This window comes from Saliphagus sp. GCM10025334 (assembly GCF_042663485.1).
Classification (GTDB): Archaea; Halobacteriota; Halobacteria; order Halobacteriales; family Natrialbaceae; genus Natronosalvus.
Window position 1 is genome coordinate 1247230 of record NZ_JBHTAF010000001.1, and the last position, 56418, is coordinate 1303647.

Sequence of the window (56418 nt, forward strand, 5' to 3'; positions counted from 1 at the left end):
CCGTCTCCACGTATGTCTTCTCGAGCGAACTCGGCGGCGACGAACGGTTCGCCTCGCTCAACGTCTTCGTGACGACGGTCGCGTCCGTGTTGACGCTGTTCGTCGTTATCGCGCTCGTCGGCGGCGCGTAAACGCGTCGGCGATTCGAGAGACGGCGCGACGAAACGGCCGAACCGTATATAGTGCTCCCGCGGTGACAGCAGGCATGAACGTTCCCAAGGCCGCGCGAACCGGCGAGGCCACCCTCGAGGAGATCCAGACCGCCGTCGTCGGGGAGTCCGAGCGACTCGAGACGATACTGACCGCCATCCTCGCGCAGGGCCACGTCCTGCTCGAGGACGTCCCCGGGACGGGGAAGACGCTCACCGCCCAGACGATCGCAACGGCGCTCGACCTCGAGTTCAACCGCGTCCAGTTCACGCCCGACTTGCTCCCGGCGGACATCACGGGAACGCACATCTACAACGAACACGACGCAACTTTTGAGTTCGAACGCGGTCCGATCTTCGCGAACGTCGTCCTCGCCGACGAAATCAACCGCGCGCCGCCGAAGACCCAGGCCGCCCTACTCGAGGCGATGGGCGAGGGGCAGGTGTCGGTAGCCGGGGACACGTACGACCTGCCGGAGCCGTTTTTCGTTATCGCGACTCAGAACCCCGTCGAGCAGGAGGGGACGTTCCCGCTCCCGGAGGCCCAGATCGACCGGTTCATGGTCAAGACGTCGATGGGGTACCCCGACCGCGACGGCGAGTTGACGCTGATCGATCGCCGGGCGAGTCGCCACTCGCGGACGCCCACGGTCGAGCCCGTCGTCGACCGCGAGGCGGTGCTGGCGCTACAGGACGTTCCCGAGACGGTGACCGTCGATCCCGCCATCCGGGCGTACCTGATCGACGTTTGCCGGGCGACCCGTACCGACGACCGCGTCCAGGTCGGCGTCTCGCCGCGAGGCATTCAGCGACTGTTCGAGGCCAGTCGGGCACGGGCGGTGCTCGCCGGACGGGACTACGTCGCTCCAGAGGACGTTCACGCGGTCGTGCACCCGATCCTCGACCATCGACTGGTGCTGACGACCGAGGCGGACGTTCGCGGCGTCGACCGGGGAACGGTGATTGACAGCGCGCTCAACGGCGTTCAGGTGCCGTCGATGGGCGAGTGAGGGGCAAGGAGCTCGAGGGGTTCGGTGACCGACTGGCTCGAGGGGTTCGGTGGTAGTACTATAGATTTTATATCTATGAGAGAAATTAGCGCTGGCGCGGACGACCGAACCGAGACGCGGTCCGTCGGCTGGTGGTCGATGCTCGAGCGGGGACCCGGACGGAAGCGGTCAGCGGGCCGAAGAAGGCGAGAAGGTGCCGTGAGAACAGCGGTCGACGGGATCGCTCGAGAGCGAGAGCGATAGAAAGACGAATGCCTACAGGAGGTACGTCTCGTGGCGTTCACCCAGGTCCTCGAAATCGTCGGCCGCCTCGACGAGTTCCTCGGCAGTCGAGGATTCGAACGCCATCACCTCGACCTTGACACCCTCGTGGCGCAGGTGCGAACAGAGCCTCGAGAAATCGCCGTCACCGGTACAGAGGACCATCGTGTCGACGTGGTTGGCGAGGGTGACGGCGTCGAGGCTCATCCCGACGTCCCAGTCGGCCTTTTTCGTCCCGTCAGAGAAGCGCTTGATGTCCTTGATCTTGGGCTCGAAGCCGATGTCGTACAGTGCCTCGAAGAAACTCTCCTCCTCGGGCGAATCGGCCCGGATGACGTAAGCGATCGCGCGCGTGAGCTGGCGGCCGTCGACGGCCTCCTCGAGGAGTTCAGAGTAATCGATGTTTCGACTGTAGATACTCTGGGCGGTGTGATAGAGATTCTGCGCGTCGACCAGAACCGCGACGCGCTGGCCCGGATGAACGTCTGTCATACGGTGTCTTGTGCGGGCCACCGTGAAAACCGCTTCCATCTCCAATGTCGTGAAAAGAACGCTGCCAGTGAAAATGGGGTCGAATCGACTCGAGGAGGCCAAATTCGGTCCTTTCGACGGTCGCGAACCATGCGAGTGACTGGTATCGGCTTATCCGTCTCACGGGTGAAGGGAGCCCCATGGAAAAAGACAATTCAGTATCACGACGGCGAGTGCTCTCCGCCGCGGGCGCCGGTGTCACCCTGGCACTGCTCGCGGGCTGTACGGAAGGAGGCGGGCCGGGCGACAACAACACTACCGGCGACGATACGGCCGATGGCGGTGACGAGAACGAGACTGGCGCCGGTGGAACGGATGACGAGACCGGAGACGGCAACGAAACCGGAGACGGCAACGAAACCGGAGACGGCAACGAAACCGGCGCTGACGGCGGTGGGGGAGACTGGGAGGACGTCGACGAAATCGTTCTCGACGGGATCACCGAGGGGTGGGAGGGCGTCGAACCGGCGCCAATCGAGGGGGAGACCAACCCGACGCTCACCCTGTTCGAGGGCCAGGAGTACGACATCACCTGGGAGAACATCGACGGCCAGCCCCACAACATCGTGATCTGGGACGACAACGACGAGGTCGTCGAGGACTACCAGACCGAGATCATCGAGGAGGAAGGCGAAACCCAGACGCTGACGCTCGAGGCCACCTCGGAGATGACCCAGTACGTCTGCGAGGTGCACGTCGGGACGATGCTCGGCGAGATTCAGGTCGAGTCGGGCGGATGAGACGGTCGAATCCGGAGAACGAATGGCTCTAGCGGACGAAACGGCCGAATGCAGACGGTGAACAGGACGATCAGTTCCGAAGTCGCGCGATACGCTTCTCCGTAGGCGGGTGCGTCGAGAGCACCTGCTGGAGGAGGCTGCGGTCGGTGTTCAGAATGCACAGCGCGCTGACGCTGTCGTCGATCCTCGATTCGCGCCCTTCGGCGCCCCGCGAAATCTTCTCGAGCGCGCGGGCCAGCGGGTCGCCGGTGCCGATGGCTTCGCGGGCGTCGGCGTCGGCGACGTACTCGCGGTAGCGGCTGATCGCCATGACGAACAACATGACGAGGAAGTTCGCCGCGATGGAGGCGACGTACGCGAGGACGAAGCTCCCGATGTTGTTCTCGCCCAGGCCGCGGACGACGAAGAAGACGGCGTAGCTGACGATCATGCCGATCGACTGGCCGAGCACCATCGTGATCACGTCGCGGTTGTTGATGTGGGCGAGTTCGTGGGCGATGACGCCCTCGAGTTCGTCACGCTCGAGCAACCGGATGAGTTCGGTCGAGACGACGACGATGCCGGCGCCCTTCCGGCCGGTGGCGAACGCGTTGGGGACGCCCATGTCGGCGACCATGAGCCGCGGCTTGGTCTCGAGGCCCATCCGCTCGCAGAGCGTTTCGGTCATGTGGTGAATCTCCTGGTACTGCCCGGATTCTGGCATGTCCTCGGCGCCGACGCTCCTGACGGCCATCCATCGCCCGAGTTTGTACTGGATCGCCGGGACGACGATGATCCCGACGCCCAGGACGAGGTACAGCGGTGCGCCGAAGGCGGCGGCGAAGACGAACCCCCCGAGAAGGTAGAAGCCGAACAGGATCGAGCCGACGATTGCCATCCGGACTTTCAATCCAAAGTCGTTCATACGCGTTCCAGTTAGCGTTTCTGACGTATAAATATCGCGGGAAGTCACGGCCTCGAGTCGGTTTTTGCCCGACACTGGAGCTGCGGCTCGACGATCGACGCGGACTGTCGGCCAGCCCGAACTGCCGACAGGCGGGGCCGACGATCAATTCACGGAGCCAACCGACTCGAGAGGGGGCTCGAGCCGTCAACCCGTGTGACCGACGCTGGAATCCGTCGCGTGATAACACGCCAGGCAGATTTGACGAGAGGCGCAACCGATAAGTTCCTCGACTGCCGTGTGTCTCGTATGCGTCGCGTCACGCTCGCGGTCGAGGCCCGTTCGACGACCCGGAGCGACGCGACCCCTCGTTTTCGCCCCACAAAATCGAAAAAACGTGCGTAAGAGTGCTCACTGCGAGATTAGCACCCTCGTTTCGGGCACGTTTCGGATCGAACGCACGGTCTAACAATTCACACTTCAGAGGGCAGCGCGGTCGTTTCGCGCTGCTTTCGAGTGCAGAATCCACGGCCCACGACCTACGGCCCACAAACCCACACCCACACCAATGACACACGACAACGACATCGACTTCACGGGCGTCTTCCCGGCGATGTGCACGCCCTTCGACGCCGACGAGCGAATCGACTACGAGACACTCCGCGCGGACGCCCAGCGCCTCGAGACCGCCGGCGTCGACGGCCTCGTCCCCGTCGGCTCAACCGGCGAGTCCGCCACCCTGACCCACGACGAGCACGTTCGCGTGCTTGAGGCGGTGATCGACGCCGTCGACGACGTGCCCGTGATCGCGGGCACCGGTTCGAACAACACGCGCGAGGCGCTCGAACTCTCCGAGCGCGCGGCTGACGCCGGCGCCGACGGCCTCCTCCTGATCTCGCCGTACTACAACAAGCCTGAACAGCGCGGCCTACTCGAGCACTACCGGACTATCGCGGACGCGGTCGACGTGCCCCAGATCGTCTACAACGTGCCCTCGCGGACGGGCCGGACGATCGAGCCGGACACGGTCGTCGAACTGGCAGAACACCCGAACATCGGCGGCTACAAGGCCGCCGAGGGCGACCTCGGCGTCATCGGCGAAATCGTCGAGCGGACCGCTGACTCGGACTTCTCGGTGCTCTCGGGTGACGACGCGCTCACCCTCCCGATGCTCTCGATCGGCGGACGCGGTGGCATCAGCGTCGTCGCCAACATCGAACCCGAACGAACCGTCGCGATGGTCGGGGCCGCCCTCGAGGGCGACTACGAGCGCGCCCGGGCCATCCACCACGAGCTCGGGCCGCTGATGCGCGAACTCTTCGTCGAGACGAATCCCATCCCGGTCAAGGAAGCGATGGCGATCCGCGGGTACGGCCCCGCGAGACTACGCCCGCCGCTCACCCGCCTCCAGGACGAGTACCGCGACGACCTCGAGGCCGTCCTCGAGGACCTCGAGAACCGACCCGTCTCCCGGGCGGAGGCCGAGTGATGAGCGTCCGGGTCGGCGTCACGGGCGCGGCCGGCCGCATGGGGCGACGTGTCCTCGGCGTGCTCACGGACCGGGACGACTGCGAGGTCACCTTCGCGGTCAACCGGAGCACCGACGTCGAGCGCCTCGAGGGCATCGAGATCGAGTCCGCTCTCGAGATCAACCTCCTGCTCGAGGAGCGCGACCCGGACGTCGTGATCGACTTTACGGGTCCGGCGTCGGCGCTCGAATACGCTGCCGCCTGCGCCGAGGCGGGCGTCCCGTTCGTCACGGGGACGACGGGGTTTTCGGACGACGAGAAGTCCCAACTCGACGCCCACGGCGACGACATCGGGCTACTTCACAGCCCGAACTTCGCTCGTGGCGTCCAGGCGCTGCTCACGCTCGTCGGGGACGCCGTCGCAAGCCTGCCCGGCTACGATGTCGAACTCGTCGAGACCCACCACAACGGGAAGCGCGACGCCCCGAGCGGGACGGCCAACCGACTGCTCGAGGAGATCGAAGCGGCCGGCGACTTCACGGACCGCGTCCACGGTCGGGAGGGCGAGCAGCCGCGTCGAGCGGGCGAGATCGGTGTCCACGCCCTGCGGGCCGGGAACGTAACGGGCGAGCACGAGGTCGTTCTCGCCGGCAACCACGAGGAACTACGACTCACCCACCGCGCCGAGGACCGGGGCGTCTTCGCCGCCGGCGCCGTCGACGCGGCGGTCTGGCTAGCCGGCCAGGAACCCGGCCGATACGACTTTGCGGAGGTACTTTCAGCATGAGCCCATCCACCGACAGCAACACAAACGCGAATTCGAACGTAAACGCGGACGCAGACGCGGACGCGAGCGCCCTCGAGTCCGCGATCACCGACCTGTGGAACCGCTACGAGGCGAACGACGTCGACGCCGAGTCGGCGACCGAAGACGACATGGCGACGCTCGAGACGTTCCTCGACGCGCTCGAGGCCGGCGACGTCCGCGCGGCCGAACCCCGCGGCGAGGACGGCGAGTGGACGGCCAACGCCTGGGTCAAGCAGGGCATCCTGCTCAACTTCGGCCTGCGCGAGACCCGCGCCCGCGAGTACGGCGGCGTCACCTACAACGACGTGCTCCCGCTCGCGGACTCGAGCGACTTCGGCGACCGCGGTTCCCGGAACACGCCCGACGGCACGGTCGTCCGGCGGGGCGCCCACGTCGGCTCGGACTGCATCCTGATGAGCCCCGCGTTCGTCAACGTCGGCGCCCACGTCGGCGACGGGACGCTCGTCGACTCCTGCGATACGGTCGGATCGTGCGCCCAGATCGGCGCGAACGTCAAGCTCGGCGCCAACACGCTGATCGGCGGCGTCCTCGAGCCGGTCGAGAACGCGCCCGTCGTGATCGAGGACGGCGTCTCGCTGGGCGCTGGCTGTCGCGTCACCTCGGGATTCGTCGTCGGCGAGAACTCCGTCGTCGGTGAGAACACGCTGCTCACCCCGCGGATCCCGGTCTACGACCTCGTCGAGGAGGAGGTCGTCTACGGCGAGTTACCCGCCGAACGGCGCGCCTTCACCAGATTCGTCGAGTCCTCGATCAGCGACCACGACCTGTTCGAGGGCGGCGCGTACAAGCCCGCCGTCGTCGCGACCGCCCTCGAGGACCGGACACTCGAGCGCTCCGAGCGCGAGGAGGTGTTACGGGACCGATGAGCGCCGCCGAATCGGGGGTACCGAACCCGCCAGTACGCCGCCTCGGCGACTGGAGCGCGAGCCACCTGCGGAACCTGGCCGACGACTACGGGACGCCGCTGTACGTCCTCGACCTCGAGCGCGTCCGCGAGAACTACGAGCGACTCGAGACCGCGTTCCCCGAGAGCGAGATCATGTTCGCGGCGAAGGCGAACGCGCTCGGCAGCGTCCTGGAGACGCTGCTCGAGGCCGGCGCGGGCATCGAGTGTGCCTCCGCAGGCGAACTCCTCCGGGCGCTCGAGGCGGGCGCGCTGGGCGAGCGGGTCCACTACACGGCGGTCAACCCGCCCGCGGCGGACCTCGACGTCGCCGTCGAGACGGCCGACGAACACCCGAACCTGACGATCACCGCCGGGGCCGAAGATACCATCGACCGGCTCGCCGAGCGAGGTTACGACGGTCGCCTCTGCCTCCGGGTGAACCCCGGTATCGGCGCAGGCCACCACGAGAAGGTCCGGACGGGCGTGGACGCGAAGTTCGGCGTTCCCGTCGACCGGGCGGTCGAGACGGCCGTCGACGCCGCCGAGCGCGGGTTCGACGTCGTCGGCGTCCACGCTCACGTCGGCTCCGGCGTCTCGAGTGACGACCTGGACACTCACCGCCAGTTCGTCTCCCGGATGGGAGACCTCGCACGAGAGGTGAACGAGGCGTTGACCGCCGCTCCCGACGCGCAGGCGGGCCTCGAGTTCGTCGACGTCGGCGGCGGCTTCGGCGTCCCCTACCGCGAAAGCGAGGCGCCGCTCGACCTCGAGGCGGTCGCCGACGCCACCCGCGACGCGCTGGGGGAAGTCGACGCCCGACTGACGATCGAACCCGGTCGGTACCTGGTGGCCGACGCTGGGGTACTCCTGGCGCGGGTGAACACGGTCAAGGAGGCCCCCGAGACGACCGTCGTGGGCGTCGACGCGGGCATGACGACGCTGGCTCGACCGGCGATGTACGGCTCGTACCATCCGATTCGAAACCTCGAGGCCGACGCCGTCGATCGACCCGAGAACTCGCAAACGGTGACGGGTCCCATCTGCGAGAGTTCGGACGTCTTCTGTACGGACCGCTCGCTCCCACAAACGGCCCGCGGCGACCTGCTCGCGATCGGCAACGCCGGCGCTTACGGCTACGAGATGGCGAGTACGTACAACTCCCGTCCGCGGCCCGCCTCGGTCGTCCTCGAGGCCGACGGCTCGGCGGCGCTCTCGCGGCGCCGCGAGACGCTCGAGGACGTGCTTCGACTCGAGCGGGCAGCTGGAAATGGAGACGGCGGGAGCGATAGCGACGAACCGAACCGCGGCCCACCGCGGGAGGTGTCCCGATGAGTGCATTCGCCGACGTCCACTTCGAGAAGTACCACGGGACTGGCAACGACTTCCTCGTGATCGACGCCGAGACCTACGTCCCCGACCGGCGGGGCCTCGCCAGTCGCGAGTGTGACCGCGAGACCGGCGTCGGCGCCGACGGCATCCTGTTCCTGGCGCTCGAGGATCGGTACAACCCGCCGCGGGTAATCATGACGCTCGTCCAGCCCGACGGCGGCACGGCGCCGATGTGTGGCAACGGTGCCCGCTGCGCCGGTCGGTGGGCGATGGAGCGGACCGACAGCGACGAAGTCATGATCGACACGCAGGCCGGCACGCGACGGGCCTATCGCGTCGAGAGCGATGTGAACGACGGGAGTGACGGAAGCCACGGAAACGACAGCGACGAACAGGACCAGGATGACCGGATCGCCGTCGAGATGGGCGAACCGACCTTCGACCCGAAGTCGATCCCAGTACTCGCGGACGACCCCGTGATCGAGGAACCCATCGAGGGCCTCGAGGTCACGGTCGTCAATACGGGCGTCCCCCACGCCGTCGCCTTCGTCGACGACGTGAACGCGGTCGACCTCGAGGCCGTCGCGACGCCGGTTCGCCACGCCGATGCGTTCCCGCTGGGGACGAACGTGAACCTCGCGAGCCCAGGTGCAGAAGGGTTCCGCCAACGGACGTTCGAACGCGGCGTCGAGGGCGAAACCGACGCCTGCGGAACCGGCGCGGTGGCCATCGCTGCGGCTGCCCGCCGACTGGGGCTCGCCGACGGCAACTCGATTTCCGTTAGCCCGCCGGGCGGCGACCTCGAGGTCGTCTTCGACGGCGACACCGCGACCCTGATCGGCCCGGTCGAACACAAGTTCGACGGCGAGGTGCAAACGACTCACTTCTCGTCGTTCGACCCGTGACGGGAGCTTCGGAGGGATTCGACCCGATCACCTTCCTCGAGGATGCAGTCGCGATTCCCTCACACCCTGAGGCCGGAGTCGCCGAGATGCGAGCGTTCCTGGTCGAGACCCTCGAGGACCACGGCGTCGAGGCGACGGTCGACGAGGCGGGGAACGTGCTGGCGACGCGAGACGGAAAGACCGACAGCGAGGATGCAAGCGGTGAGCGAGGAACGCACTACGTCCTCAACACCCACATCGACACCGTCTCGCCACACGTCCCGCTCGAGGTCGGCGACGGCAAAATCCGCGGCCGTGGGTCCTGCGACGCGAAGGGACAGGTCGCCGCGCTGCTCGCCGCGTTTCTCGAGGCCGAGACGACGAATCGAGTGACACTCGCGATAACCCCCGACGAGGAACTCCTCTCGACGGGCGCTCACGCCCTCGTCTCCCGGCCCGACTCGCCAATTCGGGACGCCGACGCCGTCATCGTCGGCGAACCGACCGGCCTCGACGTCTGCACCGCCGCGAAGGGACGCTTCGAGGGGACGATCGAACTCTCTGGGGCGAACGCTCACGCCGCCGAACCGCAGTCGGGCGTCAACGCGGTGGCCGCCCTCGAGCAGGTTCTGGGGGCGCTCGAGACGTTCGACGATCGCGAGGACGCGCCGCCCGACCACCCCGACCTCGGGGCTGCGACGCTCACGCCGACGGTCGTCGAGGGCGGCGAGGCTACCAATCAAGTCCCCGACCGGGTTCGACTCACGGTCGACCGCCGGAGCATTCCACCCGAAACCGCTGAGGGATTCGAGCGGGCGCTGATAGCCCACCTCGAGGCGGCCGTTCCCGCCGACGTCGGCGTCTCCTTCTCGTTCACTGAGCGGCCGACGCCGTTCCTCGAGGCCTGGGCGACCGATACCGAGGCGCCGGTCGTCGACGCCCTCGCGGCGAGGGGGAGTGGCGAGGTGCGCCCGTTCACGGCCGCGACCGAGGCCTCCTACTTCGCCGACCACGCGCCCACCGTCGTCTTCGGGCCGGGGGTGCTCGCGGACGAGAACGGCGCCGTCGCTCACTCCCCGCGGGAGTACGTCGAAACGGCCGCCGTTCGGATGGGAGTGGAGGCGGTAAAGCGAGTGCTCGAGTCGCCGTAAGTGGCGAACACCGGGCGAGCGCCGACTCGTGAGGCAGGGCGGGTCCGAAGCCCTTTCCTCGAGTCCGCTCGAACGACGCGCAATGAGCGAACGCGCAGCGGACGCGGGGCGAGAGGAGGGCGACAGCGAGGACGCCGACCTGCGGACCATCGCAGACTACCAGTTCGGGGCCGGCGCCGGCGCGGCGCTGTTCCCGCCCAGCGAGGATCGGCGCATCGAGCGAACGACGTCCGGTCGCCCCCAGCAGATTCACGCTGACCGCGGGCGGGTCGTCTCCTTCGGCACCGACGGCCGATTCACCCTCGGACTCGAGGGCGGTCGCCGCCTCCACGACGCGCTCGAGCCGCCGTCGTACCGGGTCGTCGTCGACGACGAGAGCGAACCGTTCGTTCGCGACGGGAAGAACGTCTTCTCGAAGTTCGTCCTCGAGGCAGGGCCCGAGATTCGACCGGGCGACGAGGTGCTCGTCGTTCACGAGCGGGGCGACCTGCTCGCGGTTGGGCGGGCAGAACTCGACGGCGAGTCGATTCTCGACTTCGAATCTGGGATGGCGGTGAACGTTCGGAGCGGAGCGAGTCGGGCGGACGACTAGGTCAGTGATTGCACCCGTCTCACTCGAGGCGTCGCGCTCGGACCAGCGCTTTGAGCGGGGCGAACGAGACGACGCGACCGTCTTCGACCCGAATGTCGAACGTCTCGGCGGCCTCGGCGGAGGCCTCCCGTAGCGTTCGTTCGACCCGTTTTCGCTCCTCGCCGGTACAGGACTGGCCGTCGGCCCAGGATTCGAACTCGAGTTGCTTTCGCAGTCGAACCGTCTCCTCGAGCGCGAATCCCGCTTCTCGGAGCCACTCGTGCCACCGCTCGATCGTGTAGGACTCGACGTGGGTCGGATCACGGAGCCGTTCGACGCGGTTGATGAACTCGCCCAGCGACGGGTCCGCGGGCGCTACGTTATCCTCGAGTGCGAGCACGCCACCGGGCTCGAGCACGCGGGACGCCTCCCTCACGAACGCCGTCGGGTTCGGGAAGTGGTGGGCGGCGATCCGACAGGTGACGGCGTCGAACGCGTCGCGGGCGAACGGAAGGCGCTCGGCGTCGACGATGGCCCCCTCGAGGCCGCCGAAAGCGTCGACAGCGGTCTCGACCATGGACGGCGCGGCGTCGGTCGCGACGACGGTCGGAACGCCTCGATCGGCGACGGCACCAGCGGTGTGGCCCGCGCCCGTCGCGACGTCCAGGGCACGCGTCGCATCCGCACACCACGACGTCAGTCGCTCGAGGTCGGCGCCGTGGCGGTGGACGTCGCTGTCGAGGTAGTGGTCGCTCGCCGCATCGAAGGCGGCGGCTGTCTTCCGTTTTCCATCGTGTTCCTCAGTCACTGGCTCGCTATCGGTCGACGAGAGCCGTATAGGTGTCGACCGTTCGTCAGCGTCGTCGCGTGCTCGAAGCCGCCGTCCTCTCGAGTCCCCGAGTCGCGCGGTCGAGGTCGTACGTCGGTCTCGACTCGAGCCAGTATACTGACCGGTGATAGGCCTATGTTACTCGATGACATAGATACAGTATGCTTCCACGACTCCGACGATTCCTGGTCATGCTCGGCGGGGCGGTCGTCGCCGCCGCCGTGATCACGCTCCTGTTCGCCCCACCGACGCTCGTCACCGGAGTGGTTACCTTCGCCATCGTGATGGTCGCCGGCGCCACGCTCTCGTACGTGATCGGCTACCTCGAGACGCCGTGGGCGACGCCCGGCTACGTCGACGCCGACGAGGAAATTCGATCGCGTGACCACACCGAAACGGCCAACCGCGACGCCGAAGAGCTTCGGTGGACGATCCGTGAGGGGATCGGCGTCGCCATCGCCTCGCTGTTCGGCCTGCTGTTGCTCGCCGCGTTCTTGCTCCAGGCGACCACCCTGTTTACCGGCTCGGCGCTGACGGCGACCCAGATCGGCGTCTGGGCGGTCATCGCGATCCTCGGGATCACGATGATGGTCCTCGGACTGTGGAGTTGGCGGGGCCGGGACGGCCTCGAGAGCGGCGAGTCACCGGAGTCGGGAAGCCTTCGGTGAGGTCGCATCTCGAGTTCCGTCGCTCGAGTCGAGATGCGACGGAGACACGAAAGACGGAAAGTCGAAGGACGCGAGAGACGGTTCCGGTGGGTTTTTGCCCGCGGCTGGCCACGTCTCGAGTATGTTTGGAGGCGGCGGCGGACTCAATCCACGGAAGATGGAACAGATGATGAAACAGATGGGAATCGACGTCGACGAACTCGACGCCGAGGAGGTCATCATCCGGACGGCCGATCACGACCTCGTCTTCACCGACGCGGACGTCACGAAGATGGACGCCCGTGGTCAGGAGACCTATCAGGTCATCGGGACGCCCGAGGAGCGCGAGCGCGGGGGTGCCGGCGACGCTGGCGGCGCCGACGCGGACGAAACTGACGCGGACGCCGACAGCGAGTCGGCCATCCCCGACTCGGACATCGAAATCGTCGCCGCCCGAACCGGCGTCAGCGACGACGAGGCCCGCGAGGCCCTCGAGGCCGAGGACGGCGACCTCGCAGCCGCAGTCGAACGCCTCGAGTGAGCCCAGTACTCGCGTGACGGGATCACCTGATGGCGGAGACGAGAGTGGAACTGACGAGCGAGACACGAACGCAGACGTGAACGCGAGCGACGCGGGCGAACCGGTAGCCGAAGGCGAAGCCGAAGCCGAAGCGGAACCCACCGACCGACCGCCGGTCTTGCTCGTCCACGAAGACCGCGAACACCTCGTCCAGCCCGGCGAGGAGTTCGGCTCCGACCTCGGCGTCCTCGAGGTCCCCACCGACGTCGAACCGGGGCAGGTCCTCGAGACCCACCTCGGCACCGAGTTTCGCGTCCGAAAACTCCGCGGCCCCGACCTCTTTCATCACTTCGAGCGTACCGGCGCCCCGATGGTGCCCCGCGACGTCGGCCTCGTGATCGGCGAGACCGGCGTCGGCGTCGGGGACCGCGTGCTCGACACCGGTACCGGCACCGGCGTCCTCGCCGCCTCGATGGCCCGCGCCGGGGCGACCGTGGTGAGCTACGAGCGCGACCCTGAGTTCGCCGAGGTTGCGCGGGAGAACATGGCCCTCGGCGGCGTCTCGAGCGACGTCGAGGTCCGGACGGGCGATCTTCGAGACGACATCGAGACCCTCGCCGCGGACCCGGGTTTCGATGTCCTCACCCTCGACACAGGCGACGCGCCGACCATCGTCGAGTACGCGCCCGACCTCCTCGTCGAGGGCGGGTTCGTGGCCGTCTACAGCCCATTCGTCGAGACCGCCCGCGAGACCAGCGAGGCCGCCCGTGAGGCCGGACTCTCGAGTGTCGTCACCCGCGAAACCATCCAGCGGGAGATGACCTTCGACGACCGGGGATCCCGGCCGTCGACCGCCCCCGTTGGCCACACTGGATACCTGCTCGTCGCTCGACTCGAGTGATCTATTTGTCGAGTGATTGACTATCGAGTCGCTCGCTACGGGCGTCAACGACGAACTCGAGTGATCGATTCCGCGAGAATCAGTTGTCGTCTTCGCGCCACTTGTACTCGCACTCCGCGCAGATGAAGAACCTGGTCTCGGACTCGTCCGCCGAGCGCGTCTGCTGGAGGTACCAGTACGCCTGGTCGTGGCCACACTCGGGGCACCGGGCCTCGGTCTTCGGGAGCGACGTCTCGTCGGAGGACTCGATTACCTCGGTGGCCTCCTGGTCTTCGGTGACCACGTACTCGTCGCTGTTGCCTTTCGGTTTCTTGGCGCCGCACTCGTCATTTCCACAGACCCATTCGTCGCCGTCCGCCTTCATCATCGAGCCACATTCGTCGCAGAATTCCATGTATCCGGCTACGGGAGTCGAGACACATTAATGGCGCGTTCCGCCGCGGACGGCGAGGAATCGAGAGACGCGAGGAACGGAAACCGAAACCGAGCGGCGACGCCCTCAAGTGCGAGTCGACTCGGCCTCGAGCATCGTGCTCACTGTTCCGTCACGACCGCGAAAAAACGAGAACAGGCGATCCCCCCAGTGGATCGGTTAGTGGTAGATGGTTCCCCCATCGCTCGCCCGCGTCTGCCTGGCACCCCATACGCACGGCATCCGCGGTGCGCAGCAGCCTGTCTAACGTGCTGCTAACTCGGGATAGCAGGTTCTTCCATATAAAAACATGGGATTTTTCGTCTCGAGGAACGATGGGAGGCCACCTCAGTCCGATCCTGAACACGGTCTGGCGGCCGTTGAAGCGTCACCGTCTCTCGTTTTCCGCCCGCTGCTACCCGCAGCGGTTCGTCTACCAACAGCCGACCGCAGCCTCGCACCGTTCGAACGCGGATGGAAAAGCGACCGCGTCGCTCGAGCTACTCGAGCAACCAGCTCAACACCGCCTTCTGGGCGTGAAGCCGGTCTTACAGCCACGTTTTTTCGCTCGGGTTCGCTCCACTCACCTCTCGCGAAAAAACCTGGACGAAAAACCCACTCACTCCGTTCGTGGGACCAGCTACTCGAGCAACCAGCTCAACACCGCCTTCTGGGCGTGGAGCCGGTTTTCCGCCTGGTCGAACACGATCGAGCGCTCGCTCTCGATGACGGCGTCGGTGATCTCCTCGCCACGGTGGGCCGGCAGACAGTGCATCACGGCGGCCTCGGGCGCGTGCTCGAGCAGCTCCTGGTTGACCTGGAACCCATCGAACGCCCGAAGACGGATCTCGCGTTCGTCCTCCTGCCCCATGCTGACCCAGACGTCGGTATAGACGACGTTCGCACCCGTCACCGCCTCGACGGGGTCGTGCGTCACCGTCGGCACCGTTCCGAGTTCGGCCGCCCGCTCGAGGACGGCCTCGTCGATGCCGTGTGCTTCGGGCGTCGCTACCGTGAGGTCGATTCCGGCGAGTGCACAGCCGAGGACGAACGACTGGGCGACGTTGTTGCCGTCACCGATCCAGGTCGCCGAGACGGAATCGAGGTCGGCGAAGCGCTCCCGGATCGTCAGGAGGTCCGCCAGCGTCTGACACGGGTGGGCGTCGTCGGTTAGCCCGTTGACGATCGGTACGTCCGCGTACTCAGCCATCACCCGGATGTTCTCGTGTTTGAACACTCGGGCCATCACTGCGTCGACGTACCGCGAGAGGGTCCTCGCCGTGTCTTTGAGCGGTTCGCCCCGACCTAGCTGGATGTCGTCGGCTCCGAGGAAGATGGCGTGCCCCCCGAGGTGAGTCATCCCCGTCTCGAAGGAGACGCGCGTCCGGGTGCTGGGCTTCTGGAAAAGCATGCCTAGCGTTTTCCCCGGCAAGTCGGCGTGACCCTCGCCGCGCGTCTGGGCGAGTTTGTAGTCGGCCGCCCGGTCCAGGACGGTAAACAACTCCTCGCGCGAGAGGTCGTCGACGTCGAGCAGGTGACGCACGTCGCCCTCACTTCCGGCAGCCGAGCGACTGGCGTGGGCGGGACGAGTCGAGTCGTCCGTCATCACGCGCCCTCCCCCCGGAGCGTGTTCCCGACGTGTTCGAGGACCGCGATTGAGCACTCGTAGTCCGCGAGCGAGAGCCGTTCGTCGGGGGTGTGATCGAGGTTCGAGTCGCCGGGGCCGTAGGTAACCATCGGGCAGTCCCACGCGCCGGCGTAGAGATTCATGTCGCTCGTTCCGGTCTTCCGGAGGAGTCGCGGCTCGCCGCCTTCCTTTCGGATCGCGACGCGGAACGCCCGCGCGATTTCCGTGCGTGGACTCTCCATCACCGGCGGGATCGGCTCCTTCCAGGAGACGGTGCCGACCTCGAGGGCGGCCTCTGCGGTCTCCCTGACGCTGTCGGCGTCGAGACTCGGTGGGATGCGGAGTTGTGCCTCGAGGGTCGCCTCGACTGAGAGGCCGTCCTCGGTGGTGCCGCCCTCGAGCGAGACGGGTTTGGCGGTCACTTGCTCGAAGACGGGTTCGTAGTCGTCGGGCTCGAACGCGTCCTCGACGGCCGACCACCAGCGAGTGGCCTGCTGGATGGCGTTCGGCTCGGGCCGGGAGGTGTGACCCGACTCGCTGGTCGCGACGTAGGTTCCGGCCAGGAACCCGCGGTACCCGAGCGTGATGCCGTCGACGCCGGAGGGTTCGCCGTTGATCACGGCACCAGGTGCCTCCCGGTCGGCGACGAGGTGGCGCGCACCCCGCGAGTCCGTCTCCTCGCCGACGACGCCGACGAAGGAGACGCCGGTGCTGACGGCGGCGACGGCCATCGCGGCCAGCGGGCCGGTAGCGTCGACACTGCCGCGGCCCCAGAGGACGTCCTCGCCCGCGGTCGCGATCTCGGCGTCCACGTCTTCGTCGCTCGCCGGCTCGACCCGAACCGGAATCTTTCCCGGCACGGTGTCGACGTGGGAGGTCAGGAGGAGCGCGTCGTCGGCCGGCGCGCGCACGTTTCCGACCTCGTCGATCCAGACCTCGCGGTCCTGGGCCTCGAAGAAGTCGACGAGCACCGCGGCGGCCGCGTCCTCCTCACCCGAGGGCGAGGGAGTCGAGACGAGGTCTATCAGCAGTTCGCGGGCCGCCTCTCGAGTGACTGCACTCGAGTCGAAGTCGGTGCTCGTCTCGCTACCGTCACCCTCGTCGGCGGGAGCAGTCGCCGTTTCGTCCGTTTCGTCGGTCTCCATTGCTGTCGTGGCCTGCGTCATTGTTCTTCCATGTCTCGAGTCATTGCTCTGCCGTGGGTGTGAGAATCGCCGACACCGCGTCGACGGCCTGGTCTGCGTGTTCGCGCTCGAGGACCAGCGGCGGGAGCAACCGAACGACGCTTCGGCCCGCTGGCAAGGCGAGTATCTGGTGCTCGAGTGCGAGGTCGCGAAGCACACGATTGGCACCGCGCTTGACTTCGAGGCCGAGCATCAGGCCCTCGCCGCGGACGTCCCGGAGGGGCACGTCGGACGCCTCGAGTTCGGCTTTCAGGTAGTCGCCAACCTCCGCGGCGTTGGTCGACACATCCTCGTCGACGAGGACGTCGATGGTGGCGTTCGCGGCCGCACAGACGAGCGGATTCCCGGAGAACGTCGACCCGTGTGGACCGGCGTCCTCGGCGATCCAGTCGGCACACAGGGTCGCCCCGAGCGGGAGTCCACTGGCGAGCCCCTTCGCGGTCGTGAGGATGTCGGGCTCGACGGGTCCCCCGACGGCCTCGTTCTGACAGGCCCACGTCGTCCCGGTCCGGCCGAGTCCCGTCTGGATCTCGTCGAAGATCAGCGCCGTCCCCGTCGCCTCGGTGACCTCGCGGGCCGCCTCGAGATAACCCGCCGGCGCGGGATGGATGCCGCCCTCGCCCTGGATAGGTTCGAGGATCACTGCGGCGGTGTCGTCGTCGACGGCGTCCGATAACTCGTCTGCGTCCCCGTAGGTGACGAACTCGACGTCCTCGAGCAGCGGTTCGAACGGCTTCTTGTACTTCGGTTTCCACGTCGCCGAGAGCGTGCCCGCCGTCCGGCCGTGGAAGGCGCGTTTGGCGGCGACGATCTTCGTCACGCCGGTCGCGCTCCGGGCGAACTTCAGCGCCGCCTCGTTGGCCTCGGTACCCGAATTGCAGAGCCAGACGTTCTCGAGGTCGCCGGGGGCGAGGGCGGCCAGCCTGGTATGGAGATCGGTCCGGGACTTGACGGGGTACGAACCCTGGACGTAGAGCAACTCGCCCGCCTGCTCCTGGATCGCCTCGACGACCTGCGGGTGGCAGTGACCCGTCGGCGTGCAGGCGTAGCTCGCGCCGAGGTCGAGGTAGTCGGTGCCGTCCTCGCTCGTGAGGAACGTGCCCTCGCCCGAGGCGATCGAGATTGGCTTTTCGGAGAAGACGAACCCGCTCATTGGTTGGTCACCTCGACCGCCGCCTTCTCGTCTACGTCGTCATTGTCAGTTTCGCCACAGTCCGCGTCGGCATCGTCAGCTTCGCCATCGTCCGCGTCGCCGCCGTCTGCGCCGCCGTCGAGCCCCATCCCCAGCGCGCCAGGGGTGATCGTCGTCCCGTGACCCGCGAGGGCGTTCGAGACGGGATCGTTCGCGTTCGCATCCGCGACGACGACCGAGCTCGCGCCGGTCTCGAGGGCCTCTTTCGCGGCCATGACCTTCTTCGTCATGAAGCCCTCGGCGGCGTCCTGGACGGCCGCGAACGAATCTTCGTCCGTCGCCTCGTCGATTTTCGTCGACTCATCTTCAGGATCGGCGTAGATGCCCGAGACGTCCGTCAGGAGCACGAGGTCGGCCTCGAGCGCCCCCGCGACGGCCGCGGCCGTGCGATCGGCGTCGGCGTTGACCGCGGTGTAGCCGCCGTCTTTTTCCGCGCCCAGGACGGGCCCGCCCACGACGGGCACGTACCCGCCCGCGAGCAGGGTCTCGAGGAGGTCCGAATTGACGTCCTCGATGGTTCCGGAGTGGTCGCCGCGCTTGATCTTCTTCTTGCCGTCCTCCTGGACGCGGACGGCCGATTTGCGCTTACCGGACAGCAACTGACCGTCGACGCCCGAGAGGCCGACCGCGTCGACGCCCTCGTTCTGCAGGGCCTCGACGAGGTCGGTGTTGAGCTTCCCGGGCATGACCATCTTGAACACGTCCATGGTGCGCTCGTCGGTAAACCGCCCGACGACGCCGCCGGGGGTCTCGACGTAGGTGGGCTCCTCGCCCAGTTCCTCGAGGGTCTCGTCGACGGCGGTGGAGCCGCCGTGAACGACGACGACGTCTTCCCCGTTAGCGGTGAGATGGGCCACGTCGGCTAGGGATCCCGCGGGGTCGACGGCTCGAGCGCCGCCGATCTTGACTACGACGGCCATCTCAGGGCGCCCCCACGGGATGCAATCCCGTAAACTCGAGTCCGGCGGTCTCCTCGAGCCCCAGCGCGATATTCGCGGCGTGGACGGCCTGGCCGGCCGAGCCCTTCATCATGTTGTCGATGGCCGAGAAGACGACCACGCGCTTGTTCGAGGGGTCGAGTTCGAAGCCGACCTCAGCGTAGTTCGTCCCCGCGACCGCTTTGGGTTCGGGGTAACGGTAGACGCCGGAGCCGCCGGCTGCCATGCGGACGAACGGTTCGTCCTCGTACGTTTCGCGGTAGGCTTTCCAGAGGTCGCCCTTCGAAACCGGGCCCGAGGGGAAGACGTGACTCGTCGCGCTCGCGCCCCGAACCATGTCCACCGCGTGGCAGGTGAACGCCACCGAAGTGCCGAGGAACTGCTCGATCTCGGCCTCGTGGCGGTGGCCCGTCGGCGCGTAGGGGCGGACGACCCCCGAACGTTCGGGGTGGCTCGAGGCCTCGCCGCCCCCGGCGCCGCCCTCCGAGGAGCCGACTTTCACGTCGACGACGATCTGTTCTCCACCCTCGAGGATGCCGTGCTCGAACAGAGGGTACAGCCCCAGGATCGTGGCGGTGGCGTTACAGCCGCCGCCGGCGATCAGGTCCGCACCCGCGAGGTTCTCACGGTTGATCTCGGGGAGGGCGTACTCCGCGCGCTCGAGATAATCCGGACTCGTGTGGCCGTCGTACCACTCGTCGTACTGTTCCTCGCTCTCGAGACGGAAGTCCGCCGAGAGATCGACCACGGTGTCTGCAACGTCGAGGAACTCGTCGATCTGGCCCATCGAGACGCCGTGCGGCGTCGCCGTGAAGAGCACGTCGACGGACTCGAGGTCCTCGGGGTCGCTGAAGCGCAGGTCGCTCCCGCGCATGGGTGGGTGCTTCGAGCCGACGCTCTTTCCCGCCGCAGAGCGGCTCGTGGCCTGCTGAATCTCAAAACTCGGGTGGCCGGCGAGCAGACGGAGGAGTTCCCCGCCCGTGAAGCCGGTGCCGCCGACGACGGAGGCGGTGACGGTCTCGGCGTCGGTCGCGGTCGCGTCGTCCGCGGCTTGTGCGCCTGTTGCCATCACAACGTCACCTCGAGTTCGGCGTCGTTCGCCCCGTCCTCGTCGGTCGTGGCCTCGGCCTCGGCTTTCGCCTCGAGCCAGTCGACCACTGTCCCGGGGACGTCCACGTCGACGGCGTCGTTGAGCGCCTTGAACTCGACTGTGTGGTTGACCTCGTGGACGGTGTACGAATCACCTGTTTCCATGAGGTCGATACCCAGCAGACCCCCGCCGACGGCGTCGCTGGCCTTCTCGACCAGTTCGAGCGCCTCGTCGTCCAGTTCGAACGGTTCGGTCTCGGCTCCCTTGGCCGCGTTGGTGAGCCAGTGGTCCGAGGAGCGAGCCATCGCCGCCACGGGTTCGCCGTCGACGGCCAGGACGCGCACGTCCCGGCCCGGTTTCTCGACGAACTCCTGGACGTAGAACACCTTGTGCTCGTAGTGGCCCAGCGTCGCCTTGTGCTCGAGGATCGCCTCCGCGGCGCTCTTCGAATCTATCTTGGCCATGAGGCGTCCCCACGAACCCACCACGGGCTTGAGGACGCAGGGGTAGCCGAAGCTCTCGATGGCCTCGAGGGCGCTCTCTTTGGTGAACGCTACCTTCGTCGCGGGCGTGGGAACGCCCGCGGACTCGAGCGCGAGGCTGTTCTTCACTTTGTCGGCGCAGATTTCGGCTGTCTCGTTGCTGTTGACCACGGGAACGCCGTAGGCCTCGCAAAACCGCGTGGCGTAGAGGCTGCGACTGGTGGCGAGACAGCGGTCGACGACGAGGTCGAGATTAGCGAACGTCTCGCCGGCCTCGGCGACGTCGAAGGTCTCCGTGCGCACGTCGATCTTTTCGACCTCGTGGCCGCGCTCGCGAAGCTCGTTGAGGAGGAGCTTCTCGTCCTTGCGGATCCGGGAGTAGAGTATTCCTACGTGCAAGGTCACTCACCCCAGTCCTCTTCGAGCTCGGGGGCTCGCTCGAGGACTGGCGGCTCGGTGTCGATCACTTCGAGTTCGGCTCCGCAGGTGGTACAGTCGACGATTTCTCCGACTTCCAGATCGTCGTGCAGGGCCAGGTCCGCCCCACACTCGACGCATTCTGTCATTGTACTCCCCTCTCGGGGACGATACACCTTAAACCCTTCGAACCTACCAAATATATTATAAAACTATATTCGCCTCTAAGGACGTCAAAATCCTATTATCCCGCAAATCTTGTTTCGAATGTCATCGAAATAGTATAGTGTCCCCTGGCGGGGACGGCGGCGATCGCGGCGGCCGCACCACCAAGCCAGGACAGACGGGACGACGCTCACGCATACGTCATCACCTCGGACCGAAGCTCGTCGTGGGCCGTCTCGAGTGCGGTCTCGAGGTCGTCCACGGCCACCTCTTGGCTCTCGAGCGCGTCGCGAGAGGACTCGAGCTGGGACTCGACGGCGTCGGGCGCTGGCCCACCCATCGAGTCGCGACTGGCCACGCTCGCCGCGGGGTCGAGCGCCGACCGGACCGCCTCGGAATCGGCGTACGTCTCGAGTGGTTCGCCGAGTACGTCCTCGGCAGCCGCCTCGATCGCGCCGTAGTCGGCCCCGTTCTCGGCGGCGATGGCCACGATCTCGTGGGCCGTCCGGAACGGCACCCCGTTCGCCGCCAGCAGGTCCGCGACGCCGGTCGCCGTCGAGAACCCAGCGCCCGCCTCCGCGGCGAGGGCGTCCTCGTTCCACTCGGCAGTGGCGACCGCGCCGGCCGCCACGCGCGTCGCCTCGAGGACGGCGTCGACCGTCGACCACGCGTGCGGGGTTGCCCGCTGGAGGTCGCGGTTGTACGCGCGCGGGAGTCCCTTGAGCGTCGTCATCAGGCCCTGCACCCCGGCGGCTGCATCGCCCGCGACCGCGCGGACGAGTTCGAGCGTGTCGGGATTCTTCTTCTGGGGCATGATCGACGACGTCGAGGAATAATCGTCCGAGAGGTCGACGAAGCCGCGGTTGGCGAAGAGGATCACGTCCTCGGCCAGCCCCGACAGCGTCGTCGACAGCGTCGAGAGCGTCTGGACGGTCTCGAGCAGGAAGTCCCGGCTCGAGGACGCGTCCATCGAGTTTTCCACTATGCCGTCGAACCCGAGCAACTCGGCTGTTCGCTCGCGGTCGATGTCGAACGTCGTCCCCGCGAACGCAGCCCCGCCCAGCGGCGAGACGTTGATCCGCGCGTAGGCCTCGAGCAGGCGTTCGGTGTCGCGGCGAATCGCCCCCTCGTAGGACAGCGCCCAGTGGGCGACCGTCGTCGGCTGGGCGGGCTGGAGGTGGGTGTAGCCGGGCATCGTCGTCTCGACGTGCTCGCTCGCGACTGCCGAGAGGGCCTCGCGTAGCGCGAGCGTCGCTTCGAGCGCTTCGAGCACGTCCTCGCGGAGGCGGTACCGGATGCACGCGGCGACCTCGTCGTTGCGACTGCGGGCCGTGTGCATCTTCCCGCCGTCGGCTCCGACCTCGTCGATGACGGCCGTCTCGATGGCCTCGTGGACGTCCTCGCCGTCGGGGAGGCGCGCGTGTCCGTCGACCTCGATGGCGTCGAGCGCGCGTAGAATGTCGGCCGCGGTGTCGTCCTCGACTATCTCGCATTCGGCGAGCATCACGACGTGGGCGCGGTCGACCGCGAGGTCCGCTTCGAAAATGCGCTCGTCGGCTGCCAGTGAGGAGAGGAACCCTCGTGCGGGGCCGCCGCTGAAGCGGCCGCGGCGGACGACGCTGCCGGCGTCGCTCTCGTCGGTCGAACTCGAGCGGGGCACGTCGGTGTCGCCCTGCAGGGAATCCTCTCCGGTCATGGTCACTCGTCGATCGTCTCGCTGGCGCCGCCGTCGGTCGCCATCTCGAGGCTCTCACCCTCACCCTCGCCTTCGAGCGACTTGTTGGCCAGGCGGCGCTGGAAGCCGTGGTACTTCGCGACGCCTGTGGCGTCTTCCTGGTCGATCTTGCCGACGGTCTCGGTGTCGAAGGAGGCGTGGGCCGCTGAGTACGCCGCGTACTCGCTGTCGCGGGCGACCGGGCGTGCCTGGCCGCCCTCGAACTTGATCGTCACCGTGCCCGTGACGCGCTTCTGGGTCTCGGCGATGAAGCCCTCGAGCGCGCTCACGAGCGGGGCGTCGACCAGACCCTCGTAGCCCTTCTGGGCCCATTGCTGGTCGACGTGCTGTTTGAACTGGCGCTCCTCCTGGGTCAGGACGAGGCCCTCGAGCGACTCGTGGGCGTTGAGCAGCGTCGTCGCCGCGGGGTGCTCGTAGTTCTCCCTGACCTTGAGCCCGAGCATGCGGTCTTCCATCACGTCCGTGCGCCCGACGCCGTGGGCGCCGGCGATCTCGTTGAGGTGCTCGATGAGGCTGACGGGGTCCATCTCCTCGCCATCGACGGCGACGGGGTACCCGTTCTCGAACTCGATCTCGATCAGTTCGGTGTCCCCGGTGGGTTCCTGGGTCCACTCGTAGATGTCCTCCGGTGGGACGTAGCCGGGGTCCTCGAGTTTATCGCCCTCGACCGAGCGACTCCAGAGGTTGGTGTCGATCGACCAGTCGCCCTCGTTTCCGCCCTCGACGGGCAGGCCCTTCTCCGCGGCGTACTCCTGTTCCCACGTGCGCGTGAGTCCCAGTTCGCGGATGGGGGCGATGACCTCGAGGTCCGAGTCGCGCCAGACGGCCTCGAAGCGAAGTTGATCGTTCCCTTTGCCGGTACAGCCGTGAGCGATGCCCGTACAGCCGTGTTCCTCGGCGACCTCGAGAATCTTCGAGGCGATCACGGGGCGAGCGAGTGCGGTTCCGAGCGGGTAGCCCTGGTAGGTCGCGTTCGCGCGAACACCATCGAGACAGAGCTGGGCGAATTCCGCTCGCGCGTCGACGACGTAGTGCTCGAGACCGAGGGCCTCGGCGGTTTCTTTGGCTTCGGCAAACTCCGAAGCGGGCTGACCGACGTCGACCGTGACGCCGATGACGTCGTCGTATCCGTATTCTTCCTCGAGCAGCGGGACGCAGATGGTCGTGTCCAGTCCGCCCGAGAACGCGAGTGCAACGCGTGTCATATCGTACTCGAGTACAATCGGCTACGGGACTTAAATTCGTTGGTTTTATTTTCGTAATTTAATGGTGAAGTGGACACTAACCGGGAAAAACAGGAAATCCTGCAACGTTGAGCAGTACCGAAATCTGGGGATGAAGTAGTAGTGGGCCTAAAGGCCCGGTCGTCGTCGCGGGGCGACGGCGCTCGCGCTACCGAGGACAGCGAGAACGGTAGTGGCGAGTGCGCTCATCTGGACGAACGTACGATACTCGAGCTATTAAAGGCTACTGGGTGGGCAAATGTTACGTTTCGCTTCCCGTGTCCGCTCCATTCGCGGTGACGCCGTTGACGGACTCGGCCTCGTCCGCGAGCGTCAACACGTTCTCCCGCCCGATCCGGAACGCCTCGATCGTGCCGTCTTCCCGGAGGCCGCTGACGACCTGACTGGTCTTCGCCTCGGTCCACTCGAGTGTCGAGACCACCTCCTGTTGTTTCATCCGGCCGCCGTGTTGCTCGAGCAGGCGAACGACGCGTTCTTCGTTGCTCAGTAACGCGTCCGGCGGCGTCGACGGCTGGCGTTGCGTCGACGTTTCGGGCTCGGAAGGCTCCGGCTCGGGTTGGTCCCGCCACGACCCGATCGGGAAGTCAGTGGAATCACCGTTCCGCAGGGCGAACCAGCCCACCGCAGTCACGATCGCGAGGACGAGGAGTCCGAGGGCTGCCAGCCATGATCGTGAGAGGGGCGACTGGTCGTCCGGTTCGGGGGGCGACGATTCCGACGTCTGTACCATGAGTTCGACGAACGGTTCGTCCTCGAGGAAGTCCGTCTCGTCGCCGTTCCAGATCGCCGCCTGCTCGCGCCGGTCGTTGGGGAACGGTTCGATCGTCTGGGCGCTGAAATCCGCCGGCCAGGTGACGATCAACTGCGTACGGTCGTCGAGTTCGAGATGCCCGAAGGCGTCGCCGATCCGGATCCGGTGGTTGAGTTCGACGCTCGCGAACTCCTCCCACAGGAACTGGACGCGGACGTAGCCGGTTTCCTGGGGCGTCGACGTCTCCTCGAGCGAGACGCGGTAGCCGCTGGCGGTCATGTCCCGGCCCGTCTCCGCGGCGGCGGCGTCGACCCGCTCTGACCAGTTGGTCTCGACGTTCTCGAGGTACGTCTCGTTTTCCGCCTCGATCGTCGACCGGACCGACTCCCAGCGGTCGGTAGCGTTTTCCTCGCCGTCGAGTCGGTACCGGTACTCGAGGGTCCAGGTGGCCGATCCGTTCTCGTGGACCGTCACCTCGATCGTGAGTTCGTCGTAGCCGGGCGGCGTCGCTCCCGAAATCGCGCTCTCGTTACCCGTCTCGTTGGCCGCGTTTCCACCCGTATCGTCGCTCTCGTTAGCGTCGCCGGTGTCGTTCGCGTCGTCAGTCTCGTTGGCGTCTCCGGTATCGTTCGCGTCGTCAGTCTCGTTGGATTCTTCCTGGAGCGCAGTACTCTCGAGCGACTCCACCGACGGTCCCGTTAGAACGGTCGCGTCGCTCACCGATCCAGCTGCCATCCCGGCGTCAGTCGAACCGTCCAGGCCGAGACGTGCACCCGCTTCGGCCTCGAGGTCGCCGCCGTCGGCGACAGCGATCGATGGAAATCCCGCGCACAGACACCCGAGCACGACGAGCACTCCGAGGAGCGCCCGGTGCTCCCTCGCATCCATCGTTCACCATTGGCATGGCCGGACAAATAGGTCTTTCCGACCCGGAACCGGTTGCGCCCACTGGAGCGGCGCTCTTTCGCTCATTCTCCCGACGTTTTCCGCGGTGGACTCGCGAGCGGCGTGCGGCGGTCGCCCCCTCGAACATTTGCTATATAAACTATAGTTTTGGGCGATCGTCCATCGAACACCGCCACGCTCATACCGTCCCGGGAAGTACCCCAAACCAGTGTACAGCGTCAACGTCCCCGTTCCCGGCCGCGTTCGGGCGCTCGCAGCCGACCTCTATCCGTCGCTGGTCGGTTTCGAAACCGTACGGGACGATCACTCCCTCCTGCTCAAACGCCTTGGCGACGCCCCCCAGGTCGACCGTCTCCAGCACCGCGCTCACCGCGCCCTCGAGGGCGCCCCCGCGGTCGAGGCCGCGATCACCGGCATCGACTACTTCGCAGAGCCGCCGCTCGGCTCGGCGCCCGTGGTATACCTCGCCGTCGAGAGCCCCGGCCTCGAGCAGATTCATCGCGATCTCGCCGAGGTATTCGACCCCGTGGAGGGCCTCGAGGGGCCCGACTACGTTCCACACGTGACGCTGGCCCGGGGCGGCGACCTCGAGACGGCCCGCCGACTCGCCGACCGCGAAATAGATCGGGTTACGTGGACCGTGAGCGAACTCGAGTTCTTCGACGGCCAGTATCGCCTGCCGGTGAGTCGGATTTCGTTGCCTGCTTAAGTACGGCCCTGAACCCGCGAGAGAGCACGAAAAACGGCGAGAGGCCGTGGGAGTCTACGCCGCCCTCTCAGGGTGCCGGCGGCTCCCCCGCGTACCGGTCGTGATCGCCGTAGAAGTTCATCATAGCGAACTTGAGCTTCTCGGGGTCCAGGTCCAGCAGTTCTTCCCGTTCCTCGTGCGGGAACGTACCGTTGACGCTGTAGGTTCCCAGGTCGGATTTGGCGCGTCTCGAGTAGCGTCGGTCGAGGAGGGCGCGGACGCCGACGTCTTCGGGCGAGCGGATCACCCGCCCGAGCGCCTGCCGGGTCTTCCGAACGGTGGGGATCTCGACGGCGTAGCGCCACCCGGTGTCGGTCCCCTCGAAGGCGGCGTCGTAGGCCTCTTGCACCGCCTCGGCGCGGTCGTCGAGGTGCGGGTAGGGGACGCCGACGACCAGTACCGTGTGAGCGTCGTCGCCGTCGAAGCTCACGCCCTCGGCGAGGGTTCCCCAGAGCGATGTACAGCAGACAGCGTGCTCGTCGGCGACGAATTGCTGGCGGAGTTCCTCGGCGCCGACGCCCGGCTCGTCGAGGTAGACAGTTGCGTCGGTTCGGGCCTCGAGGCGCTCGGCGTACCGGGCTGCCTCGCCGTAGTTCGGGAAGAAGGCGAGCGTGTTCCCGGGGGTCATCCGGACGGCGTCGTAGATGGCCTCCTCGACCTCGGCCTGGACCTCGGGGTCGTCGCGGGCGGAGGCGAACAGCGCGGGCGTCTCGACGGCGTACGTTCGCCGGCGATCCTCCGGGAACTGCAACCCGTAGGCCATCGTCACGCACTCCTCGAGGCTGAGGACGTCCTCGGTGACCTCGAACGGCTGGATGGTCGCGCTCATCAGGACCGTCCCGGAGACGGCCTCGAAGAGCTGTCCGGTGACGTGGCGGGGGAGACAGCTGTACAGTTCTGCCCGGCCGTAGACCTCGTCGGTGCCTGCGTCCCGGCGAACGGAGACGACGGGATACAGCCCCTGGTCGGTCCCCTCGTCCATCCAGGCCGCGACGAACGCGGCCGCTTCGAGGGTCTGACACTCGGTTCGCGTCGCAGTTTCGCCCTCACGGTAGGCCTTCTCGTACTCCTCGTCGAGTTGCTGGCCGAGTTTGCGCGCGGCCTCGAGGTCGCCCTCGATGCCCTGGCCCGAGTATGCCTGCAGGAAGGCGAGCGTGAGGTCGTCCCTGCGGTCTTCCTTGCTGATCGGGACGTCCTCCCAGTTGTCGCCGACCGATTCGCGCTGGCCGAAGCCGAAGCTGTCCTCGTAGGTCTCGACCAGCGCGTCGCGAAACGCCTCGAGCACGTTCGCGGCGTCGTCGGCTCGCGGGTCGTCCGTCTCGGCGAGTTCGTCCAGCGCGCTGTCGAAGGTTCGCTCCGAGCACGCGCGGCTGGCATGGTCACGGGCGGCGTCCTCGACGTTGTGCGCCTCGTCGAAGACGGCGATGACGTCCTCCGGATCGCGCCCGAGCCAGCGAAAGAACTGCTCGCGGATCATCGGATCGAGCAGGTGGTGGTAGTTACAGACGACGAGGTCCACGCCCTCGAGGCCCTCCTTCAGCAGTTCGTAGCCACAGAGTTCGCGTTCGTCGGCGTACTCGTAGATCTCGTCAGGCGTCCGGACGTCCTCGAACAGCCAGCCGAAGAACTCGTCGGTGGCCTCGGTATCGAGCAGGTTGTTCCGGTAGTGATCACAGACGTTCGCCTCCTCGAGATCCTCGATCTGGTCCTCGAGGTTCTCCAGTTCGTCCATCACGGCAGCGCGGGCGTCGGCGGCCGACTCGCTGCCGGCCTGACTCTCGGCGAGTAAGTCGCGCTGGCGCTGCTCGAGCTGGGCGTGGTCGCTCTCGGCCTCGACGAGCGCGCGGGTGTTGTCCCGCAGGGCCTGGCACTCCTCGTAGCCGACGTCGATGTGACACATCGAGGACTTACCCTTGAAGACCACCGCGCGGATGGACTCCTCGCGGGTGATCGCCCGGGCCTCGGCGACGAACTGACGCATCTGCTGGTGGACGTTCGTCGTGATGACGACCGTCTTGTCCTGCTCGCGGGCCACCTCGAGGGCGGGGACGAGCGCCGAGAGGGTCTTGCCGGTCCCGCAGGCGCCCTCGAAGAGGACGTTCTGCCCGCGCACGAGGGTGTTGTAGATGCGGTCCATCGCCTCGCGCTGGTTCTCGTAGGGCTCCTCGTACGGGAAAAAACGCAGGTACTCACCCACTCCTGGCACGACTGATGATTGGGAACCCATCCGATAAAAGGGTTCGTCTCGCCCGTGAGTGGTCAGTCGAGCAGTCCGGTCGGCTCGCGTTCGGTCAGGCGACTCGAGTTCGGGCAGGACGATTCGAGTTCGATCAAGCCGACCCGAGTCCCGACGTCTCGGGTTCGATGTAGACCCGGTTGATCTGACTATCGTGTTCGCGCAGCGCGTCCTCGATGTCGGTGATGCGGTCGTCGACGGCTCCCGCATCGAGCGACGGATCGAACGCGACGTCGGCGGTGACCAGCAGTTCCTCGGGACCGAAGTAGACCGTCCGGAAGTCGACCAGACTAACGACGCCGTCCCAGTCGGCGACGATGTCGCGAAGTTCGTCCTCGGCGGGCTCGGGGAGGCTTTCGCCGAGGATGAGCCGCTTGTTCTCCCAGGCCAGCGCGACGGCGAAGCCCATGAGCAGAATGCCGATGACGAGGGCCGCGCCCGCGTCGTAGATTGGGTTCTCGAACGTTCTCGAGAGGTAGATCCCGAAGAGGGCAATCCCGGCGCCGGCGAGGGCGATGGCGTCCTCGGTGAGCGCGGTCAGCGTCGTCACGTCGCTGGTCTTGCGGAAGGCCTCGCGTAAGGTCTCCCAGCCGTGCTCGTCCATCTGAGCGGTGATTCCCTGGTAGGCCTTCCAGAAAGCGTACGTCTCGAAGACGATTGCCCCGATCAGGACCGCGTAGTTGACGTAGATCGGATCGATCGAGGCGCCGAGTATCGACACGGGTTCGTGTGCTCGATGAACTTCGCCCGCCTGCAGCGCCTGGTAGCCGTGTTTCGCGCTCTCCCAGCCGGCGATGCCGAAGAGCATGATGCTCACGAGAAAGCTGTAGAAGAACTGCGCCTTGCCGTGGCCGAACGGGTGCGACCGGTTCGCTTCCTGGGCGCCGTACCGGATGCCGATCAGCAAGAAGACCTGGTTCCCGGTGTCGGAAATCGAGTGATAGGTCTCCGAGAGCATCGCGGGGCTCCCGGTGAGCATGAAGCCGATAAATTTGAGGACGGCGATCGCCCCGTTCGCGAACAGCGCGGCGAGCACGACTTTAGTGCTACTGGCCATCGGTTCCTCCTTCGAGACAGGTCACTAAAGAAGTACGGCAGTCGAATCGGGTCGAGGGGTTTCGAACGCCCGTCACCGGGACGTTCCCTCGAGCCACGTCCCGAAAATGGACAGACACTTTTATCCGCTCGTTGCCCCGAGAGAGCACAATGGGAATCGGGAACACACGGGTTGCGGTCGTCGCCGCGTTCGTCGCGCTTATCGTCCTCTCGGGGACCGTCGCCGGGACCGTCGGTGCGGCCGTCCCGGCTGTGGACGCTAACGGAACTGACGGAACGCCACTCGAGGGGCAAACGGCGGACGGGATAGCGCTCGAGAGACAGACAACGGACAGGACGTCACTCGAGGGACAGACGGCCTCGTCCCTCGAGACCGCGACCACCCAGGACGACGACCTCGTCCAGGCCTGCGCCGCCGAACCACCAGACGACTTCGCCGCACCTGCGGACGGAAACGACACCGTCGGCTGGTTCGACGGCTACTGGTACAACCAGCCACTCGAAGTCGACGCCTCCGACGGTCTGACCCAGGCACAACTCGAGAAAGTCAGCGCCCGAACCGCTGCCCGGATCGAGGCGCTCCGGTGTCTCTCCTTCGAGACGCTGCCGCCGGTCGAGATCGTCGACCGCGAGACGTTCGCCGAGGAGAGCGCCGGCCAGTACGAGAACGTCGACCAGCGAACTCGGCAGTTCGACAACGCCCAGTTCGAAACCCTGCTGCTCATCGGAAGCAACGACGACGCAGTCGACGTGCGCCAGGCGGACCGAAATGCGACCGTCGGCGGCTACTACGACTACGTGAACGACGAAATCGTCGTCATCTCCGAGAACAGCGACCAGCTACAACTCGACGAGGCCATCCTGGCCCACGAACTCGGCCACGCCCTCCAGGACCAGCACTTCCCGCTCGAGGAGTACGTTCGCAACACCACCGACCGCGACAACGCCGTCCTCGGTGTCATCGAAGGGGACACCCACCGGATCGAACAGCAGTACCTCGAGTACTGCGAAAACGACCGGTGGAACGAGCCCTGTATTCTCGACGACGGCGCCGACGGTGAGGAGGGCGAGCAAGCACAGGCGCCACCGAACTGGGGGCTGTACTTCATGCAGTTCCAGCCCTACAGCGACGGCCCCTCGTTCGTCCAGTCGGTCTACGACGAGGGCGGCTGGGAGGCCGTCAACGCCCTCTACGACGACATGCCCGACTCCGCCGTCGAGGTGATCTACCCCGAACGCTACGGAGACTTCGACGCGAACGACATCGAGGTGCCCGACCGCTCGAGTGACGACTGGGAACGACTCACGTTCGAGGAGGGCCCGAACTACAACGTGATCGGCCAGGCCGGCCTCTCGGCGATGTTCATGGACCCCGCCTACGACGGGACGCCAGTCGTTCCCCCGGAATCGTTCCTGAACCTCGAGGCTGGCGGCGGGGTCAACACCACCGATCCCCTGAACTACGACCTCGAGGCCACGAGCGGCTGGCAGGGTGACAAACTGTACGCCTACGAGAACGGCGACGACGAGACGGCAACGGTCTGGGCGCTCGAGTGGGAAGACGCCGACGAGGCCGCTACCTTCGTCGAGACCTACGAGCAACTGATCGAGATTCGCGGCGGCGAGCCCGTCGAGGGCACCGCCCACACCTACGCGTTCGGCGACGGCTCCGCGTTCGACATGGCGTTGACGATCTACCCCGAGGACGACCGCCTCTTGATCGTCACCGCACCCACCGTCGACGACCTGACGGCCGTCCACGGCGACGTCGAGGTGCTCGAGGCGGGTGAAAGCCCGCTCGTGGACAGTGACGGCGAGACCGACGAATCGGGCGCCAACGACTCGAACGGATCCGAGAGCAACGCAGACGACGACCCGGGCGCCGACGACTCGACTGGCGACGATAGCATCCCCGGATTCGGGATCGGTGCCGCCCTCGGTGCCCTGATCATCTCGCTCACCGGACTCGCTCGCGTCCGGGGGAACCGATAGGAACGCCTTACTCGCTGGCTCCCCTCGAGACCGACATGCGAACGCGCGGCCACCTCATTCTCGTCACCGTCACCGTCGCCCTCCTCGTCGTCCTCGCCGGCTGTGCGGCCCCGCTGTCGACGCCGAGCGACGCGCCCGCCTCCGCCGACCGGGACCTCGGCACGATCTACGGCTACAACGCGACGAGCACGCTCGAGGTCGACGATCCCGCGCGGGTGAGCCAGGCTGAACTCGAGGCCGTCACCTACCGCGCGATGGCTCGGCTCGAGGAACTTCGCGGCCTCCGGTACACCGAGGACGTCGCGGTCGAGGTGTGGTCCCGCGAGGAGCTCCGCGAGTGGTACGGCGAGAGCGAGCCCGCGGGCGCGTTCACGAACGAACTCTGGCGCGCCGCGTTCGTCGTCGACGGCGAGACCGACGTCAACGCCGCGTTCGACTCGCTGTACGGCGATTCGGTGCTGGGTTTCTACGTGGACGGTCGAATCGTCGTCGTCACTAACGACCCCGACGCCGACCAGCTCCGAATCGATCGAACCACGCTCGTGCACGAACTCGCCCACGCCCTCCAGGACCAGCAGTTCGGCCTCGAGCGCCGGGGAACGACGGTCGACGCGCGCCGCGCGGAAACCGGGCTCATCGAGGGCGAAGCCGAACTGCTCGCCCATCGCTACGAGCAGCGGTGTCGCGACGATCCGGCGTGGGAGTGCCTGCCCGAAACGAGTGACAGCGGGCTCGAGGGAGACGGTGGATCCGAGAGCGGCGACGAACCATCGGACGGCGACGACGATGGCGACGGTGACGGTACCAGCGAAACGAACCGGTCGCTGAACGTCGGGCTCTACCTCTCGATTTACGCACCCTACGCCGAGGGGCCGACGTTCGTCCAGTCGGTCTACGACGCCGGCGGCTGGGACGCCGTCGACGCCGCCTTCGCCGACCGGCCGACGAGCACCAGTCAGATCATCCATCCCGAGCGCTACCCCAACGACCGCCCGGTCGACGTCGCGGTCGACGATCGCTCGAGCCCCGCGTGGTCGCCGATCACCGACGACGGCGGCGACGTCCGAACCGAGACCGTCGGCGAGGCGACCCTCTTCGGGGCGCTGTGGGCCAACGGGGCGCTGGATCACTCCCTGCTCGACGAGGAACGCGAGTTATCGCCGTACAACTACTCACATCCCGCTACCGCGGGGTGGGCCGGCGACACGTTCGTCGCATACGAGGCCACGTCTGGCGACGGTTCGGGCGAGGACGGGGACGGCAACACGGACGGCGACAGAAACGGAGCCACCGGCCACGTCTGGGCCCTCGAGTTCCGCACGCCAGCGGACGCCGACCGCTTCGCCAGTGCCTACGAGCGCGTGCTCGAGAACCGGGGTGCCGAGGAAGTCGACGCCGAGCGCGCGACGTACCGAATCGATGACGACGAACCCTTCGCCGGGGCCTATCGGATCGTCGTCGACAGAAGCCGCGTCGAACTCGTCGGTGCGCCGACGCTCGAGGGGATCGAGGGGATTCGTCCGTCCGAGGAAGCGCGGGAGACGACGTCGTTAGTCGTCGGTGGAAGCGCGCTCGAGGTGCCGGAAGCGGTCGGGACGGTTTCGGCCCGAGTTTGAGTCCGATACTGATCCCGAATCCGTCCGGACCGGCGGTTCAGCCGGGGAGCGAACCCGCTACGCTTCCCGCTCGCTCCGGCCCGGCGAGCGTGAGCGTCCATTGGTGGAGATAGGGGCAACGCCCCCCTATCGTTTGTGGTCGGAACATCGAGCGTCTTACAGGAGCGAGGCGGGCGTCGAGATGGAGGCGGGTCTGCGTGAAGACCTCACACTAGCCGGCGACGAAGTTTATAACCGAGCGGGGCATAGGACCGTTCGACCGAATGGAAGAGAGTATTTCGGGATTCAAAGTCCGTGGTGACTGGGGCGACGTCGTCGAGCACGGCGAGCGAATCACCCAGGCCCTCCGCGAGACGGGCGTCGACGATCCCGACCTCGACGTCGGCGCGCGGTTAGCCCGCGCGTTCGAGGAGTGGGACGAGTGGCGACCCAAGGCCCACGAGCGCCTCGAGACCGAGGTCAGCGAGAAGACGGCCGAGCAGGCCAGCGTCGAGGAGGGCAAGGGTGAAAAGGCCGGCAAAAATCCCGACGACGACCTCAAGACAGCCGGCGAGAAGTTGTCGGCGTCCTACGAGGCCCTCGAGGCCGACGAGGCCGACGAGGCCGTCGATAGCTGGAGAGAGTCGGTCGATTACGTCGCGCGCGCAGCCGACACCGCCGGCCGAAAGGCGATTCGACGGGTCGAAGACACCGTCTACCAGAAGGTGATGACCCAGCTCGCGCCGTACTACTTCGACAACGAACTCGTCAGCGCGAACATCCAGCAGAGCGGCCGGGGCAACGGAACCCAGTTCGTCTTCGAGGTGAACGTCAACGACGACGTCCTCAAGTCCGACGTCTCAGACCTGCTCACCGAGTACGAGGACGAGGTCGATCGCTGGCACGTCGAGACCGAGAAGGACACGGAACGAGCCGAGGCCGTCGAGGGCGTCGAGCCACCGCCGGAGCCCAGCGACGGGTCGCGGTCGACGACGAACTGACGGCGGCGAATTCCCCTGCCCTCCACAACCTGACATCCACCCGATGGGTAGCGACCGGTGACCGATCACGAGGTTCCCACGAACGGCCTCGAGCCGCGTCCGGCGACGCCGCTGGGTCGGCACACACTTGTATCGGTTGGCCGAATAGCGAACGAATGGTCGAGATCGCGACCCTCCTGACCTTCGCCCTCGCCGCCCTCGCCAGCCTCTTCATGGCCTGGGCTATCGGCGCCGGGTCGAGCGGCTCAACCCCGTTCGCCCCCGCCGTCGGCGCGAACGCCATCTCGGTGATGCGGGCGGGCTTTCTGGTCGGAATACTCGGGTTCGCCGGTGCCGTCTTACAGGGGGCGAACGTCTCCGAGGCGGTCGGCGCGGAACTCATCGACGGCGTCGTTCTCTCGCCGGCCGCCGCGACCATCGGACTATCGATCGCCGCCGTCCTGGTCGCCATCGGCGTCTTCGCGGGCTATCCAATAGCGACGGCGTTCACGGTGACAGGATCGATCATCGGCGTCGGCCTCGCGATGGGCGGGGCACCAGCCTGGCCCAAGTACCAGGAGATCGCCGCGCTGTGGCTGCTCACGCCGTTCGTCGGCGGCGGGATCGCCTACCTGATCGCCCGACTGCTCCGGGACGAACCCGTCTCCGAGCGAACGCTCATCGTCGGTCTCGCCGGCGTCGTCGGCGTGCTCCTCGCGAACATCGAGTTCGCCGCCCTCGGCGGGGTCGACGAGAGCGCGTCGCTGGCGCTCACAGCGGGTACCGCCGTCCCCGGCCCCGCACTCGCCGGACCCATCGCCGTGACTGCCCTCGTCGCCCTCTTCTGGGCGCTCCTCTTCTGGACCGACACGCGCGAGACGATCGAGCGCGGCGAACGACACTTCCTGCTCGTTCTCGGGGGGCTGGTCGCATTTTCGGCAGGCGGCAGCCAGGTGGGCCTCGCCATCGGCCCCCTGCTCCCCCTCTCGAGCGACCTCGAGATCCCTCTCACGGCGCTGCTGGTCGGCGGCGGCGTCGGCCTGCTGGTCGGCTCCTGGACGGGCGCTCCTCGGATGATCAAGGCGATCTCCCAGGATTACTCCTCGCTCGGGCCCCGCCGCTCGATCGCCGCGCTCATCCCCTCGTTCGCCATCGCCCAGACGGCCGTGCTCTACGGCATCCCCGTCTCGTTCAACGAGATTATCGTCAGCGCCATTATCGGAAGCGGCTACGCCGCCTCGACCGCCGACGGCGGCGGGGTGAGCGCCCGAAAGATGGGGTTAACCGTGCTGGCGTGGGTGCTCTCGCTGGCCGGGTCGATCGTCCTCTCGTACGCGGGCTTTCGGCTCCTCGACTGGCTGCTCCTCTAGTGTCGAGCCTGAGACGGTGAGACGAACTGACATCTCGTGCCCGGTTCGTCTCATCGACGATCGAGGGAGACTAGACTGGTGGTCCGCCCGTTCGGGCGGACCGAACGGATTTTAATCGCCCGGACCCGACCTCGAGTATGGCAGACGCCCAGCCGATCCAGTGGCGGCGGGACGCGACGACCTCGCGCGCGGTGCGAACGCTCTGGGCGTTCGGCGTCGGGACGTTCTTCGCCGTCATCTCGATCGTCGCCGTCTGGCGAGTATTCGACCTGCTCGGACAGGCAGGACCGACCGTTCTGTCGACGACCATCGCCGGCACCGAGTTCGAACTGACGAGCCCACAGGCCGTCCTCGTCGCCGCCCTCCTCGGCGTCGCTGCAGCGATCCTCGCCCTCGCCACCAGCGCCCACACGCAGGCGCGCCTCGAGCGACTCTTCGCTGGACTCCCGCTTCCGGTCTCGACCCCCGGCGAACGCGGCCTCCAGCGAGCGATGGACGCCGCTCTCGGCACGCTCGCCATGGTCGGCGTCGTCGGCGCACTGATGCTCGCCGGCCGTCTCGTCTCCCAGGGCGACCTGCTCCCCGTCGGGGCCGGCCCGTTCACGTTCCTCGCCGCGTTCACGCTCCCGCTCGCACTGATCGCGCTCGTCGGCTCCTCGTTCCTGCGCTCCGTGGGGACCATCGACGCCGACGAGGGCGCCATCTACCTCCACGATCCCGAGGAACGGATCGCCCTCGAGCACCTCGAGGCCGCGTCCGTACGAACGGTAGGCGACACCGCGATCGTCACGCTCGAGTACGCCACTCCCGACGGGCGATACGTTCCCGGCCCGCGGCGACTGGTCGTCCCGCCGGTCGTGGCGCGGGAACTCGAGGCCCTGGTCGGCCGGTCGCGGTAGCGCGAGATTCGGTTCCGGCGTTCGAGCGACTCTCCTCATCGTTCCAGCGCTCGAGCGTGCCTCATCGTTTCGGCATTCGAATGTGCCTCCGCACGACAGAACAGGCCGCTTCGCGGGTCGGGTCCGTCGATCCGACCGATCACTCGTCTTCGATCGGTACGCTCTCGTCCGCGCCTGCGTCTCCGTTTCCGTTTCCATTTCCGTTCCCGTTTCCGTCGTCGACGTCACTATCGTCACGAGGCTCGTCCCCGTCGACCGCTTCTTCGTCCTCCTCGAGGCCAAGTTTCTCGAGTCGAGCCTTCATGATTCGGGTGTTTTCGACCTCTTCGACGGTGATCTCGACGCCACCGTCCTCGTCGTACAGTATGGTTTCGCCCTCCTCCACCAGTCGCCCGGCACGGTTGAAGATGAACCCCGCTATGGTCTCGAACTCCTCGCCTTCGGGGAGTTCGATGCCGAGGGCCTCGTTGACCTCCTCGATGTTGACCTCGCCACGGACGACGACGGTGTCCTCGTCGACTTCCTCGACCGGTTCTTCCTCGCCGCCTTCGAGGATCTCGCCGACGATCTCTTCGACCATGTCCTCCATCGTCACCAGCCCCTCGGTGGTGCCGAACTCGTCGATGACGATGGCCATGTGCATCCGGTTTTCGCGCATCTCGCCCAACAGTTCGTCGACGTTCTTCGACTCCGGGACGTGCAGCGTCGGGCGAATAACGTCGTCCATCGTGAGATCCGTCGACTCGCCGTAGTTCAGGTCACGGACGAGGTCGCGGATGTGGACGACGCCCTGGACGTTGTCCAGGCTGCCCTCGTAGACCGGAATCCGGGCGTGGCCGCTCTGGATGCTGGTCTCGATGGCCTCGTCGATTCCGGCGTCTCGCGGCACGGCCGTCATGTCGAGTCGCGGCGTCATCACCTCCTTGACGATGGTGTTGTTGAACCGGAAGATGCGGGTAAGCATCTCGTGTTCTTCCTCCTCGAGGACGCCCTCGCGCTCGCCGGATTCGATCATCTCCTGGATCTCGTCGCGAGTGACGTAGGGCGTCTCGATAGCGCCGGTCGCCGAGCCGGTCAGGCGGTTGATCTGGCGGGTGAGGTAGTCGAAGAGGACGACGAGTGGGTAGAGCAGGTACTCGGTCGCCTTGAGCGGTTTCGCCGTCCGAACGGACCAGGTCTCGGTGTGTTCGACGGCGTAGGACTTGGGGGCGCTTTCCCCGAACAGGAGGACGATGGCAGTGATGCCGAACGTCGCGATCAATACGCCCACGAGGCCACCGAAGTGGATGGACAGGACGGCCGTCGCGATAGAGGACATGGCGATGTTGGCCACGTTGTTGCCGACCAGAATAGTTACGAGCAACCGATGTGGGTCCGATTTGAGCGCCTGGACACGCTCTGCGCCGGGAACGCCCTCCTCGACCATCCCCTCGACGCGGTGTTTCGGCAGGGAGAACATCGCGATCTCCGAGGAGGAGAAGAAGGCGGAGAGCCCGATGAGCAAGATCACGGTGATCGCACCGAGGATCGTCACGATCGATTCGTCCATCTCCAGCCCCAGTCCTGGGACCGTGTACGCGAACACGACCGCTTCGAACAGCGAATACACCATTAACTCCCTGTCTGTTATCACCGGACTGATTAACGTTTTACCCTTTTGAGCCCCGACACCGTTTTTGCACTCGTCTCCCAATCGGGAGTTATGTCAGCACCGACCGACTCGCCGCGAACGCTGTACCGCTTGCAAGGGTGTCCCTACTGCGAACGGGTCGTCTCCCGACTGCAGGCGTACGGCCTCGAGTACCGATCGCGCTTCGTCGAACCGATGCACTCCCGACGAAACGCGGTCAAGCGCGAGGCCGGGGTCCGATCGGTTCCCGTCCTCGTCGACGAGGAAACTGGAGTCACGATGGCCGAGAGTGCAAACATCGTCGATTACCTGGATTCGGTTTACGGTGACGGCGCTGGAGGCGCTGTGGACGCTACAGGCGCTGCGGAAAGCCGGGGTGACGACTAGTGGTCGACTTCGACGTCGTCGACCTCAGGCCGGCCGATCATCCCGAAACGGGAACGACGGCGCCAGACTTCACCCGACCACTCGTCTCGAGCGAGTTCTGGGAGGACCGGTCGCTGTCGGCGTTGGCGGCCGAGGAGGGCGGTGCAGTCGTCGTCTTCACCCCCATGATCGGCTCGTTCGTCGCCCAGTACGTCTGGACGGAACTCGCCGAGCGCGAGTGGGGCGAGCGCGCTCGTGTCGTCGGCGTCTCCGCCGCGAACCCCTACGGCGTCGCTTCCTTCCTCAGGGAACGCGACCTGCCGTTCGAGATCGTCGCCGATCCGGGCAACGACGTCGCCGAAGACTACGGAATCGCCCACGACCTGGACGGCATGGCTGGCCTCAGCGAGCCACGGGTCGCCTTCTTCGCCGTGGACGCCGACCTGACGGTGACGGGGTCGTGGGTCGCCACGGAGTGGCCGGAGTTCCCCGACTACGACGCGCTCGAAGAGACGCTGGGGCTCGAGTAGCCAACGGGCGCCTCAGAAACCGGACTGGCACGAACGTTCGAGCGTCCGCTCCTGCTTCTGTTTCTGCACCCGCTCACCGCGAGTCGAGACCCGGATAGTCCACGATGATCCCGTCGACGCCGGCGGCTCGCAACTGATCGAACTGGATCCAGGTGTCGACCGTCCAGACGTTGATCGCTCGTCCCTCGTCGCGAGCAGCCTCGAGCAGATCGATCGTCGGCGCTTCCGAGACGCCGGCGTACGATTCCGTCGAGAGCGCCGTCCCGGCAATCGCGTTTCGCGGCGGATGAATCGCCTCGCTGTCGTACTCGCGAGCGACCTCGAGCCCCGTCTCGAGGTCGTCCTCGACGAGCGTTCCGATGGAATACTCGGGTGCCACGTTCCGGATGGCCGCGAGCGCACCGGCACAGAACGACGAGAAGAGCACCTCGCCGTCGAAGCCGTCACAGACCTCGACGACGCGCTCGACGAACGGTTCCCAGATCTCACGGCGTTCGGCGCGCGCACTCGACGACAGCGACTCCGCCGGACGGATCGACGGCGTCCCCGGGTTCTTGAGTTCGACGTTGACGCCGACGCCGGGGCCGACGGCCGTGAGGAACGCCTCGAGGGTTGGGACCGTCTCGTCCGTCCCCAGGACGCGAGCGTTCGAGAGGGTCTCGAGACAGGTCTCCCACACCAGCCCCATGAAATCGGTAAGCGGACGCCCGTCGCGAGTCCCCTCGAGTCGGTCGTCGTGAATCACGACCGGCGTTCCGCAGGCGGCGGGCTGGACGTCGATCTCGATCATGTCCGTCGAGGGGTGCTCGCTGGCGACTCGAGCCGCCTCGATCGTGTTCTCGGGGGTGATTCCGGCGAATCCGCGGTGGGCGATGACCGCTGGCTCGGGCATGGCTGGCAGGATGGCCGGCGGTGAGTTGTAGGTTCCGGAGCGTCTCGTACCGATCCGTTGTCACGCCCCTGTTACTTGCGAAGCGTTGCCAGCGTTTCCGCCGCCTCGTGGGCCGCCTCGAGACACGCCTTCGCGTACCGCGGGTCGTCGGCCTCGGCGGCCGCCCGCGAGAATCGCTCGAGCGCAGTTACGAGGGCGTCCGTGCCGGCTTCGAGGTCACTGCTGACGTCGACACCCGATCCGGAACTGGAACCGCTCGATGGGACGGTCGACGGTGCTCGGCTGCGTTCGGCGGTTCTGGGGGTGTCGGGAGCATCGGCGGTTCCGTGGGTTTCGGGCGTCTCTCGAGGGATCCCGTGTTCTGGCTCCTCGTTCACCGTACTGGACGTGGCGCGGGTTTCGGGCGTCGCCGCCGATCGATCTGCGTCGGCATCGCCAGCACTGGTGCTCGAGGCCGCGTGCTCGGGGTCGTTCGCGGCTTCCGTCTCCCCGGCAGGTACCTCGCTCGAGGGTCGGTCGTCCGCTCGCGTCTCCGCGGTTGACCCCGTTTCCGTGGTTCGACTCGCGTCGCTGGCACCGTCGTCGACCGACGCCTCGACGCCCTCCGGTCCGCCGTGACAGCTCGGGCAGAAGGTCGTCCCCTGGTAACGAAAGAGGGGGTCGCCGCAGACGTCACAGTGAGTGTTGGTCATCGTCGCCCCCTTGAGCAGAAGGTCGCTCATCCGCTGGGTCGCCTCGCGGTCGGCCTCGTCGCGCTCGTACTTCTTTCGAAGCTTCTCGCGTTCGGCTTCCTTGTCAAAGTCGCTCATATCCGGTGTATGGGAGGCAAACGTCGAAAAAGCTACGGACTGACGCGGGCTGGCGCCGACCTCGAGGCCGGATCGCTCTGCCCGGTCACTCGACCCGGCGATACATTCCCTTCGAGGCCGGACGAGTCTCCTCGAAACCGAAGCGCTCGTAGAATCCGTCGACGTCGGCCAGCAGGTTGACGTAGGCCGATTCGGACGCCGTCTCCTCGATGTAGGCCCACAGTCGGTCCATGATGTGCGTGCCGAGCCCCTGCCCCTGGTGATCGGGATGGACAGCCATATCCGAAATATGATAGACCGCCCCATCGTCGCCGACGATGCGGCCCATGCCGACCGGTTCGCCCGAGGACTCGTGGATCACGTGCACCGCGAACACCGAATTCGGGAGGCCACGCTCGACAGCCTCGATCGACCGCGGGGCCATGTCCGCGGCTTCCCGGAGGGCGACGAACGCTTCGGGGCTCGGCGGCCGGGGGACGAGGGTGTACGGCCCCGGGAGGTCGGCTTCGACTCCCTCGGGCCCTTCGTCCCTCTCGACTCCTTCGGCCGCCGGGTCGGTCGTCTCGCCGAGCACCGCTCGTTCGACGGCGTCGACGGCCGCGGTCGGCGTCTGGACGGTTTTCACGGTGGGGACGTCGTGAGTCTCGAGGCCGACAACCGGGCGACCGTAGACGAGGGCGAAACCGATCTCCGAGAGGGTTCCGGGACCGCCGCTGAGCGCGATGACCGCGTCGCCGTTCAGTGGGACGAGCGCGTTCCGGGCGTGACCCATTCCGGTCGCGATCACCGTCTCGACGTGCGGATTCGCGTCCGCGCCCTCGCTCGAGGGCAGGATGCCAATCGTCTCGCCGCCGGCCTCGCGTGCCCCGCGGCAGACCGCCTCCATCGTCCCGCCCCGGCCGCCGCAGACGACCGTGTGCCCGCGTCGGCCCAGTTCGCGACCGACCGCGGCCGCTCGCTCGGTCTCCTCGTCCGTGATCGATCCGCCGCCGACGACGCTGACGCGCATGCTCGAGTGAGGGACTCGAGCGTGCAAGGCTGGTTCGGTTCCCGTCGGGACGGGTGACTCGAGTGCGACAGCACCGCCACCGCGGCCATCCCCGACGGCCGACCACGGGCGGTCCGTCCAATCGCCCGACGCTCCGCTCGAATCCCGTTTTCCGACGGATTTAACGCGCTGGCAGGAGACGGTGAACGTGGTATGACAAAAGTGAGCGTGGTCGGCGCGGCCGGCACCGTCGGAGCCGCGGCGGGCTACAACATCGCACTGCGCGGAATCGCTGACGAACTCGTCTTCGTCGACATTCCGGACAAGGAAGACGACACGGTCGGCCAGGCGGCCGACGTCAACCACGGCGCCGCCTACGATTCGAACACGGTCGTCCGCCAGGGTGGTTACGAGGACACCGCGGGATCGGACGTCGTCGTCATCACGGCCGGCATTCCGCGCCAGCCGGGCCAGACCCGGATCGACCTCGCGGGCGATAACGCCCCGATCATGGAGGACATCGGCTCCTCGCTCGCCGAGCACAACGACGACTTCGTGACGATCACGACCTCGAACCCGGTCGACCTGCTGAACCGACACCTCTACGAGACGGGTGACCGAAGCCGGGAGCAAGTGATCGGCTTCGGCGGCCGCCTCGACTCCGCCCGGTTCCGGTACGTCCTCTCCCAGCGCTACGACGTCCCCGTCCAGAACGTCGAGGCGACGATCCTGGGCGAACACGGCGACGCGCAGGTTCCCGTATTCTCGAAAGTGCGCGTCGACGGCGAGGATCGCTCGTTCTCGGACGACGAAAAGGAGGAGATCCTGAACGAACTCCAGACCTCAGCGATGAACGTCATCGAGAAGAAAGGCGCCACCGAGTGGGGCCCCGCCACCGGCGTCGCTCACATGGTCGAGGCCGTCCTGCGAGACACTGGCGAAGTGCTGCCCGCCAGCGTCTTCCTCGAGGGCGAGTTCGGCCACGAGGACACCGCCTTCGGCGTCCCCGCGAAGCTCGGCTCGAACGGCGTCGAGGAGATCGTCGAGTGGGACCTCTCGGCCTACGAGCGCGAACAGCTGGGCGAGGCCGCCGAGAAGCTCACCGATCAGTACGAGAAGATCGCCTAGAGCGCGGGCTCGAGTCGCGTTCTGACGGCGAACCTCGGGTTTGGACACGATAGCCGGTAGCGACAGGAGTGGAATCCGACTCGAGGAGCGAAAGAAGGGAACGGTCAGCATCTCGACGAAAGTCGACCTAGGCGTCTTCGGGAAACCGCGACTGACGTCTCAGAACGGGCCGCCGCCACCCATTCCGCCCATGCCACCGCCGCCCTGCTGTTGCATCTGCTGCATCATCCGCTGCATCTCCTTGTCCGAACCCATTCCCTGGAACTGCTTGAGGGTGCGCTCCATCATCTTGAACTGCTGAAGGAGTTCCCGAACGCTCTCCTCCGAGGTTCCGGAGCCGCGAGCGATCCGGCGAATCTGATCGGCACCGATCGCTCGCGGATACTCCTTCTCGGCGTCGGTCATCGAGTCCATGATGACCTCGAACGTCCGCATCCGGTCTTGAGTGACGTCCATCGCGTCGTCGGGCAACTGATCCTTGATCCCGCCGCCGAATCCGGGGATCATGTCCAGCACCTGATCGAGGGGCCCCATGTTGTTCATCGCCTCCATCTGCTTTTGCATGTCGTTGAGGGTGAATTGCCCCTGGAGCATATCCTCGGGATCCCAGTCGTCTTCCTCCTCGCCAGTGTGCTCCATCGCGCGCTCGACGCGCTCGGCGAGCTGGGCGAGGTCGCCCATCCCCAGCAGTCGGGAGATGAAGCCGTTAGGCTCGAAGCGCTCGATGTCCTGGACCTCCTCACCGGTCCCGAGGAAGGCGATGGAGGAGTCGGTCTGGTCGACCGCCGTCAGCGCGCCACCACCCTTCGCCGTCCCGTCGAGTTTGGTGATGACGACGCCGTCGATCCCCACGGACTCGTCGAACTGCTGGGCCTGGTCTTTCGCCCCCTGACCGATCGCCGCGTCGAGCACCAGCAGGCCGACGTCGGGGTCGACCACGTCCTCGATGTCCTCGATCTCGTCGATCAGATCGTCCTCCAGGGCGTGGCGACCCGCCGTGTCGACGATATGGACGTCTGCCTCGCTCGTCGCCTCGAGGCCGTCGCGGGCGATCTGGACCGGGTCGTCGCCGTCGGGGTCGCCGTAGAAGTCGACCTCGGCGCGCCGGCACATCTCTTTGGCCTGCTCGTAGGCACCGGGCCGGAACGTGTCGGTCTGGATCACGGCGGGCCGGAGCCCCTTCGTCGAGAACCACCACGCCATCTTCGCGGACGTAGTCGTCTTCCCCGACCCCTGGAGCCCCGCCAGCAGGATGGTCTGTTCCTCGAGGGGCAGGTCAGTCGACTCGCCGATGAGATCGACCAGTTCCTCGTAGACGATGCGGAGGACGAAGTCGCGGGCGGGCGTCCCCGCGGGTGGCTCCTCCTCGAGCGCGCGGGTCTTGATATTGTCCGAGAGCTCCATCACCAGGGAGACGTCGACGTCGGCCGACAGCAATGACCGCTGAATCTCCTTGACGACCTCCTCGACGTCCTCCTCGGAGATGCGCGACTTGCCGCGGAGTTTGTCGAGGGTGCCTCGGAGGGAGCTTCCGAGATCGTCGAGTACCATTTGTATGCCGATAGGCGACGATGCGGTTAAAGCCTTGTCCGTTGACCCCAGTCACAGCGCCGCCAGTTCCTCGGGCATGCCAAAGGTGTGAATCCGGTCGCCCACGCGAATCGGTTCGCGCCCCGCCGGAAACGGGTGGACGTCGCCGTCGCGTTCGATCACCAGGACGGTTCCCGGAACCCACTCGACGAACTCGCCCTCGAGGTCGTCCCCGGTCTCGACCGTTCGCGTCGAAATCGTCTCCGGTGCGCGCTGGATCCGCCGAACCAGTTCTCGGCCGTCGTCGGGCGCCGCCGCCCGGATCGCAAGCCGGTAGCGGTGCTCGTCCTCGAGATCCGCCGTCACATCGGCCTCGACGATGATCGTCGCGGTTGGGCCGTCGACCCCGCACAGGACTCCCATCGCGACGAGGCGGCCGTCCTCGTCCCGGACCTCGAGCGGGTCGCCGTCGCTCGCCGCGGCGGGAACGTCGCTGTCGATCGCGACCGCCTCCATTCCCGGCGGAACCGTCGGACTTCGGCCCGAGTGGAGACGACCGACGGCAAGCGAGTCGATCGACCCGTGCGGCCCCACCTCGAGTACCGTCCGATCGACGTCGAAATCCACCTCGAGTCGGTCGCGAAGCCGTCGCTCGAGCCCCGATTCCGAGAGGCCGCGAGGAACGATCAGTCGTCGACCGGCCAGCCGCCGTTTCGTTCCCTCGGCGACGGGACGGTACCCCTCGAGGTCGCCAATCGTGTCGGGAAGCGTCAGCGAAACGGCTACTCCCGCTGAACGGACGAGTCCCGCCGCGACACGATCACCCTCGACTCGCCGAACGTCGAACACCGCACAGGCGAGGTAATCGCCGACGGAACGACCGCCAGCGGTGGCGAGCAGGGTGCCCGCAAACACGCCGAGTAAGTAGCTGCTACTGGCGTACCCGACCAGCGGTGCCGGCTCGACGAACGCATCGCGGACGACCGCCTGGACGAGGAGGACGGACGCCGGGACGGCCGAACCCGCGACGATAGCCGCACCCGTCGACAGCGCCCGGCCCGTCGCCCAGCGAGTGACGAACGCGGCGCCCATCGCCACGACGCCGGCCAGGACGGCGAACCCGAGGACGGACAGCACCGCAGTGTGCGTCCACTGGGAGACCAGTGCGAGCGGCGCGCTCGAGGAGAGGGCGAGCGTCACTGGACCGCCTCCGCGAGAACCCCGGTCGATAGGGTCGAATCGTTCCGACCACACTGGCGAGATTGGCGATTGCCATCATCGACCGTCGACGACGCCGACGGAGAGAGCGCGTTCACCCGGCGTTCGTCGCCTACGACGATGGCCACCTCGCCCGGTACGAGAGCCGAGTAGTCGGGCTCGAACTGCCACGTCACACCGTCGTCGCCCTCGAGACGTGCCGCGAACGGCCTGACGTCGTCTGCAGCGTCGAGTTCGGCGAGCAGGTCGACGTCGAGGACCACCCGTCGAGCGCCCGTTCCCGCTCGCTCCAGGAGCGACCAGGTTTCGAACGCCTGGGAGCGTCCGTCCGGGACGACGACGAGACGCGCCCGATCGGTCGCGAGGACGTCCCCGGCGTCGCTCGTCCGAACGGCAACCGTCACGCTGGTGACGCCATCGGACGCCGTCGCGCGCGTCGATTCGAGTCCGTCGTCGAGGCAGGGTACGTCGACGACCGACCCGGGAACGGACGCCGAGTCCGTCTCGACGCGCACCCGGTCACCCGCCGCGAGTCCGTCCGGGACGCGGGCCGTGAGAGACACGGCACGAAACCCCGGTCGAATCCGATTCGAGACGCCGTTTCTGGGTGGTGCTGCGCCAATGGACGCTCGGCCGCGAGCGTCGATCGAAACGCGAACGGGCGCCAGGTCGTGGGCCGTCCGCAACCGATCTTCGAGGCGCGACTCGAGCGCCGGAAGCGGCAGATCCGCCGCCAGTCGCCAGGAACCCGCCTCGAGTCGGCGGCGTCGCTGGCGGTCGAGCGGTGGATAGCCCTCGAGGTCGGCGACGTTCGTCGCGGTGACGGTAACTTGCCCCGTCGCGTCGATGTCGTCGAGGGCGGCGCTCGAGAGGGTCGGTTCGCGGACGAGCGAGCGGGTCGTCCATTGCGGAATTGTCGCCGCGAATCGGTCGGCGACGGTCGCGGCGTAGACCCCCAGTACCGCGGCGACAGTCGCTGCGAGGACGAGTCTGAAACCACTACCACCGGCCGTCTCGAGGAGGTCCAGGTGCCAGGAGACGGCGAGCGTAGCGAGGAAAGCGGTAACGGCGATTGCCGCTCGCGGGGGCATGCCGTCGAACGCAGATCGGTAGCAAGCAGCGACCACCGCGAAGGCGGGGGCGACGGCGAGTCCGATCAACAGACCGTAGGCGAGACCCGCGAGGGCGTCGACTGGAAGCGACATGGCCGCCGCTTGCTGCGCCATCCAACTTATACTCTCGGAGGCCAGCAAACGAGAGTTTATATCGCAGAACGAGCTCACAACGGGCCGTGACGTTCGTTATCGGACGCGACGACGGCGGTGGCGGCGACGGGGATCACGGTGACGATGGCGACACTGGCGACGACGATACCGGTTGCAGCCGACCGACCGCGAACTTCGGCACGTACCGCGCCCGCGACGGGAGCCCCGGCGCGGCGCTCTTCCTGGACCTCGACGGGCCGCACGCGGTGTCGATCGTCGGCAAACGCGGCTACGGCAAGTCCTACACGCTCGGGGTCGTCGCCGAGGAACTCGCCCGCGCTCGCGGCGTCTCGCCGGTGATCGTCGACCCGATGGGCGTCTTCGGATCGCTCGCGGACCCCGCAGACGGTGCGCCCGTTCCGGCCACCGTCGTCGACCGACCGACCGTCGAGCCGTCGTCGCTCGATCCGAAATCGTGGTGTGCTCTCGTCGGCCTCTCACCCGAAAGCGGCGCCGGCAGCCTCCTCTGGCGAGCGGCCCAGCGCGAATCGACGCTCCAGGCGATGGCCGAGCGGATCGAAGCCGCGGACGCGCCGCGGGCCGACAGACGGGCGGCGAGCAACCACCTCGAACTCGCCGACGCCTGGGGCGTCTTCGATCCCGATGGACTCGCCGCCGCCGATCTGGCGGGTCCGGACGCGACCGTCCTCGACGTCTCCGGACTGGCCGATGCGCCGATGAACGCCGTGGCCAGGGGCGTCGCCGAGGCGCTCTACCGGGCCCGGGTCGACGGCACGATCGATCGCTTGCCCTGGCTGCTGCTCGACGAGGCCCACACCTTCTTCGACGGCGTCGCCCGGCCCGCCCTCGAGACGATCCTCACTCGCGGTCGAGCCCCCGGGGTCAGTCTCGTGGCGGCCACCCAGCGTCCGAGCGCCGTTCCCGCCGTGGGCATCTCCCAGTCCGACATCGTCGTCTCCCACCGACTGACGGCGAGGGCCGACCTCGAGGCGCTCGAGACTGCACGGCCGGCGTACGTGAGCGGATCGCTGGCCGATCGGCTGCCCGAGCGACCGGGAGAGGTCGTCGTGATCGACGACGCGACGGAGACGATACACGTCGCACAGGTTCGTCGCCGGGAGACGCCTCACGGCGGGGACAGTCCTCGCGCGAGCGAAATGCTATAATCTCCATAGTATTTACTATAAATCATATAGTATTGACGGTAAGTTGCCTCGAGGCCGAGAGTTTAAGTACGATACCCGGACCAACGGCGGCATGACCGACACCGAGCGACTCGAGCGACGACTGGCCGGTGTGGAACGGGCGTTGCTCGAGGACGAACGGCCGTTCGACGACATCGCCGAAGTCGCCGCACTCGACGAGGACGTCACGCAGTTCGAAGCCCGACTCGAGGCTCACGATCGACGAATCGCCGAGGTCGAGGGATCGGTGCAAGCGACGAGCGGGTTCGTCGACAACGTCCGCCACGTCAACGACGACGTCGAACGACGAGCGAACGCCGCACTGGCGGCCGTCGACCGGCTCGAGCGCCGGCTGGACGACCTCGAGACGGGACTCGAGGCGTCGCCGCCGGAACTCGACCAGCCAGGCGATGGTCGTGTCTCCGGAAGCGTGGCGTCCGTGAGCGAACGAGGGAGTGGACCCGACAAACAAACGGGCGTGCCCGATTCCGGCGGCACTCCCCGGTCGACCGACGCGAGCGAAACGAGTGACGGACTCAACGACCTGGTGGCGGCCGACCGAACCGTCGCAGCGATATTCGAGGGCGACGGTACTGACGCGGAATCGATGACGCCAGCAGACGGGACGGTTGACAAGGGGGGCGAGTACGGAGGCGGACGCGAACGCGAAGACGAAAACGGAGGCGACCAGGACGGCAACTCGAATTCGAACCCGTCGACCGTTCTCGAGCGCCTCGCCGCGCGACTCCCGTGATTCGCGTCGTCCTGGCCGCGTTGCTCGCCGTCGCCCTGCTGGCGATGGCGGTGCCCGCACTCGAGCACGCTGCCGCCGAGAACACCGATCGACACGCCAGGACTGCGCTGGCCGATCTCACCGAAGCAGCGAGTTCGCTCGCACGCGAGGAAGAAGTTCCGCCACCAGGACACCCGCCGCCCCAACGAACTATTACGATCGCGCTTCCGCCCGACGCGGCGACGGCACATCCGTTGTCGGCGTTCGAAATCGAGCGACTGGATCGGGACTCGAGCGTGGCACGATATCGATTCGAGGACCGGGCAATGCGAACGCGCGTTATCGACGTCCCAATCGTCGCCGATGCGACTGGCTCGAATCGTCCGGTGAAACTCCAGGGGACCGGTGAACGCACCCTTCGGCTAACGCTCGAGACCGACGACTGCGGACAGCCGGTCGTCGTCGCCACCCGTGTGTGAGTTTAAGTCGGAAGGCGCGGCAACCGCCGGTATGGCACGGGACGGATCGGTACTCGAGGCCGCGCTCGAGGCACTCGGCTTCGGTTCGGCTGGTGAATCCGACGAGACGACGGCTGGAGGCTGTCGGTGCTCGCTCGCGTTCGACGGCGACACGCTCACCGCCGACGCCACCGACTGCGACTGCGACGGCAGACTCGCGAGTGCCCCCGCGTGTCGGCGCACGGTGATCGAGCGCCTCGAGACGCGAGCGGCCGACTCGGTGGTCGTCCGATCCGGCGGGAACGTCTATCGGTACGGGTCCGAGATTTCGGCGTTGCTGTCGGGCGCCGGTCGGTTCGCTCGAGCCGCCGACGCGCGAGACCACCGCCTCGCCGAGACCGCACGAACGGATCCGCTGGCTGCCGCCGACAAGCTTCGAACTCGTACTGGACCGGTCGCTGATCTCGGCGCGAGTTCCGGGTTGCTCGAGTCGGCGCGGAACGTCGACACGTACGAGGATGGGTTCGTTCCGTCGGTGGGCGTCTCGTTCGGCCACTACGCCGTCGACCCGACCCTCGGTGAGGGGTGCCGGCTACGGGACGTCCGGTCTCTCGAGACCGGAAGCGAAGCACGAATCTACGAGCGAGACGACAGCGTTCCCCTGTACGCCCTCGAAGTGGTCGAAACGACCCTCCCCGCCCCAGCAATGGACCTCCTCGTCGAGGGCTACAAGGCCATCGCCGACGGGACCGCCGACGGCGACCGCGCTCCCGAGCGCGCGATCGAGCAGGCCGCCAGCGGCCGAGTCGATCCACTCCTGGCCTCGATTCTCGAGAAACACACTGCCGGCTACGGCGTTCTCGAGGACCTGTTCGCGGATTCCCGGATCAGCGACGTGTACGTGACGGCGCCGGTCGAGGAGAACCCCTTGCGGATCGTCTGTGACGGGGAGGCCATGGCGACGAACCTCTCGCTCGTGCCAGCGGGGGCCGCGGCGCTCGCCTCGCGCGTTCGGCGCACGAGCGGACGAGCCTTCTCGAGGGCGAACCCGACGGTCGACGCCACTGTCGACCTCGAGAACGGCGTGGGCGTCCGCATCGCCGGCGTGAACGAACCGGTATCCCGGGGCGTCGCGTTCGCGTTCCGCGAGCGGGCCGACGATCGGTTCACCGTTCCGGGACTCGTCGAGAACGGGACCGTGACCCCGGAGGCGGCGGCGTTTCTCTCGGTCGCCGTCGAACGCAACGCGGCGGCGTTGATCGCTGGCACTCGAGGCGCGGGAAAGACGACGCTGCTAGGAACGTTACTGTACGAACTGGCCCCCGCACGCGGACGGTCGTGATCGAGGACACGCCCGAACTGCCGGTTCGCTCCCTCCAGTCGGTCGACCGGGACGTCCAGGCGCTTCGAACGGGCCGGGGAGACGGACCGGAGATCACCCCTGCGGCGGCGCTCCGGACCGCGCTTCGCCTCGGCGACGGGGCGCTCATCGTCGGCGAGATCCGCGGCGAGGAGGCCCGCGTGCTGTACGAGGCCATGCGCGTCGGGGCGAACGCGAACGCCGTACTCGGGACCATCCACGGTGACGGCGCGGCGGACGTCTACGAGCGCGTCGTCTCCGACCTCGGCGTCGAGCCCTCCTCGTTCGGCGCGACGGATCTGGTCGTCACAGTCCAGGCCTACCGGACGTCGTTGGGGAAACGTCGTCGACTCGCCCGCATCGAGGAGGTCGTCGGTTCCGGGACGGAAGTGCGGTTCGAACCGCTGTACGAACTCGACGGCGAGCAGGCGCGTGCGACCGGCCGCATCGACCGCGGGGAGAGCCACCTCGTCGACCGACTCGCCGGACCGACCGAAACCTACGCCGACATCCGGGCGGCGATCGACGAGCGAACGCGACGGCTGCGAACGCTCGCCGCCGAAGGACGGACGAGTCCCGCGGACGTCACGGCCGCCTACGCGACGGATCGACTGCATACACGTCGCTCGAGGGCGTAACGATGGGGCGACTCGACGCGCTGACTGTCGCGCTCGCGCGGTGGTATCCGTACCCCGTCACCTACAGCGACGACCTGGCCGACGCGCTGTCGTTTCTCGAGTCACCGCACAGCCCGGAAACTGTGGTTCGGGCGGGTTACGTCGCCGGAGTGGTCACCGCCTTCGTTCTCCTCGCGTTGTTTCTCACGCCACTCCCCACGTTCGCGGCCCCAGTCGTGATACTCGCGGCGGCGCTGAGTGTCGTCCACGGGGTACACACGGCGCCGGCCGTTCGCGCCGCCATCGCGCGGACGGAGGCGCTCGGAGAGACGCCGTCGTTGATCGGTCGAGCCGTCCTTCGCATGCAGATCCAGCCCTCCGTCGAGAGCGCCGTCCGCTTCGCCGCCGACACCGGACGCGGGCCGCTCTCGGTCAGCCTGTCGAGACACGTCGCTCGAGCCAGCGGGCATTCCCGGTCCGGGCTGTTGACGTTCGCCGAGGAGTGGACGACGCGGTTTCCGGCGCTCCGCCGATCGGCGTACCTGCTCGCGACGGCCCAGGACGCGCCCGACGGCGAGCGCGGGCGGACGCTCGATCGTGCACTCGCCGCCATCCTGACCGGAACGCGCGAGCAGATGGCCGAGTTCACGAGCACGATCCGCGGTCCGACGACCGCACTGTACGCGTTCGGCGTCTTGCTCCCGCTGGCGCTGGTCGCGCTCGTTCCCGCCGCGGCCATCGTCGGCTACGCCGTGACGATCTGGCCGTTCGTCGCAGTCTACAACCTGTTGCTCCCCGTCGGCCTCCTCGCGGCGAGCGTCTGGTTGCTCACGCGACGGCCGGTCGCCTTCCCGCCGCCGACGGTGCCGCCCGACCACCCGGACGTCCCGGATCGGCTGTGGCTTCGAGTCACCTGGGGCGTCGCCGCCGGGACGGTGGCGTTCGTCGTCACTTCCCTGTTCGGTCCGTCGTATCTCGCCCCGATAGCCGGACTCGGCGTCGGCGGCGGCGTCACACTCCTCGCGCTCTTCCACCCGATCCTGGCCGTCCGAAATCACGTCCGCGACGTCGAAACACACCTCGTGGATGCCCTCTACCTGGTCGGTCGGCAGGTGTCGGACGGCCACGCCGTGGAGTCCGCGGTCGCACTCGCCGCCAACCGGGTTCCGGCCGAAACCGGTGACGTGTTCGAGCGTGCGGCAGGCGTCCAGCGTCGATTACAGCTCTCGGTCGAGGAGTCATTTCTCGGCGAGTACGGCGCCCTCCGAGCAGTTCCCAGCCCTCGAGCCCGGAGCATGGCGCGCCTGCTCGCCATCGCCGCCGAGGAGGGACGACCCGCCGGGCGCGCAGTCGTCGCGATGGCCGACCACCTCGAGGAACTCCAGGAACTCGAGCGGGAGACCCGCCGCCAGCTGGCGACGGTGACAGGCACACTCGAGAACACGGCGTCGTTCTTCGGCCCGCTGGTCGCCGGGTCGACGGTCGCGCTGGCCGGGTTGATGGCCGAGCACGTCCTCGAGGGCGACGACCTGGCCGAGTCGATGCTGGCGGTCGAGGACCTGGGCGTCGTCGTCGGCGTCTACGTCCTGACGCTCTGTCTCGTGTTGACGCCGCTGTCGCTGGCGCTCCGCCACGGACTCGATCGCGCGCTGATCGGGTACTACGCGGGCCGATCGCTCGTGATCGCCACGCCGGTGTACGTCGCGACGGTCTGGCTGGTTGGAACGGTGATTCACTGATCCGGTGTCTCGAGCTAATGCTTCGAACGGGCGGCTCGGGCAGGCGTCTCGAGAAACGGGTGCCTCGAGCGAGTGACTCGGCAGATGACTCGAAGAACGGGTGTCCGTCGCAGCCGTGAATGCGTTTACGTACGAAGCGGAAGCGAACGCCGGCATGGACTGGGATGCACCCCTCGACGCCTGGTACGTCTGGATGGCCGTCGCGATCGTGAGCCTCGCGATCGCCGGCGTGGCCCTCGCCGTTCCGACCGGACCGCCGCCGGACGCGAACGGCGCGGCGAACGCAATCGACCGGGTCGCCGCGAGTCCCTACCAGGCGAGTAGCTCGTACGCCCACGACGGCGACGAGGTTCGAGTGACCGCGCGAACGATCGAGTTGCGCAACCGTCACGGAACGAGCCACGCGACGGTGTCGTTCGGAACGGTGGTCCCCGCGAGCGGTGTCCGGAGTCTCGAGAACGTCACCTACGGGACGGCGTACGAAGACGAGTACGACGAACCGTACGTCCCGCCCGAGTACCGCTTTCTCGAGGCCGTCGACGCCGCCGCCAGCGCGCCACCGGAGTGGCGGCCGACGACCGGAGACGTAGTCGTGAGGCGAGTCACGCTGGACTCGCGGCTGCTCGAGATCCTCGACCGGGTCTCAGTTGGCCCGATCGACGGGCCGAAGGCGGTGACCTCGGAGTGGCGGGGTGTTCAGTACGATCGCTCCAGCGGGGAGTTTTACGTCGTGCTGGTCGCCGCGTGAGCCTCCCTCGAGCCACCCGTGGTTCCAGCCGCCGTCCGTACATTCAAGACCCATGACGCGGCCAACCCCGGCATGACGATCGTTGCGATCGCCGGCGTGAAAGGTGGCTGTGGAAAGACGACGACGGCCCTCGGACTGGCCGAGGCGGTGGGGCGGACGGGAGCGAGCGCCCTCGCCGTCGACGCCGACAGGCAACTTCCGAACCTGCACGTGATGGCGGGGACCGACCGAACGCCGATGCTCGAGGCCGTCTGTGCCGACGATGAGGAGCCAGGTGCGAATGCAGATGCGATGTCAGATGTAGATGTAGATGTAGATAGGAGTCAGGACGCGAATACCGCCCCATTCGCCGGCGCCCAGCGAAGTCCTCGCGCGGGAAACGTCGGCATCGTCTCGGCGCCGCCGACGGACGCGGCCATCGACCTCGAGTCGGCGATCGGCTGCCTGGACGACGACGGGTGGGGAACGGTGTTCGTCGACTGTCCGTCGGGGGCCGGCCCCGAACTGGTCGATCCGCTGTCGGCGGCCGACGGCGCCGTCGTGGTGACGACGGGGACCGAGCGAAGCGTCGTCGCGGCGGAGACGACCGTCGACGTCGCTCGCCGACTCGACGTCCCGATTCTGGGCGTCGTTTGCAGCCGATGTGACGCGATTCCGCCGGGGCTCGAGGCCCGTCTCGGCGTCGAAGTGCTGGGGGCCATTCCCGAGGTAGAGGAATCCTCGCCGCTGACGGCGGACGCGGCTACCGACGCCTTCGACCACGTCGTCGAGCGACTCGAGCGGTCCGGTCTGGCCACGTTCGGAAACGCCGACCGTGGTCGATTACCGATCGGCGTCGACGCGGTCGACCGCGCGCTCGGCGGTGGCGTTCCGGCCGGATCGGTCGTGACGCTGACGGCGCCGCCCGCGAGCCAGGTCGAACACCTCCTCTACGGAGTTACGGCCGTTCGCGGCACGCTGTACCTCGCAACCGATCGTTCGAAGGCGCAGGTCGAGCGGGCGATCCGGCGGACGCCTCGCCGGACGGGAACGCCGACGATTCGATCACTCGCGGGCGAGCGAGTCGAGGACGACCTGGATCGCGTCCTCGAGTTGCTGGAGAAACTACCGGAGGGAGCGACGGTGATCGTCGACGTCGTCGACGCCCTCGAGCGGGCGGATCGACGGCCCTATCGGGAGTTCCTCTCGTCGGTTGTCGAACGAGTGGTCGAGACAGAGAGCGTGGTCGTCCTGTACGGTCTGCGTGACGGCCACGAGCCACGGAACCGGCGGCTGACGGTACAGGTTTCAGACGTGGTGTTCGAGGTCCCGTCGCCGAATCGTGGTGGAGCCGTAGGAACCGATCCGCGGGTACGGGTCAGCAAGTGTCGCTTCGGGCGTACGATTGCCGAACCCGCCACCGGTAAACGGGGGTCGCTCGAGGAGCCGACGGCGGCTGGAAACGAGGGTGAACCTGTCGAGTCAGACTGACTCGAGAACGGGTGATCCGGTGACTCGAGCGGTGCCGGTGTCGTCGGTCGAGTCCAGGCGGTGCTGGTCGGGTACAAGCGGTGTCGTCGGTCGGAGTACAGAATCAGGCCTCCCGCTCGAGCACCTCGACGCCGACCAGCGTATCACCCGTGAGCGCCCGAACGTAGGCGCCGCCCGCGATGGAGACGTGAGAGAAGTCGGCCTCGTCGAGCCCGTACATTTCGATGGCTCGTGAGGTGTCGCCCCCACCGACGACCGAGAAGCAATCGGTTTCGGCGATGGTGCGGAGGACTTCGACGGTCCCGTCCGCAAACCGCTCGTCCTCGAAGACGCCCAGTGCGCCCTTCACGAATACCGCCTCGGAGTCCCGGACGAGACCGGCGTACGTGTCGGCGGTGTCGCTGCCCACGTCGAGGTAGGAGGTGTCCTTCTCGAGGCCCTCGACGTCGGTTTCCGCGCGGTCGCCGTCGTCGCCCTCGTAGGCGAGGTCCGTCGCGAGGGTCAGTCGGTCGCCGTATGTCTCGAGGATGCGCTCGATGGTGTCGGCGTGGTCGTCCCACTGGTGGTCGAAGAACTCGGTGCCGTCGACGTCGTAGCCCACGTCGTGGCCCGCAGCCCGGAGGAAGAGTTCGCCGACGATGCCACCCAGGCAGAAGCGATCGACCGTCTCGTCGACCTGCTCGATGACCGGGATGAGGTCCTCGGCTTTGGTGCCACCGAGCACCATAGTGACGGGACCGTCGAACTCGCGGTCCTGGATCGCGGAGTTGGCGGTGTACTCGGCGTCCATCACCGGCCCCGCGTAGGCGTCTAGCACGAGCGGGAAGCCGACCAGCGAGGCGTGGGCGCGGTGGGCCGCAGAGTAGGCGTCGTTGACGTAGGCGTCGAAGTTCGGGGCGAGGGTTCGCACGAACTCGCTCTCGGCGTGTTCCTCGGGCTCCTTCTCGGGGAGTTCGTCCTCGCACATGCGGACGTTCTCGAGCACCAGGACGTCGCCGGCCTCGAGATCGTCGATGGCCTCGAGGGCCGCCTCGCCGTAGGTGTCAGCGACGAAGTCGACGGGTCGATCGAGGTGGTCGGCGAGGATCTCGGCGTGACTCTCGAGCGAGATAAACGTGTCCCGACCGGGTCGGCCCTGGTGAGCCATGATGGCGACGGCGTGGCCGTCCTCGAGCAGCGCGCG

Annotated in this window: 52 protein-coding genes and 3 pseudogenes (2 of these 55 cut by a window edge); 30 read left to right on the forward strand and 25 right to left on the reverse strand. The window is 67.1% G+C overall.

Features of this window, described 5'->3' with window-relative positions:
- The 3 genes from ACFQO4_RS05815 to ACFQO4_RS05825 form a co-directional block, all read left to right on the forward strand.
- Positions 1-131, forward strand: partial view of an AEC family transporter gene (locus ACFQO4_RS05815; protein ID WP_500260469.1) — the 3' end only. 784 nt of this gene lie to the left of the window's left edge; 131 of the gene's 915 nt are visible here — the last part of the coding sequence; the start codon falls outside the window, past its left edge; its stop codon occupies positions 129-131.
- A gap of 74 nt (positions 132-205) precedes the next feature.
- On the forward strand, positions 206-1159 hold the full coding sequence (locus tag ACFQO4_RS05820) for an AAA family ATPase (RefSeq protein ID WP_500259997.1): 954 nt from the start codon (positions 206-208) through the stop codon (positions 1157-1159).
- 75 nt (positions 1160-1234) lie between these two features.
- Positions 1235-1402 carry a hypothetical protein gene (locus tag ACFQO4_RS05825; protein WP_500259998.1) on the forward strand — a complete coding sequence of 56 codons (168 nt, stop codon included), beginning with the start codon at positions 1235-1237 and terminating at the stop codon, positions 1400-1402.
- 12 nt (positions 1403-1414) lie between these two features.
- Here ACFQO4_RS05825 and ACFQO4_RS05830 read toward each other — a convergent pair whose 3' ends face one another.
- Positions 1415-1912, reverse strand: a complete 498-nt coding sequence (locus ACFQO4_RS05830) for a LabA-like NYN domain-containing protein (protein ID WP_500259999.1) — start codon at positions 1910-1912, stop codon at positions 1415-1417.
- Positions 1913-2091: 179 nt separating this feature from the next.
- Here ACFQO4_RS05830 and ACFQO4_RS05835 point away from each other — a divergent pair, with 179 nt between their 5' ends.
- Positions 2092-2691 carry a cupredoxin domain-containing protein gene (locus ACFQO4_RS05835; protein ID WP_500260000.1) on the forward strand — a complete coding sequence of 200 codons (600 nt, stop codon included), beginning with the start codon at positions 2092-2094 and terminating at the stop codon, positions 2689-2691.
- Positions 2692-2761: 70 nt separating this feature from the next.
- On the opposite strand, the gene ACFQO4_RS05840 is transcribed toward ACFQO4_RS05835, so the two are convergent.
- A complete protein-coding gene (locus tag ACFQO4_RS05840) occupies positions 2762-3595 on the reverse strand; it encodes a M48 family metallopeptidase (protein ID WP_500260001.1) in 834 nt (277 codons plus the stop codon).
- Positions 3596-4142: 547 nt separating this feature from the next.
- Here ACFQO4_RS05840 and dapA point away from each other — a divergent pair.
- The 7 genes from dapA to ACFQO4_RS05875 all read left to right on the forward strand — a co-directional run bounded on the left by dapA (position 4143) and on the right by ACFQO4_RS05875 (position 10714).
- Positions 4143-5063: a 4-hydroxy-tetrahydrodipicolinate synthase gene (gene dapA / locus ACFQO4_RS05845; RefSeq protein ID WP_500260002.1), complete on the forward strand. Its 921-nt coding sequence runs from the start codon at positions 4143-4145 to the stop codon at positions 5061-5063.
- Positions 5063-5830, forward strand: a complete 768-nt coding sequence (gene dapB / locus ACFQO4_RS05850; RefSeq protein WP_500260003.1) for a 4-hydroxy-tetrahydrodipicolinate reductase — start codon at positions 5063-5065, stop codon at positions 5828-5830. The genes dapA and dapB overlap by 1 nt, the downstream gene beginning before the upstream one ends.
- The gene (locus tag ACFQO4_RS05855) at positions 5827-6738 is read left to right on the forward strand and encodes a 2,3,4,5-tetrahydropyridine-2,6-dicarboxylate N-succinyltransferase (protein ID WP_500260004.1); all 912 of its coding nucleotides are present in this window, start codon (positions 5827-5829) and stop codon (positions 6736-6738) included. Before dapB ends, ACFQO4_RS05855 begins: the two co-directional genes overlap by 4 nt.
- Entirely contained in the window at positions 6735-8090 is a 1356-nt protein-coding gene (gene lysA / locus ACFQO4_RS05860; protein ID WP_500260005.1) for a diaminopimelate decarboxylase, read from the forward strand. The genes ACFQO4_RS05855 and lysA overlap by 4 nt, the downstream gene beginning before the upstream one ends.
- Positions 8087-8992, forward strand: a complete 906-nt coding sequence (dapF, locus tag ACFQO4_RS05865) for a diaminopimelate epimerase (RefSeq protein ID WP_500260006.1) — start codon at positions 8087-8089, stop codon at positions 8990-8992. Before lysA ends, dapF begins: the two co-directional genes overlap by 4 nt.
- Positions 8989-10122: a M20 family metallopeptidase gene (locus tag ACFQO4_RS05870; RefSeq protein ID WP_500260007.1), complete on the forward strand. Its 1134-nt coding sequence runs from the start codon at positions 8989-8991 to the stop codon at positions 10120-10122. The genes dapF and ACFQO4_RS05870 overlap by 4 nt, the downstream gene beginning before the upstream one ends.
- 82 nt (positions 10123-10204) lie before the next feature.
- Positions 10205-10714 (forward strand): PUA domain-containing protein, encoded by a 510-nt coding sequence (locus ACFQO4_RS05875; RefSeq protein WP_500260008.1) that lies wholly within the window; start codon positions 10205-10207, stop codon positions 10712-10714.
- A 19-nt stretch (positions 10715-10733) separates the two neighbouring features.
- Here the strand turns inward: ACFQO4_RS05875 and ACFQO4_RS05880 are convergent, their stop codons facing one another.
- Positions 10734-11501, reverse strand: a complete 768-nt coding sequence (locus ACFQO4_RS05880; RefSeq protein WP_500260009.1) for a class I SAM-dependent methyltransferase — start codon at positions 11499-11501, stop codon at positions 10734-10736.
- Positions 11502-11683: 182 nt separating this feature from the next.
- On the opposite strand from ACFQO4_RS05880, the gene ACFQO4_RS05885 reads away from it, so the two are divergent.
- The 3 genes from ACFQO4_RS05885 (at position 11684) to ACFQO4_RS05895 (ending at position 13590) form a co-directional block, all read left to right on the forward strand.
- On the forward strand, positions 11684-12190 hold the full coding sequence (locus tag ACFQO4_RS05885; protein ID WP_500260010.1) for a hypothetical protein: 507 nt from the start codon (positions 11684-11686) through the stop codon (positions 12188-12190).
- Positions 12191-12311: 121 nt separating this feature from the next.
- On the forward strand, positions 12312-12710 hold the full coding sequence (locus ACFQO4_RS05890; protein ID WP_500260011.1) for a nascent polypeptide-associated complex protein: 399 nt from the start codon (positions 12312-12314) through the stop codon (positions 12708-12710).
- Between the two features lie 76 nt (positions 12711-12786).
- On the forward strand, positions 12787-13590 hold the full coding sequence (locus ACFQO4_RS05895; RefSeq protein WP_500260470.1) for a methyltransferase domain-containing protein: 804 nt from the start codon (positions 12787-12789) through the stop codon (positions 13588-13590).
- 79 nt (positions 13591-13669) lie between these two features.
- On the opposite strand, the gene ACFQO4_RS05900 is transcribed toward ACFQO4_RS05895, so the two are convergent.
- From ACFQO4_RS05900 to ACFQO4_RS05950, 11 genes are all read right to left on the reverse strand, one after another.
- Positions 13670-13984, reverse strand: coding sequence for a transcription factor S (locus tag ACFQO4_RS05900; protein ID WP_500260012.1), 315 nt, complete (start codon positions 13982-13984; stop codon positions 13670-13672).
- A gap of 658 nt (positions 13985-14642) precedes the next feature.
- Positions 14643-15608 carry an ornithine carbamoyltransferase gene (gene argF / locus ACFQO4_RS05905; protein WP_500260013.1) on the reverse strand — a complete coding sequence of 322 codons (966 nt, stop codon included), beginning with the start codon at positions 15606-15608 and terminating at the stop codon, positions 14643-14645.
- A complete protein-coding gene (locus tag ACFQO4_RS05910) occupies positions 15608-16795 on the reverse strand; it encodes a [LysW]-lysine hydrolase (protein WP_500260014.1) in 1188 nt (395 codons plus the stop codon). The genes argF and ACFQO4_RS05910 overlap by 1 nt, the downstream gene beginning before the upstream one ends.
- Positions 16796-16814: 19 nt before the next feature.
- Complete coding sequence (locus ACFQO4_RS05915) at positions 16815-17966, reverse strand: aspartate aminotransferase family protein (protein ID WP_500260015.1); 1152 nt, start codon at positions 17964-17966, stop codon at positions 16815-16817.
- Positions 17963-18925 carry an acetylglutamate/acetylaminoadipate kinase gene (locus tag ACFQO4_RS05920; protein WP_500260016.1) on the reverse strand — a complete coding sequence of 321 codons (963 nt, stop codon included), beginning with the start codon at positions 18923-18925 and terminating at the stop codon, positions 17963-17965. Before ACFQO4_RS05920 ends, ACFQO4_RS05915 begins: the two co-directional genes overlap by 4 nt.
- A gap of 1 nt (position 18926) precedes the next feature.
- Positions 18927-20012, reverse strand: a complete 1086-nt coding sequence (gene argC / locus ACFQO4_RS05925) for an N-acetyl-gamma-glutamyl-phosphate reductase (protein WP_500260017.1) — start codon at positions 20010-20012, stop codon at positions 18927-18929.
- Complete coding sequence (gene lysX / locus ACFQO4_RS05930) at positions 20012-20920, reverse strand: lysine biosynthesis protein LysX (protein ID WP_500260018.1); 909 nt, start codon at positions 20918-20920, stop codon at positions 20012-20014. The genes argC and lysX overlap by 1 nt, the downstream gene beginning before the upstream one ends.
- Positions 20917-21081, reverse strand: a complete 165-nt coding sequence (lysW, locus tag ACFQO4_RS05935; RefSeq protein ID WP_500260019.1) for a lysine biosynthesis protein LysW — start codon at positions 21079-21081, stop codon at positions 20917-20919. The genes lysX and lysW overlap by 4 nt, the downstream gene beginning before the upstream one ends.
- 206 nt (positions 21082-21287) lie before the next feature.
- A complete protein-coding gene (gene argH / locus ACFQO4_RS05940; RefSeq protein WP_500260020.1) occupies positions 21288-22793 on the reverse strand; it encodes an argininosuccinate lyase in 1506 nt (501 codons plus the stop codon).
- A 2-nt stretch (positions 22794-22795) separates the two neighbouring features.
- A complete protein-coding gene (locus ACFQO4_RS05945) occupies positions 22796-24037 on the reverse strand; it encodes an argininosuccinate synthase (protein ID WP_500260021.1) in 1242 nt (413 codons plus the stop codon).
- A 280-nt stretch (positions 24038-24317) separates the two neighbouring features.
- The gene (locus ACFQO4_RS05950) at positions 24318-25715 is read right to left on the reverse strand and encodes a helix-turn-helix transcriptional regulator (RefSeq protein WP_500260022.1); all 1398 of its coding nucleotides are present in this window, start codon (positions 25713-25715) and stop codon (positions 24318-24320) included.
- Between the two features lie 226 nt (positions 25716-25941).
- Between ACFQO4_RS05950 and ACFQO4_RS05955 the strand changes: the two genes are divergently transcribed.
- The gene (locus ACFQO4_RS05955; RefSeq protein WP_500260023.1) at positions 25942-26442 is read left to right on the forward strand and encodes a 2'-5' RNA ligase family protein; all 501 of its coding nucleotides are present in this window, start codon (positions 25942-25944) and stop codon (positions 26440-26442) included.
- Positions 26443-26509: 67 nt separating this feature from the next.
- Here ACFQO4_RS05955 and ACFQO4_RS05960 read toward each other — a convergent pair whose 3' ends face one another.
- The gene (locus ACFQO4_RS05960) at positions 26510-28666 is read right to left on the reverse strand and encodes an ATP-dependent DNA helicase (protein ID WP_500260471.1); all 2157 of its coding nucleotides are present in this window, start codon (positions 28664-28666) and stop codon (positions 26510-26512) included.
- Positions 28667-28811: 145 nt separating this feature from the next.
- On the reverse strand, positions 28812-29774 hold the full coding sequence (locus tag ACFQO4_RS05965; RefSeq protein WP_500260024.1) for a cation diffusion facilitator family transporter: 963 nt from the start codon (positions 29772-29774) through the stop codon (positions 28812-28814).
- A gap of 149 nt (positions 29775-29923) precedes the next feature.
- On the opposite strand from ACFQO4_RS05965, the gene ACFQO4_RS05970 reads away from it, so the two are divergent.
- From ACFQO4_RS05970 to ACFQO4_RS05990, 5 genes are all read left to right on the forward strand, one after another.
- Positions 29924-31765 (forward strand): Hvo_1808 family surface protein, encoded by a 1842-nt coding sequence (locus tag ACFQO4_RS05970; protein WP_500260025.1) that lies wholly within the window; start codon positions 29924-29926, stop codon positions 31763-31765.
- Positions 31766-31800: 35 nt separating this feature from the next.
- On the forward strand, positions 31801-33381 hold the full coding sequence (locus ACFQO4_RS05975) for an Hvo_1808 family surface protein (protein WP_500260026.1): 1581 nt from the start codon (positions 31801-31803) through the stop codon (positions 33379-33381).
- 263 nt (positions 33382-33644) lie between these two features.
- A complete protein-coding gene (locus ACFQO4_RS05980; protein WP_500260027.1) occupies positions 33645-34361 on the forward strand; it encodes a DUF5828 family protein in 717 nt (238 codons plus the stop codon).
- Positions 34362-34516: 155 nt separating this feature from the next.
- Positions 34517-35710 (forward strand): inorganic phosphate transporter, encoded by a 1194-nt coding sequence (locus ACFQO4_RS05985; RefSeq protein ID WP_500260028.1) that lies wholly within the window; start codon positions 34517-34519, stop codon positions 35708-35710.
- Positions 35711-35847: 137 nt separating this feature from the next.
- Entirely contained in the window at positions 35848-36609 is a 762-nt protein-coding gene (locus ACFQO4_RS05990; RefSeq protein WP_500260029.1) for a hypothetical protein, read from the forward strand.
- A gap of 139 nt (positions 36610-36748) precedes the next feature.
- Here the strand turns inward: ACFQO4_RS05990 and ACFQO4_RS05995 are convergent, their stop codons facing one another.
- Positions 36749-38221: a hemolysin family protein gene (locus ACFQO4_RS05995; RefSeq protein WP_500260030.1), complete on the reverse strand. Its 1473-nt coding sequence runs from the start codon at positions 38219-38221 to the stop codon at positions 36749-36751.
- Between the two features lie 90 nt (positions 38222-38311).
- Between ACFQO4_RS05995 and ACFQO4_RS06000 the strand changes: the two genes are divergently transcribed.
- Both ACFQO4_RS06000 and ACFQO4_RS06005 read left to right on the forward strand, forming a co-directional pair.
- Positions 38312-38626, forward strand: a complete 315-nt coding sequence (locus tag ACFQO4_RS06000) for a glutaredoxin family protein (RefSeq protein WP_500260031.1) — start codon at positions 38312-38314, stop codon at positions 38624-38626.
- Entirely contained in the window at positions 38626-39135 is a 510-nt protein-coding gene (locus ACFQO4_RS06005) for a redoxin domain-containing protein (protein ID WP_500260032.1), read from the forward strand. Before ACFQO4_RS06000 ends, ACFQO4_RS06005 begins: the two co-directional genes overlap by 1 nt.
- Positions 39136-39208: 73 nt before the next feature.
- Here the strand turns inward: ACFQO4_RS06005 and ACFQO4_RS06010 are convergent, their stop codons facing one another.
- From ACFQO4_RS06010 to ACFQO4_RS06025, 4 genes and pseudogenes are all read right to left on the reverse strand, one after another.
- Positions 39209-40027 carry a glycerophosphodiester phosphodiesterase gene (locus ACFQO4_RS06010; RefSeq protein WP_500260033.1) on the reverse strand — a complete coding sequence of 273 codons (819 nt, stop codon included), beginning with the start codon at positions 40025-40027 and terminating at the stop codon, positions 39209-39211.
- Positions 40028-40098: 71 nt separating this feature from the next.
- On the reverse strand, positions 40099-40836 hold the full coding sequence (locus tag ACFQO4_RS06015; RefSeq protein ID WP_500260034.1) for an Sjogren's syndrome/scleroderma autoantigen 1 family protein: 738 nt from the start codon (positions 40834-40836) through the stop codon (positions 40099-40101).
- An 85-nt stretch (positions 40837-40921) separates the two neighbouring features.
- Positions 40922-41302: pseudogene (locus ACFQO4_RS06020) on the reverse strand (GNAT family N-acetyltransferase); the annotation flags it as partial.
- A 96-nt stretch (positions 41303-41398) separates the two neighbouring features.
- Positions 41399-41845 (reverse strand): annotated as a pseudogene (locus ACFQO4_RS06025) (TIGR00725 family protein); the annotation flags it as partial.
- 192 nt (positions 41846-42037) lie between these two features.
- Between ACFQO4_RS06025 and mdh the strand changes: the two are divergent.
- On the forward strand, positions 42038-42952 hold the full coding sequence (mdh, locus tag ACFQO4_RS06030; RefSeq protein WP_500260035.1) for a malate dehydrogenase: 915 nt from the start codon (positions 42038-42040) through the stop codon (positions 42950-42952).
- Between the two features lie 159 nt (positions 42953-43111).
- Here mdh and ACFQO4_RS06035 read toward each other — a convergent pair whose 3' ends face one another.
- Genes ACFQO4_RS06035 through ACFQO4_RS06045 form a run of 3 tightly spaced genes read right to left on the reverse strand, consistent with a single transcriptional unit; the run spans position 43112 to position 46926 of the window.
- Complete coding sequence (locus tag ACFQO4_RS06035) at positions 43112-44503, reverse strand: signal recognition particle protein Srp54 (RefSeq protein WP_497902528.1); 1392 nt, start codon at positions 44501-44503, stop codon at positions 43112-43114.
- Positions 44504-44554: 51 nt separating this feature from the next.
- Positions 44555-45682, reverse strand: a complete 1128-nt coding sequence (locus ACFQO4_RS06040) for a DUF8167 domain-containing protein (protein WP_500260036.1) — start codon at positions 45680-45682, stop codon at positions 44555-44557.
- Complete coding sequence (locus ACFQO4_RS06045; protein WP_500260037.1) at positions 45679-46926, reverse strand: DUF8167 domain-containing protein; 1248 nt, start codon at positions 46924-46926, stop codon at positions 45679-45681. Before ACFQO4_RS06045 ends, ACFQO4_RS06040 begins: the two co-directional genes overlap by 4 nt.
- A 65-nt stretch (positions 46927-46991) precedes the next feature.
- Between ACFQO4_RS06045 and ACFQO4_RS06050 the strand changes: the two genes are divergently transcribed.
- The 7 genes and pseudogenes from ACFQO4_RS06050 to ACFQO4_RS06080 all read left to right on the forward strand — a co-directional run bounded on the left by ACFQO4_RS06050 (position 46992) and on the right by ACFQO4_RS06080 (position 55235).
- On the forward strand, positions 46992-48092 hold the full coding sequence (locus ACFQO4_RS06050; RefSeq protein ID WP_500260038.1) for an ATP-binding protein: 1101 nt from the start codon (positions 46992-46994) through the stop codon (positions 48090-48092).
- 91 nt (positions 48093-48183) lie between these two features.
- Complete coding sequence (locus ACFQO4_RS06055; protein ID WP_500260039.1) at positions 48184-48864, forward strand: DUF7310 family coiled-coil domain-containing protein; 681 nt, start codon at positions 48184-48186, stop codon at positions 48862-48864.
- Positions 48861-49322 carry a DUF7311 family protein gene (locus tag ACFQO4_RS06060; RefSeq protein WP_500260040.1) on the forward strand — a complete coding sequence of 154 codons (462 nt, stop codon included), beginning with the start codon at positions 48861-48863 and terminating at the stop codon, positions 49320-49322. The genes ACFQO4_RS06055 and ACFQO4_RS06060 overlap by 4 nt, the downstream gene beginning before the upstream one ends.
- A gap of 31 nt (positions 49323-49353) precedes the next feature.
- Positions 49354-51299 (forward strand): annotated as a pseudogene (locus ACFQO4_RS06065) (ATPase, T2SS/T4P/T4SS family).
- A 2-nt stretch (positions 51300-51301) separates the two neighbouring features.
- Positions 51302-53017, forward strand: a complete 1716-nt coding sequence (locus tag ACFQO4_RS06070) for a secretion system protein (protein WP_500260041.1) — start codon at positions 51302-51304, stop codon at positions 53015-53017.
- Between the two features lie 154 nt (positions 53018-53171).
- The gene (locus ACFQO4_RS06075; RefSeq protein ID WP_500260042.1) at positions 53172-53765 is read left to right on the forward strand and encodes a DUF7283 family protein; all 594 of its coding nucleotides are present in this window, start codon (positions 53172-53174) and stop codon (positions 53763-53765) included.
- A 72-nt stretch (positions 53766-53837) separates the two neighbouring features.
- Entirely contained in the window at positions 53838-55235 is a 1398-nt protein-coding gene (locus tag ACFQO4_RS06080) for a DUF7125 family protein (RefSeq protein WP_500260043.1), read from the forward strand.
- Positions 55236-55338: 103 nt separating this feature from the next.
- Here the strand turns inward: ACFQO4_RS06080 and ACFQO4_RS06085 are convergent, their stop codons facing one another.
- Positions 55339-56418 carry the 3' portion of a phosphoglycerate kinase gene (locus ACFQO4_RS06085; protein WP_500260044.1) on the reverse strand. 126 nt of this gene lie beyond the right edge of the window, so the window shows 1080 of its 1206 coding nt (coding positions 127-1206); its start codon lies off the right edge, out of view; the stop codon is at positions 55339-55341.

Bases quoted from the DNA above. Each gene is read 5' to 3' on its own strand.
- ACFQO4_RS05820 (WP_500259997.1), top strand. From the start codon at position 206: ATGAACGTTCCCAAGGCCGCGCGAACCGGCGAGGCCACCCTCGAGGAG.
- ACFQO4_RS05825 (WP_500259998.1), top strand. From the start codon at position 1,235: ATGAGAGAAATTAGCGCTGGCGCGGACGACCGAACCGAGACGCGGTCC.
- ACFQO4_RS05830 (WP_500259999.1), bottom strand. From the start codon at position 1,912: ATGACAGACGTTCATCCGGGCCAGCGCGTCGCGGTTCTGGTCGACGCG.
- ACFQO4_RS05835 (WP_500260000.1), top strand. From the start codon at position 2,092: ATGGAAAAAGACAATTCAGTATCACGACGGCGAGTGCTCTCCGCCGCG.
- ACFQO4_RS05840 (WP_500260001.1), bottom strand. From the start codon at position 3,595: ATGAACGACTTTGGATTGAAAGTCCGGATGGCAATCGTCGGCTCGATC.
- dapA (WP_500260002.1), top strand. From the start codon at position 4,143: ATGACACACGACAACGACATCGACTTCACGGGCGTCTTCCCGGCGATG.
- dapB (WP_500260003.1), top strand. From the start codon at position 5,063: ATGAGCGTCCGGGTCGGCGTCACGGGCGCGGCCGGCCGCATGGGGCGA.
- ACFQO4_RS05855 (WP_500260004.1), top strand. From the start codon at position 5,827: ATGAGCCCATCCACCGACAGCAACACAAACGCGAATTCGAACGTAAAC.
- lysA (WP_500260005.1), top strand. From the start codon at position 6,735: ATGAGCGCCGCCGAATCGGGGGTACCGAACCCGCCAGTACGCCGCCTC.
- dapF (WP_500260006.1), top strand. From the start codon at position 8,087: ATGAGTGCATTCGCCGACGTCCACTTCGAGAAGTACCACGGGACTGGC.
- ACFQO4_RS05875 (WP_500260008.1), top strand. From the start codon at position 10,205: ATGAGCGAACGCGCAGCGGACGCGGGGCGAGAGGAGGGCGACAGCGAG.
- ACFQO4_RS05885 (WP_500260010.1), top strand. From the start codon at position 11,684: ATGCTTCCACGACTCCGACGATTCCTGGTCATGCTCGGCGGGGCGGTC.
- ACFQO4_RS05890 (WP_500260011.1), top strand. From the start codon at position 12,312: ATGTTTGGAGGCGGCGGCGGACTCAATCCACGGAAGATGGAACAGATG.
- ACFQO4_RS05900 (WP_500260012.1), bottom strand. From the start codon at position 13,984: ATGGAATTCTGCGACGAATGTGGCTCGATGATGAAGGCGGACGGCGAC.
- argF (WP_500260013.1), bottom strand. From the start codon at position 15,608: ATGACGGACGACTCGACTCGTCCCGCCCACGCCAGTCGCTCGGCTGCC.
- ACFQO4_RS05910 (WP_500260014.1), bottom strand. From the start codon at position 16,795: ATGACGCAGGCCACGACAGCAATGGAGACCGACGAAACGGACGAAACG.
- ACFQO4_RS05915 (WP_500260015.1), bottom strand. From the start codon at position 17,966: ATGAGCGGGTTCGTCTTCTCCGAAAAGCCAATCTCGATCGCCTCGGGC.
- ACFQO4_RS05920 (WP_500260016.1), bottom strand. From the start codon at position 18,925: ATGGCCGTCGTAGTCAAGATCGGCGGCGCTCGAGCCGTCGACCCCGCG.
- argC (WP_500260017.1), bottom strand. From the start codon at position 20,012: ATGGCAACAGGCGCACAAGCCGCGGACGACGCGACCGCGACCGACGCC.
- lysW (WP_500260019.1), bottom strand. From the start codon at position 21,081: ATGACAGAATGCGTCGAGTGTGGGGCGGACCTGGCCCTGCACGACGAT.
- argH (WP_500260020.1), bottom strand. From the start codon at position 22,793: ATGACCGGAGAGGATTCCCTGCAGGGCGACACCGACGTGCCCCGCTCG.
- ACFQO4_RS05945 (WP_500260021.1), bottom strand. From the start codon at position 24,037: ATGACACGCGTTGCACTCGCGTTCTCGGGCGGACTGGACACGACCATC.
- ACFQO4_RS05950 (WP_500260022.1), bottom strand. From the start codon at position 25,715: ATGGATGCGAGGGAGCACCGGGCGCTCCTCGGAGTGCTCGTCGTGCTC.
- ACFQO4_RS05965 (WP_500260024.1), bottom strand. From the start codon at position 29,774: ATGGCCAGTAGCACTAAAGTCGTGCTCGCCGCGCTGTTCGCGAACGGG.
- ACFQO4_RS05970 (WP_500260025.1), top strand. From the start codon at position 29,924: ATGGGAATCGGGAACACACGGGTTGCGGTCGTCGCCGCGTTCGTCGCG.
- ACFQO4_RS05975 (WP_500260026.1), top strand. From the start codon at position 31,801: ATGCGAACGCGCGGCCACCTCATTCTCGTCACCGTCACCGTCGCCCTC.
- ACFQO4_RS05980 (WP_500260027.1), top strand. From the start codon at position 33,645: ATGGAAGAGAGTATTTCGGGATTCAAAGTCCGTGGTGACTGGGGCGAC.
- ACFQO4_RS05985 (WP_500260028.1), top strand. From the start codon at position 34,517: ATGGTCGAGATCGCGACCCTCCTGACCTTCGCCCTCGCCGCCCTCGCC.
- ACFQO4_RS05990 (WP_500260029.1), top strand. From the start codon at position 35,848: ATGGCAGACGCCCAGCCGATCCAGTGGCGGCGGGACGCGACGACCTCG.
- ACFQO4_RS05995 (WP_500260030.1), bottom strand. From the start codon at position 38,221: ATGGTGTATTCGCTGTTCGAAGCGGTCGTGTTCGCGTACACGGTCCCA.
- ACFQO4_RS06000 (WP_500260031.1), top strand. From the start codon at position 38,312: ATGTCAGCACCGACCGACTCGCCGCGAACGCTGTACCGCTTGCAAGGG.
- ACFQO4_RS06010 (WP_500260033.1), bottom strand. From the start codon at position 40,027: ATGCCCGAGCCAGCGGTCATCGCCCACCGCGGATTCGCCGGAATCACC.
- ACFQO4_RS06015 (WP_500260034.1), bottom strand. From the start codon at position 40,836: ATGAGCGACTTTGACAAGGAAGCCGAACGCGAGAAGCTTCGAAAGAAG.
- mdh (WP_500260035.1), top strand. From the start codon at position 42,038: ATGACAAAAGTGAGCGTGGTCGGCGCGGCCGGCACCGTCGGAGCCGCG.
- ACFQO4_RS06035 (WP_497902528.1), bottom strand. From the start codon at position 44,503: ATGGTACTCGACGATCTCGGAAGCTCCCTCCGAGGCACCCTCGACAAA.
- ACFQO4_RS06045 (WP_500260037.1), bottom strand. From the start codon at position 46,926: ATGGCGCAGCAAGCGGCGGCCATGTCGCTTCCAGTCGACGCCCTCGCG.
- ACFQO4_RS06055 (WP_500260039.1), top strand. From the start codon at position 48,184: ATGACCGACACCGAGCGACTCGAGCGACGACTGGCCGGTGTGGAACGG.
- ACFQO4_RS06070 (WP_500260041.1), top strand. From the start codon at position 51,302: ATGGGGCGACTCGACGCGCTGACTGTCGCGCTCGCGCGGTGGTATCCG.
- ACFQO4_RS06075 (WP_500260042.1), top strand. From the start codon at position 53,172: ATGGACTGGGATGCACCCCTCGACGCCTGGTACGTCTGGATGGCCGTC.
- ACFQO4_RS06080 (WP_500260043.1), top strand. From the start codon at position 53,838: ATGACGATCGTTGCGATCGCCGGCGTGAAAGGTGGCTGTGGAAAGACG.